Here is a 57671-nt window from a genome sequence, read left to right as displayed (position 1 = left end):
GAATTCCAGCTATAAACATTGCTGTGCCGTGAGTGGTTTTATTATTCCACACTGGCCAAGATTGAAAATGCCTTTCCTCAAAGAAAGCATTAATTACAGTATTCTCGATAGCTTCTTTTGTAATATCATTATTCTCATTTTTTTCTAATTCAGAATAATTTTCCCAAGCTTGTTCAATACGGTTATCTCGTAATATATCATCACCATCACCCCATAGATTTCCCATCAAAGCATCAAACATTTCCGGTATAACAGTGATTAATTCGTTTTTATCACTGCATTCCATAATGGGTATCTTAATATCATTAAGCATCAAATATGGATTTTCAAAAATACGCCAATCGAGCAAGCAAGCTACAAGAGGGCTATCTTTCTTTTTGGAAACTAAAAGCATTAATGAGCCCAAGGCCGCACAAGAAAGACGACCGATGCCTTTCTGACCTTGCTTTGCTCGAATATGATCTATTCCATTTCTATCTTCATATGGAATATCTTTTTTTATAGCCTTGGATTCTGTTCCTACTGTAAGCCACTTATTGATAATGTCATCTAACGACATACCATGCCCATCATCAACTAAAGTTGCCACAGGAGTATCGCCGTCAAATATATTTAGAGAAACATTACGAGCGTAAGCATCATATGCATTTTTCCAAAGCTCGGAAATTGCGGTTGGACAATCAGCTATTTGCTCACGTCCTAGATGATCAATTGTCCTTGCTCTTGTTTGAAAAGCTGCTGAAATTACCATTTTTCACCTTCTATTATTATAAGGTAAGTAATCATAAAATGAGTTTTGGGTCCATTTAAATTTCTAGTTTTAACATTTTTCATTCATTACACCTTATCTATTGGGTGTAATTATGTTAAGCAATGCATTTATTAATATTGTGCCTAACATAGGGGGAACTGCATTACCAATCTGTCTTGCTTGCGCTGTAGCATTACCGCAAAAAATGTAGTCATCAGGGAATGTTTGCAACCTTGCTGCATGCCTTAAAGTAATGCCATGATTTTCCCATGGATGAATGAATCTTCCCTTAGATGGATTGTTACACCCAGTTGTAATTGTATTGGCCGGGAGGTGAATCATTATGCGTCCATAAACATCTTTGTGGCCTGCGTATCCATTGGAATGACATTTTAGCTCGAACTCTTTTCCTGCATCGCTTCTACTGCCATTGAGTTTTGTTGCTTTGAAACGCTCTTCCATACGCTTAGTTGGTATCATATGTATGTTGCATGGATCTTTTTCGCTTATTGGCGCATCTTGATATTCTAGTGTTTCAAGTAGCTCTTGTGCTTCATCAATTGAGTAAGAAGTATGTTTAAGAAAGTATTCTGATATATATCTTTGAATTAAGTTATCATCCATTTTTTCAAAAACAGAGGATGCAGTTCTCCACGTATTTTTTGAGTTGTTTTTTACTTCATTGGAATTAGGGTTGAAATGAGTAGCTTGAGGTGGAAACTCAATGTCATTTCTCTTTTTTAAAATGTCATTTCTGACGCCTGCAATGAAAACTCGTTTGCGATTTTGCGGAACACCGTAGTCACGAGCATTTAATACGTCGCAATGAATTAATGTATAGCCATTTTTGGAAGCCAAAAATTTAAAGCGTTTCAAATGGGTTTCATGTCTCTTCCATAACAAGCCGGAGACATTTTCTACCAAAAAAGCTTTGGGTTTAAACTCACAAACAAAGTCGAAATACCTTAAAAGTAATTTGTTTCTGGGATCGTCAACACCAGCATCATTAATTCGATGACTGGAAAAACCTTGGCACGGGGGCCCGCCAAGTATCATATCAAGCTCGCCTTTCTTGAGCTTTAATTTTTTTCTTAACTTTTTTGGGCCTACGAGCAAAATATCTTCCTGTAAAAGTTCGGTCTTATGCTCAAGCCTTTCTAACATATTTTTTCTGTAGGTGTTTGCAGCCGCGCTATCGAATTCAATAGCAGCAACAACATCTATAGTGCCTGTATTGTGGGCGGATAAACTAAACCCTCCAGCCCCCGCAAATAAGTCAATTGCCTTCATATGAGTCCAAAAGTAACTCCTAAATCTTGATATTTTACTCGTTTTTTTCAAAAATGCAATAAGCAAATATTATATATGACGAAAATAGACGTTTTTATTATTTTTAGCGTAGTCTTAACAAGGGATATCTTTCATGTATTTATAGTATACAAGTGTAAGTAAAATTAACGGTTTATTGGTTGTGATAATGAATATAATATTTATTTTTATTCAGCCAAATAATTTTGAAATACTCTCTTTTAAGAGTGTATTTTAGAAAGTGGAGTATTAGATTTATCTTTCTTGCTCTAAACTGAAAGTTAAATTTTTTATCATCCATTTCGATGTAGGCTCATGAAGATATTCAATGTTAGCACTCTGATTTAAACTCTTTAATTTGAGGATTAAAGAGGAAATGTAAGTATCCCGCATAATCGTGCCATTCACATTTAGAGATCCTCCGGCATAATCAATCTGCCAACAAAGGAGATCGCTGTGCGTAAAGCCCGTTTTACTGAGCATCAGATCATTGCCGTAATTAAATCGGTTGAAGCCGGACGAACCGTTAAAGATGTCTGCCGGGAGGCCGGTATATCTGAAGCCACCTGGTACAACTGGAAGTCCAGATACGGCGGCATGGAGACTTCTGATATTAAAAAGATCAAGGATCTTGAGGACGAGAATCGGCGTCTCAAACAGATGTTTGCCGACCTGAGCCTTGAGAACCGTGCGCTGAAAGACGTTATCGAAAAAAAGCTTTAAAACCAGCCTTTAAGCGTGAGCTGGTCACTCATCTGATCACGACATTTGGACTCAGTATCCGTCAGGCCTGCCGGAGTCTGAACCTGAGCAGAACGGTTTACCATTACCATCCGGATACCACGCGTGACGAACCCGTTATTGTCGTGTTGCAGGCAGTGGCAGAGCGATACCCACGGTACGGTTTTCCAAAACTTTTCCAGGTTCTGTGGCTGCAGGGATACCCGTGGAATCACAAAAGGATCCATCGTATTTATTGTCTGCTGAAGCTGAATTTTCGCCGTAAAGGCAAACAACGGTTGCCGGTGCGTAATCCCTCGCCACTGGCCACACCGGAAGCGCTTAACCAGAGCTGGTCTGTCGATTTTATGCATGATGCTCTGGTCTGTGGCCGTCGTTTTCGCACGTTCAATGTCGTTGATGACTTTAACCGTGAGGCATTGTCGATTGAAATCGATCTGAATCTGCCAGCTTTGCGCGTGGTCCGTGTACTCGACAGGATCGCGGCAAATCGCGGCTATCCGGTCATGCTACGCATGGATAATGGTCCGGAATTTATCTCACTTGCACTGGCTGAATGGGCAGAGCAACATGCAGTAAAACTGGAATTTATTCAGCCGGGTAAGCCGACGCAGAACGCTTTTATTGAGCGCTTTAACCGAACATACCGTACAGAAATACTCGATTTTTATCTGTTCAGAACGCTGAATGAAGCGCGGGAAATCACGGAAAGATGGGTGTCAGAATATAACTGTGAACGCCCTCATGAATCACTGAACAATATGACGCAGGAGGAATATCGGCAACACAATCATTTGGCCGGGATCTCAAAAAATGCCTGGAACTAAAACGGGTCTACTTACATTCAGAGGAGGGCATTGATCTGGGGGAGTATTTTGAGTGTGGTATACGTTATCTGTTAAAAATAGCTCCACATCAAAAGCATCGAAGTAATCGGCCACGGTTCTCGCACTATGGTCTGTAGCGCGCTGGTGGAGTCACACCTGTGGTCAAGCGGCGCGTAGAGCACCAGATGAGCCATCATGAGCACAAGCAGAATTTATAAGGGCGGTGCCTTAAAGAGCACAGGGAGATTGTAAGTAGCCCGATATTGCTGGCTTTTGCTTATCTTGCTGACGGGATTCGTCGTATGAAACATGAAAATTACCTCATGTTTTATATAAGGATTCGACACTATATCAAAACCGGTAACTCTCAATCTTTCAAAGCTATGTGTCAGATCAGGTCGTGATAAGACACATAAATTTAAAGATCTATATATCTGGCCAGATAGACTTTTTTATAACAGCTTTATAAATTAAACAAATCTGCCATAGAGACAGATTTGTTTAATTTATAATTAGAGGTTTGCAACGTTATGATATACTTTTTGCACATCATCATCATCTTCAAGGGCATCAACAAGTCCTTCAAAGATTTCTAAATCTTCTGGTGAAAGTTCAACTTCTGATTGAGCAATCATTTCTAATTCTGTTGTTGAAAATTCAGTAATTCCAGCGGCTTTTAGCGCTGCGATTCCTTTATGCAGGTCTGTCGCTTCAGTATAAATAACGATGTTTCCTTCTTCTTCGGTTACATCACGAACATCAACTTCAGCATCAAGCAAAATTTCAAAAATATGGTCAGGGTCTGTTCCTTTAAATACAATCACTCCAGTATTGTCAAACATATAGCTGACAGCACCTGCCGCTCCGATATTCCCGCCTTTTTTATTAAAAATTGTGCGGATATTAGCAATCGTACGGTTAACATTAGACGTCAACGTTTCAGCGATAACCATTGAACCATTTGGTCCAAAGCCTTCATAACGCCCTTGCACGAACGTTTCATCTCCGCCACCTTTGGCTTTATCAATGGCTTTATCAATAACATGTTTTGGAACCTGTGCTTGTTTCGCACGTTCAATAACGAATTTTAAAGCTGAGTTTGATTCCGGGTCTGGTTCACCTTGTTTAGCCGCAGCATAGATTTCTACACCGAATTTTGCATATACTTTGGACGTTGCACCGTCTTTAGCTGTTTTTTTAGCAACAATATTTGCCCATTTACGTCCCACTGGAAACATCTCCTCAAAGAATTATTTACATTAACGGCAGGTTAATAACCTGCATGTTTTTCTGCCGTATTATATCATAATATATAAATTCTCGTCTATGAGAAATAAAAAGTTCCAGCTTTTACGGAGGATTACTTTGATTTTAACAATAGCTAATATGGTGGGTAAGTCATTTTTTAATTTTCTTCTGGTTCTTTTTTTATTCTTAATAATTGAATCGCAGCAATAACGTCTTATTGATGGTGGTTTCGTTCATCAGGTGAGGTGGAACGCTTGCACGTCTTGCGACATATTGTGGCAGAAACTTAATGGCGAAATTAAGAGCCTATCCCATTAGGGCTATTTTACTTGCCATTTTGGACCTGGGCAGTGCTCAAAATCCTCACGTACTACGTGTACGCTCCGGTTTTTGTGCGCTGTCCGTGTCCAAACTGGCTGCGCCAATAACGCCTGGTGGGATAGTCTCTAAGACGATATATTCCCGCCTTGAGCCGTGTTAATTTGTTGCATACTTTTAAACGGAGGTATACCTCTTGTAGGCTATACCTCCTGCTTCACGTTATCGCGCGATTAACGCAAATACGCCCCAGCCAAAGTATTCTCGCGTCCAGGTGACGTGACGTTTGGGGGCTGCCGTCAGTTCTGTTCGAACCTCTTGCGCAAACTCATCGTCAGGGTTTTCCTCCAGCCAGCGGCGCATGGTCATCCACTTCGCGGCTTCATATCTGTCCCAGCCTTGCGGGTCCGCCAGCACCATTTCCACTACGTCATAGCCGAGTTGGTCGAAAAAGGCGACCAGCTCGGGCAGGGGGCGAAAATCGGCGACGGATGAGACGCCACAGGCGTGGGCGATCTCTTCCGTTGCGGGGATCCGACGCCAGTACGGTTCACCGATGAGAATGATCCCGCCAGGTTTGAGGCTTTTGGCCAGCAGATCTATTGTCCCGGCGACACCGCCCGCAATCCAGGTAGCGCCTACGCAGGCCGCCACGTCATATTTTTCCTCGTCGATATAACCGGCCGCGTCGTTATGAATAAAATGTACGTATTCACTGACGCCGAGCCCTTCTGCACGTTGTTTTGCCTGTGTGGTGAAGAGCGGGCTTATGTCAATGCCAGTACCTGTAACACCGTAATCGCGAGCCCAGGTGCAGAGCATCTCACCCGAACCGCTACCGAGATCGAGAATCCGCGTGCCTGGCTTCATGCGTAACGCATGGCCCAGCGTGGCGTACTTTTCCGCTGTAAACGGATTATGGATACGGTGTTCGCTTTCGCTAATGGTAAAAATACGTGGGATATCCATTGGGTTATTCCTTTTACTGAGGGCGATTCCCTCAGAAGTGGATGCTTTTTCAGCCAGCAGCGCAAACAGCTTGCCTGCAAAAGTCTCGCCGACCGGCCAGGTGTGACTGTCCGGGCGCTGCAACACAGTGAAGCCAGCATCACCAAGCAGGCTGATATATTCATCATCGCGCCAGGCCTTCATTTGACTGCCGAAACGGGTGGTACAGCCGTTTTCCGCTATCGCCCAGAACTGCGTTGAGCTGGTTTGAGCCTCTTCATCCCAGGCATTTTCCGTTAACAGCAGATGAGGCACGGCAAGAAACAGGCCGTGCGGACAACGCTGCCAGCCTGGCTGCGCCATGCCCTGGCGTTTAACTTCATCGAAGGTATGTACTTCAACAAGCAGTTTGCCGTCCGGTTTCAACCACTGAGCGCAATGACTGATGAGGCTTTGCGCATCCGCAGCGCTAAAGACATTCAGCTCCCCAAACGTCATCATAATGAAATCGAAAGGTTCCGTGGGGTGGTATGTACGAATATCCTGCTGAATGTAGTCAATACTCAGGTTTGCGGCTTGCGCCTGCTGGCGAGCCCATGTGATGGATGCCGGAGAGAAATCTACGCCTGTGCAGTGAAACCCACGCTCCGCTAACAGGCGGGTATAAAAACCGGGTCCACAGCCGAGATCCAGAATGCGGGCGCCAGCGGGTAACTGACGGGTAATCCATGTTACCTGTTGCTCAATCACAGTTAGCCGGCGGCTGGCCCAGTCGTGGTCCTGTGACAGATGATTTTCCAGCATGCGTTGGCTGAAGGCTGGCTCGTCCCAGGGGATTTTGCCTTCATCGGGTAATAGCCGAATGCGATGCGTTGCAAAAATAACGGCGCTGATATCCATCATCATCTCCTTAGCGATTGTCAGGCTGGGCGCGAACGTTGTTCAGTCCGGTTGTATTAATGCGGTAGGGCTGACCGTTAACGGATTTGATCAGCTTTTTGTTTTGAGTTTTTTGAATACAGCGAGCGTGCAATCGGCGAGCAACAGCCCTTCGCGGCTATAGCACTCAACGGCGGTGACGCGGCCTGACGCATCGCGGATGTGCGTAATGCGTCCGCCTTTGGCGAGAACGTGTAAGGTACGTTGTTCCTGACGGGATAAATTCATACTGAAGAACCTGTTTAATCATCATAGGCAAAACGTGCAAACACACTGCGGTGTCCGCATTCGATTTCGGCACATTGATAATCAGTCCGGCCTGAAAAGGTCGGGGAACTGATTATCAGATGATGACATTCTCCAGCATCAAAGCCTCGGGTTGAGTTGAAAGGTATTTACGTCGTGAATGATAACACCTGATTTCTGTAAGTGAATAACCGGGAGTGAAAAGTGTGATCTCAAAGGGAGGATCATGCGTTTAGTAAGTCAGTTGGATAGATCACACAATTACCATAATGAATATTGATTAAACTCATATACCCGATAATGGCCGCTTTGATAGTCTCGACGTATCTTTTTAGCCATTGACAGGGTTGTTGCGTTGGAAATCTTTTTTTTAACCCACTGAAAAATATCACTTAAATATTTTTCATACATAAACATTTATGGTCCGCTGAGTTCGGATCCGGTTTTGTATGGGTTAAAAAAGGTACGTTATGAAAGTCATATGGACTGTCACTCCTGTGGGGTATCAGCGCATAGCGAAACGTTGCCCTTCATGCAGCGTAAAACGGGACTTCACGCCTTCTGGGGCATTTCGGGTTAATTCGCAAAAGAAGGTACTCGATGTCTGGAGTATCTATAAATGCACACACTGCGATTACACCTGGAATATCTCCCTGTTCTCGCGTCTGCCAGTCAGCAAAATTAACCGCGATCTTTATGGCCGACTGATGGCGAATGATGCTGCCACGGTGCAATATTTTGCTTATGACAACGCGATCCTGAAGCGAAACAATGCTGAATTATCGGGGCAGCCTGATTTTCACATTCAGGAACGGTGGCTGGTCAGTATCGCCTCCCACAAGCAGGTCAGTGTTAGCGTCAGGATTTCCCGTTCTTTTCAGGTCAGCCTGCTGTCGATTTTGAAGAAGCAACTCCTGTTAAGCGCAGCCGAAATCAAGAGACGGATTGAAACAGGGCAAATAAGTGGCGTCACGGTGAAAATGCTTAAATCGCGAAAACTGAAGAATGCAAAATATGATTTGCAGCTCTCAGTTGAAACACTGTATGACCGGCGAAGGATTGTTCTGACCCGTCGATAAAAACAATAAGCTCACCTTACGTTTAAGTGTGCTGGTATGGCAACGACGCAACGGAATGAAAGAAGGACTAAGGGACAGGTGAGCTTTAGTTGAATAACCCTTGTCTGTGGCATTCAGTGAAGGCTGAATGCCATGGATAATCCAGATTTTCGCACCAGTGATGATCAGCAGAATGACAAAGGGCGATGGATTACAATTATCTGTAGAGTAAATAAATATTCACTCAACACCATTAAAAAATAAGAAAAAATGGCTCACTGTTGAGCTGATATTAATACCTGAACCACTGAATTAGAGTAATGTGGCGCTATTCATAGCGTATTTTTTTCTGTTGCGGTTACAGGAGGAGGAATGCACACCTTTAGACCATACTCACTAAGGCATAGCGATCTGTTATATGAAGATATTCCGTTAGAAATACGCGAGCAAATAATCTTATTGATTATCAATACGCTAGGAAATTGCTCCTCTTTTTATGATATGACATTATACTGCTATCATAATAGTCATTCTGACGAAGTTTATCGAAGAATATGTAAAACGTTGCGCAAAGAGTATGGCTTATTCACCTTATATGCGCATTCAACGTCATATCTGGATGAAATGAGTAATCTGTTATTAAAAACAGATGATAAAAGAAAGCATATTGATACCATTGAGCTTGCTTTTAACTATATAGATACCTACCTTCGAACCTATGAAGTTACGCTTGGGTTAGAACCGGATAAGGCGATTAGTGAATTAAATAATATATTTCATGAGCATAGTTTAAAATATCGCTATGAAAATGGTAGAATTGTAAGGCTGCGCAGAATAAAACGGCTTAAAAACATATGTTATTATTTGTACTCTCCTGGAGGGTATGGCTTTGTCGAATATGATCTTATGGAAGCGTATAATCGCCTGATACTTAATGATTTTGCCTGTGTCGTAAGGGAATGTCATGCAGCCTTCAGAAGCGTTCTTCTCAGAATTCATGAGAGAAAAGGTATCGTATATCATGAACAAGATAGTTTAAATACCTTAATGACTAATCTGATGGCGAGAGGCGTTATATCTGCTGAATATGCACATAAATTTCATTTTTTAAGTAACGTGCTGGAGTCAGAAATATTTCTGCCGATGGCGCCAGAAAAATCGCATCATCACTACGCAATGATGCTCCGTATCTCTGAAGAGTTGGCCTGTAGTATTTATTATCTTACTGAGCGGAGTATATTTTTTCTTACCCAGCGGGCTGAAGAAGAAGATAGTGTCGCGCCATAATAACGATCGCGCTGTCGTTCAGTCAGACTGCATCATCGTTATTTAAATTTGTTCAGACGTCGGAATTTTTTGTTCTGCCGTCTGTTTTTTTTAGTGATGAGCTGTTCAGTGCAATAATAAGGGGTACAGTACGATGACTGATTTTTAAACTGCATATCATCTGTGTCGTATTTACTCATGGGTATTAGGTCAGGGAGAGAGAAGAATGAGTACTATTTTAAAGCCTTTTTTATTGGCAGTAACCCTGATGTTAATCTTAATAAGGCCTGGCTTTGCAACGGAGGATGGAGCGATAACCATGGTTAAAACCTACAGCGCTTATGACTATTTGCAGACCCGAGCGCGGTTGATGCACGCTGTCGCCGATCACGGTCTGGTGTTATTTGGGGAATTTGATCATGCCAGAGCGGCACAGAATGTTAACCTGAAAATGCCGCCGACAACGGTTCTGGTCTTTGGCAATCCTAAAGGCGGAACGCCTCTCATGCTGGCGCATCCCGAACTGGCGCTGGATTTACCGTTTCGGGTGCTCATTAGCCAGCAAGCCGATGGGCGAACGTTAGTCAGTTATCATCCCGCTGAAACGCTGCAACGTTATGGTCTTGATGCCGCAGACATACAGGCTTTGAAAAAACTGGAACAGCTCGTTGAAAAAAGTCTCCACTAAAGCTGAAAATCGGGCGATGTGTTTGCACAGGTGATGTCGCGAATAAATGCGCTCACATCGTCCATTACCTGATGAGATAAGGCGGCATCAAAGGTGGCGCTATCAGCATCACAGAACCCGTGCCGCGCATCGTACATTTTACACTGCACCCGGGGTCGCTTTTCCAGCGCCTGTCGCATGGCGCGGGGATCAAATGCCGGCTCATAACGCGCGATAATAACCAGTGTCGGACAGAGAGGCGCAAGATGAAGGTACTGGCGTATACGGGAACCGTAATAGCAAATGATGCCATCGCATAACCCACTGGCTGCACTTAGCCATGCGAGCGTTGCGCCGACGCTATACCCTACGACGATTAACGTCTCGTACTGCGTTCTGAGCTCGTGGAGTAACGTGGTAACGACGGCGGGATCAAAGCCGACATTTGCTGAAAAGTGACGGTAAGCCTCCTCCTGCTGTTCATAGCGAAAGGGGGTATGGTGAGGAAACAGCGCGGGAATATAGATGTCGAATCCGCGCGTCATCCATTCATGGCCTGCGCGTTGGATATGAGCGTTAATACCATAAATTTCATGCAGAATAATCGCTGCCCGGCGATGGCGGCTCGACAAACTGGAGGCGTTGCTTCCCCCGGATACGCCTGGGGCGAAAAACACGGTGTCTTTTATCATAACGCGTTCTTGATACAAAGAGAGCGGCTGGATTTTCGCCGATCACGCTATGTCAGAGGCGTTGTTCCTGTCAATGTACAGACACATTTTATGGCCTGATTTTTGGTTGATAAATTTTATATTGGTAAACCAATATGCTGTTCATATTCAGGCATCAGGGCTAAAGATGGAACATCAGTTGTGTATTGTCTACTGCCTTTCCTTTTATCTGGCTTCACTAACGAAACGGGGCGCATTATTGTTTTGTTGGTTGACCAGTTTCGCGTTTTTGGTGTGCTACGCGTGCTATCCCTCTTTACAAATGCTATAGTCTGATACCGGGAAATCGCATCGGACGGGCACAACCAATATGAAATCAAACACTTCTCAGCAAAGACCTTACCAGGAAGTGGGCGCAATGATACGGGATCTGATTGTTCAGACGCCGTACCGCCCCGGGGAGCGCTTGCCGCCGGAAAGAGAGATCGCTGAGAGGCTCAATGTGACGCGTACCGTCGTGCGTGAAGCGCTGATCATGCTGGAAATTAAAGGTCTGGTTGAAGTCCGCCGCGGCGCCGGGATCTACGTGCTCGACAGCGCGGTTAATAACGAGATGGAAGGCGCTGACGTCAATCACTGTAATGACGCCGGGCCGTTTGAACTGTTGCAGGCGCGTCAGTTGCTGGAAAGCAATATCGCTGAATTTGCCGCTCTGCAGGCCACCCGCGAGGACATCATTAAAATGCGCCAGGCGTTACAACTGGAAGAGCGAGAGCTCGCCTCCAGCGCGCCGGGCGGCTCAGAAAGCGGCGATATGCAGTTTCATCTGGCCATTGCCGAAGCGACCCATAACAGTATGTTGGTAGAGCTCTTCCGTCAGTCCTGGCAATGGCGTGAAAATAATCCGATGTGGCTCCAGCTTCATAGCCATCTGGGCGATACGCTTTACCGTAAGGAGTGGCTGGTCGATCATAAGCAGATCCTCGCGGCGTTAATTAAGAAAGACGCCCGCGCAGCGAAGCTGGCGATGTGGCAGCACCTGGAAAACGTGAAGCAGCGTCTGCTGGAGTTTTCCAATGTTGATGACATCTACTTTGATGGCTATCTGTTTGAGTCATGGCCGCTGGACAACGTTGATGCCTGATTATACCTGGAATAGCGTGGGCAGGCCCAGTCCACGTTTTACTTCCTGTAACGTCTTTTGAGTGACCTCATGGGCCCGCTCGCTACCTTTTTTCAGCAATTCCATTAGCATTCCCTTATCCGCAATAAAGGTTGCCCGCCGTTCGCGTATTGGCGCGATCAGTTCTTGCAGGCAGGTCTCCAGCTCATTTTTACAGACACGGTCGCCTAATCCGCCTTGTTGATAATGTGCTTTCATCGCCGCGACTTTGGCTTTATCCGGATGAAACGCATCCAGCCACGTAAAGACGACGTTACCTTCTATTTTTCCCGGATCGCTAATTTTTAAATGATTGGGATCGGTGTACATCGCGCTGACCGCACGGTGGATGGTCTCTTCGCTGGCGGAAAGAAGCAGGGTATTGCCGAGCGATTTCGACATCTTGGCGCTGCCGTCAATGCCTGGCAGACGGCCCGTATCGCTCAGGAGCGCCTGACAGGGTCGCAATACCGGCGAGGAGAAAAGACTATTCATCTTATGAACGATCTCATTCGTTTGCTCAATCATGGGCAATTGGTCGTCGCCAACCGGTACCATTTCGGCCTTAAAGGCGGTGATATCTGCCGCCTGGCTAATGGGATACGCCATGAACCCGACCGGCAGGGAACGGGTAAAGCCTTTTTGGGCAATCTCATTTTTTACCGTAGGATTACGCTCCACTCGGGCGACGGTAACAATATTCATATACAGCACCGTTAATTCGGCGAGGGCGGGTAACGCGGATTGCAGGCAGATCGTCGTTAGCGCGGGATCGATGCCGACGGCCAAATAGTCAGCTAACACCTGCGGAATATTATCGCGGATTTTTTGCGGATTACTGCCGTTATCGGTGAGTCCCTGCAGGTCGGCAATCAGGACATACTGTTGGTGATCCTGCTGTAGCGCGACGCGCTGGCGCAGTGAACCGACATAATGGCCGAGGTGCAACGAGCCGGTGGGGCGATCGCCAGTCAGAATGATGGGAAGGGTGTTCATTAAGGACTCCTTTATGCTTACTGTAAAGCCGAAAGACGTCCCGAAACGCAGTAGCCGCCTTTCGGCGGCTACTTAAAAAGGGATAGTGATCCGTGCCGCCTTCAGGAAGGCAGCCACCAGCGGAGATGACGTTGCGTAGCGTTGGATCGTTTCGTGTTCATGTGATCTAACGTATCACGACTAAACGTAAGGGTAAAGCGGCTGGCGTGTCGTCCGGGCATAAAGTCATATCGCCTGAACAGAGAACATGTTACTGACTTTGAAACGCGATTTTATAATTTGCTGCCCAAAAATACGTGGCGCTGAAAGGCGCATTTTTGATGCAAATCATTTATTACTGTGATAACACTGCGCGCGATAAAAACATTAAATATATTCACATAGTAAATATGTTCTATTGGAATGGTTGTTTTCGATATGACAAAAGTCTAAAAAACCCATTGATGTGAAAAGGAATAAGAATTGTCTATATTCCGATTCTGTGGAATTAAGTAATTTCTCGGATAAAAATAAGAAATGATATTGATATTTCTTTTTTGATATGGTTCTTATAGCGGCTATGGTTATTCAGGAAACGATGCTTGAATGCCTGGCGTAATAGATTTCAGGTCAGTAGCGCTATTGTAAAATGGATTGTTGATGGCAGAAGGTATTTAGCAAGAATCCAGTTATAGCAGATTGTCGGTATTTAATCTGGTATACAGAGACACCAACGAAATGGCTGGAAAATGGAACGTTCTTTCATTGTTGGCGTTCCGTCCTTGTCAGCCTGCTTTGCCGCATGATAATCACGGAGGGGGGATGGACGCCATCTATTTAAAACTGGACGGTATTGAAGGCGAAAGCCGGATCAAAGGTTTTGAAAACCAAATAAAACTTATTGCTTACAACCACAACCCGACAAAACGGGAGTCCGGCGAAGCGAGAGGGACATATATTGGAGGGTTGACGCTGACAAAGCCAGTCGATCTTGCTACGCCTGGCCTCTATGAGCACTATTGTAACGGGAAAACGGTGAAAGAAGGCGTGCTGACATTATGCCGTCGTGATAAGGGCGCAATGCTGCCATTTATTATTTATACGCTCACCAATGTGCGAATTTCACGCATGAGCAATCATGGCGACGCCGAAGGCAGCGCCACGGAGACCGTGGATTTGGTTTATAGCCATATTCGCTGGGATATTCCCGCATTAGCGTCGAAAAGCAAAACACGGCGGCCCCTTCACCGACAGGCGCTGTGGCGATGAGAACAAAACAAGCTTGCGGACTCGCAGTGGGCGATGCTGTATAGCGAAATGGCATTTAGCGGCTTGCGAAGGCTGATGAGCGCTCATGTAACCAATCGATTGCCTGAAAAGGCGATAACGCATGGCCCTTACACCCGTTATGATTTTTACGCATAGCCGCTAATAAAACGGCATTTTTTATATACACATCAAGTTGATAGTGTGTTTCTGACCTTGACGTAAATAAGCGGGAAAAGCGATGAAACACACCATTGGGATACTGGGGGGGATGGGACCTGCGGCAACGGCGGATATGTTGGAAAAATTTGTTGAATTGCGACATGCCAGTTGTGATCAACAACACATCCCGCTCATTGTCAGCTCTATCCCTGATATTCCCGATCGTACAGCATGTCTGTTATCCGGCGGGCCTTCGCCATACCGTTATCTGGAGCGTTATCTGCATATGCTGGAAGACGCCGGGGCGGAGTGTATCGTTATCCCATGCAACACTGCGCATTATTGGTTTGATGATTTACAGAACGTCGCGAAAGCGCGAATGATCAGCATCCTGGACGCCACCCTGGGGGATATTCCGCCATCGGCGCGGCACGTTGGTCTGCTGGCGACCAATGCGACGCTGGCGACCGGGTTATATCAAAAGAAAGCGCTGGCGCGGGGGCTGACGTTAATTCAGCCAGAAGACGCGGGGCAGGCGTTGGTAATGCAGGCTATTTATACGCTTAAACGTGGCGATAAAACTGCGGCGCAAGCGCTGCTGCTGCCGCAAATCGATAGCCTTATTGCCCGTGGCGCTCAGGCAATTATTATGGGGTGTACCGAAATTCCGCTTATTGTGGCCGGACATGAACGCGCGATAGCGTGCCCGATGATTGATTCCACAGCGTCGCTGGTGCGCGCGGCGATTCGTTGGTATGAGTCCTGGCCAGACACTCGCGCCTCTTTGACCGGGGAACAACGCCTTACCGCCTGAGGTGTTTACAGCGCGGCCTGAAGCCCACGCAGGTCGCGCCAAAATGTTTCGGCTACCTGACTCATGCGGGTATTCATGCGATAAGCATAAGCCTGAATCGGAATAACCAGTTCGTCGGCATCAAGCACTATCAGGCGTCCGTCGGTAATCTCCTGACGGATAGCATACTCGGGCAACCAGGCGATTCCGCAGCCGTCCATCGCAACCTGTTTTAACAATTCACTCATCGAAGAGACGAAAAATGTACTGAAACTCAGTTCAGCATGGCGAGTCAGGGTACGATTTATCAGCCGGCCCATATAGGAGTTCTGACTGTAATTAAGCAGGGGAAAGTGCGGCTGCTCAAGCGTATAGCGCGGCTCGCCCCGGCCATTGTTGGCGCAAACCGGAAACAGTCTCGACTCAAACAGGCGGATGTTATCAAACGGCGCTTGTTGCAGATTTTCATCGTGATAAGAAAAGATAAAATCGCTTTGCCCCTCACGTAACATATCCACCGCCTGGTCGACATCTATCGCCTCAACGGCGTAGGTAAACTGCGTCGGCATCTGCTTAACGATGGTCGGCAACAGGCCGAGGGAGAGCGAGTGGGCGGCGGCAATCTTGATTTTACGCAGCGTATAATCGCTGCCGCCGCGCAGTTCGGTCAGATTGCTTTCCAGCTGCTGTAACAGGTGGCGAACCTGAGAGTGAAAGATTTTACCCTGTTCGGAAAGCTGTAGCGGCGAGACCTGGCGGTTAAACAGTTCAACGCCCACGGCATGTTCCAGGGCGCGAATCCGCCGGCTAAAAGCGGGTTGCGATACGTTGCGGATAATGGCGGCCTGAGAGAAATTGCGGCACTTTTCCAGCGTCAGAAAATCATATAGCCATTTTGTCTCAATATTGTGCAAACCTGCTCCAGTTACATCCATTTACCGTTATCCTGTCAGCCGCCCGAAGGGGCATTCTACGTCCATTCGGGCGGCTGACAACCGCTTATCCCGTCCTCTTTCAGAATGCCGTGATGGGGCAGCCTGAAACTAGCGGGAATTACGCCGGTTCAAAGGTACCTTTTACGCAGGCTTTCCCCTCATTGACCATGCGTTTGCCGCGCGCATACACCTGCTCAATGCGTAAATCTGCGCTAAAGACGAGCAGATCCGCATCGTTACCGGGACGGATTTCGCCTTTGCCGTCCAGACTGAGGAAGGCGGCTACGCTGGTCGTCAGCGGGCGCAGAGCATCGGTCAGGCTGAATCCGTAGTGGTTAACCAGCGTCTGCAACGTCTCCAGCAAACTTTCGAAGCCCGCGACGCCGATACCCGTCAGATTTCCGGCAGCGTCAAATAGCGGCTGGCTGCCGTTGCCGTCTGAACTGAGCGTCACCCGGGAAAGCGGGACGCCGGCTTTTACCGCTCTGGCAATGCCCTCCGCCGGCGCGACGGGATCCGGGATACTGGTGGTAATGTCGATTACGCCGCCTTTAAGCGCAAACGCCAGCGCCTGCTCGAAAAGCGATTCGCTACGGTTGACGTGGGTAGGCAGCAGTTTACCGATCGGCACGTCGCTGTTTTCCAGGATGTCATACAGCGGCTGTAACCCTTTTTTGCTGCTGCCCATATGAAAAACGCTGACACCGGGTTTGCCGCCCAGCAGGCCGCCAACGCGTGATTCGGCGGCCATGCTGGCGAGTTGATTCCCGCTGGGCGCGGCGGAACGGTGGTCGGAGACTGCGCATTTCACGCCAATGACGCGATCGATCAGCGCGACGTCTTTTTCTACCGAGCCAGTAATGGTCGGCGACGGAACGTGATAAGCGCCCGTGAGCATCCAGGCGGTGATCCCCTCCTCATTTAGCGCTCGCGTTTTGGCTAACAGCGACGCGGGATGACGGCTGACGGAGTCGGTGCCAAGCAGGCCGACGACCGTTGTTATCCCGGCTTCCGTCAGGCGGCTCAGAGAGACTTCCGGCGTCCGCGTCGTCGGCCCCGCTTCGCCGCCGCCGCCGATCAGATGAACGTGTTGGTCGATAAAGCCCGGGCACAGCATACGGCCGCTAAGATTAATCACCGCACAGTCCGGTACGATATCGCCGGGGATGTCAGCGCCGACGGCAATAATTTTGCCATTCGCGAGTAGAACATCGCAGATGCCCCGGTCTTCTGGCGCAAACAGGTGCGCACCCTGTAACAAGGTAAACTCCGCGGCGGATAAATCAGGCATGATAACTCCTTATTAAACAATAAGCTGCATGACCCAGATCGACAGCAGCGCATTGATGGCGCAGACTGCGATAATATGCGGGTAATATTTGGCGTTGACTTCGGCAGTACCGAGACAGCGGCCGACATTCTGTACCGGGTTTCCCATCAGGTAAATGGCTGGCAGTAGTACGGTAACATCGTGGCCGCTTAGCGCGCCGGCGGTAGCCAGACTGGCCGCCACGCCAACGGCGCCGCCCATACTCATCAGCGAAGCCAGAAGCACCGTAGCCGCTTCGCCGGGAAGCCCCCACAACGCCATCACGGGCTGGCAGATATGGCCTACCCAGTCGAGCAGACCGGTAATTTTCAGCGCCTGAATAATGACAAATGCCATGACCACATTGGGTAACAGGTTGGTCGTGGCGATGGTAAAACCGCGGCGTGCGCCATCGATAAACATATCCATGACATTCTTACGTACCTGAGTCGTCATGATTGGGCTCCTTGCGCAGGGTGACGGCGTTCTTCGATGTTAATCCAGACGCGCAAAAGGTTTGCGCCGATAAATTTGAATAGCAGAATGACCACCAGCGGAATGATGACTGACGTTCCCAGAAAGGCGAATACCGCAACGCCGGAGGAGAAATAGTTGGTGATAATAGCGCTGCCGCTGGTCTGCCAGGCGGCAAAAATCACTTTATCGCGTTCAGTGATTTCGCCTTCCTGCGCCAGTTCTTTGGTCATACCCGCCGCGGCGTCGGTATTTTGCAGGTTGGCGATCAGCGCCAGTGAGCAAATACCGGGAATGCCAAGCAACGGTTTCAGGATGGGCGTCATCAGTTGCTGCGCCGCCCGCAGACCGCCCAGTCCATCCGTAATCGCGATGATACCCAGAGAAAGGATAACCGACGGCGCCAGCTCCAGCGCAAAAAGGAAGCCATCTTTCGCGCCCGTTCCGCCCGCGCCGCGAAAGGTCTGCGTACCGGTCACATGACCGAATGACCCGTTGAGTACGGTAAAATCAAAAACGCGCCACCAGCCTTCGCTTCCGGAAAATACGCCGGAAAAGAAAATAATGGTGAGAAAAAACGCCAGGTATCCCTTTATCCCGACCTTTTCTGTATCAAGCGGCATGGCCGCCCCGTCCACTTGTTGCGCCATAGCGATCCCCGAATTTTTTTGATGATGTGTTGGTTGTAGCCACAGGCCAAAAAGCCCGAAACAGAAAGACCTTATCAGCCATAAGGGTAAGGACAAAATGCAAGTATGTATCGTGCTATGCGTTTCTTGCATAGCAGCGCGAAAAATCACCATCTTCGCTACTGCCGGAGGCGCGGGGAACCGTGGACGGTATAACGCGAGGTAAAAAAGCAAAGAAACAGGTGTTGGCGCAGGCCGGAGCCGGGAGCAGGAAAAAGGGGAAATAAATTTGACGTTAGTCAATTTCACGCCACTTAATTATCGTTGTTAAAAAATAGGATTTTTTAACCTAAATTTTACTTTTTTACTGTAATTTTTCACGCCTTAAGAGGAATTGTCACGGTCAGGTCAGTAGCCGCTGATGGGGCAGCTTGCGCCCTAAGAATCCTGCGAGCAGGTAATAAAAAACGAATAATCGAATTAATTTCATAATGTGATTTATTTATAATTGTGATGATTTGAGAGGGAACGATAATCATCATAATGGAATATATAGCCAAAATAATTCGAGTTGCTTAAAGGCGGCAAGGGAGTGAGTCCCCAGGAGCATAGATAACTATGTAACTGGGGTGAGCAACGGCCCGTCAGGGCGAGGCCCATGGATGGGCCGGGTAATCCGTAGCCAACACATTATCCACTTGAAGTATGAAGGGTATATAAAATAACAGGCAGATTGATAGCACTAAAAACCATAGAATAAGTATAGTTTTTAGTGGCATCTTTACCCTGAAATAACGTATTGAGAATGTGCTATTAAAAACAGATCCGCATTGCGCCGCGAACAGCGTTAAAGATACAACCCGGTGCGGATAGCGTGGGTTTACTCTACCGCTTATTCACGTACCACAAACCGTTTTTGTTTTATCTGCTGCGCGGCGCTGATCAGCGCGGCAAAAAAGAGCGCCGCGGCGCCGCAAAGCGTGGCGTTGATAATTGCCGACGCGCCATTGCCTGACAGACTGGCGGCGAGCGGACCGAGAATTTGCCCAATACCATACGTTAGCGTCACCAGGCCTAACAAATTAATATTGCCCGGCGCGCTGAGTTGTCGGGCTAGCGGCATCACCAGCGAGGTTGTGCCCATAAACGTGGCGCCAAAACCAATACTGCTCAGTATTAACAGCAACAATGAGTCGCTGGCGAGAGACAGCAGCACGCAGGCGCTCTGGATCAACAGGTTCGCGGTCAGACATGGCAGGACGCCCCAATGTTTTGCCGCCCACAGCCAGCCGAAGCAGCCGGGAATGATCGCCAGGCCGACCAACGACCAAAGGTGCGCCGTGAGTAGCGGAGAGCCCGCGCTTTTCGCCATCAGCGGCAAATAGGTGGCGACAATGATGTAGCCGAATCCGGCGAAACCGTACAACAGCGCCAGTTGCCACCAGGGCATAGGCTGATTTTCGATTCTTGCTAAGGGCGCAGGCGGCAGCGCATGAGCGCGGGGGGGAATCAACATTGCCACGATTAATAGCAATATACCGGCGAGCGCTCCGGCCCCCAGCCATAGCGAATGGGCCGAAAGCGCATAATGTAAACCGCCAATGACATATTCGTTGCCCAGTGCAATCCCGGCCCCGACGCCGGAAAAGAGCGCGGCGATCACAAACGGATGGCGGGTATGATGCAACACAATCATTGATCCAAAAATCATCATTCCCGCACTCGCGACGCCTGCCAGGAAGCGCACCAACATGACGACCGCGGGCTGAGTAAATATCGCCATAGACAGAATAAGAATACCGGTGGCGACCGCCGAAGCCAGCAGCATGGGGCGTAGACGAGAGGGGAGATGAAAAAGGCCAAAGGAAAACAGTAAGCTTCCCGCCAGGTACCCTGCATAATTGGCGCTGGCAATCCAGGAGAGCTGATTAAACGTTAGCTGCTTTTCCGCCAGCATTACCGGCAGCATGGGCGTATACAGAAAGCGGCCAACTCCCATCCCCAGCGTCAATACCATCATACCGAAAAGCGCCGTAAAAATGGGATGGCGAGGTGAAGCGCTCTGAGCATGAACCATGGTTTTTCTCTTTGCTAAAGTAAGGCAGGAATGCCGGATTGTTGTTGTAAATGATAATGAAAAGTAAAATTAATGTTTCAAATTTGCAAGAAAAGAAAGTGAGGCGCAGGCGAATAACGGATTGAGAAGAGGGGCATCGGTGGGAAATGACATTAAATTAATGCCTCCCACGTGCGGGGTTTGGCAGTTAATCTGAACGAGAATTGCGCCTTCCCCTTCTTAGATACTGAGCAGTGCCGGTATTTGCGACAGTAAATATAACACCAGACCGATAGCGCCGCCGACCAGCGTGCCGTTCACGCGGATAAACTGCAAATCTTTACCGATATTAAGCTCAATCTGCTGCGACATATCGCGCGCATCCCAGCCTTTTACGGTATCGCTGATGTGGCGCGTCAGGAAGGCGGCGAATTCCGGCGCGACGCGGTGCGCGGCCTGTTCCAGATGACCGTTAAGCGAGGCGCGTAATGCGTCGTCGGCGATCAGCGTCTCGCCAAACCATTGTCCGGCATGAGCGATGCGCTGCTTCACCTTTGAGTCTTCGGCGTTGATATCTGTTTTTAACCACTGGCGCAGATCCGCCCAGATCTCGCCGAGATAGCGGTTAAACGCCTCATCTTCCTTCAGATAACTTTTAATATTTTCTGCCCGGGCAGCCATTTCTGGATCATGTTTAAGCTTATCGATCAGCTTATACGTCGCGCGATCGAAGGCATGACGAATCTGATGCGCGCGGTCGTGACTGATATCATCCAGCAGAGAATTCACCGCGTCGGAGACCAGTTCAGCGCTGTGTTCTCCCAGCCATTCGGTCGGCAGAATCTTCGCTTTTAACGGATGCTCGGTCTCCAGCCAGCGTATGATCTGTCTGGCGATAAATGTTCGGGAGCTGTCACGCTGTAACAGGGCGATAAGCTGGGCGATCAGCGTATCGAGTAACACCTGGTGACGATCGTTTTTGGTCATGCTTTCCAGCATCAGGGCGCTGGTGCCGGAAAGATCCACTTTATCAATCGCCTTATGTACCGCTCGTTTGAGCAGCCGCTGAATACGGGCGTCATCGGTCAGTTCCAGAAAGCCGCTCATAATTTGCAGCAGATGCTGCCCGACCCGGCTGGCGTTGTCCGGCTGGCTGAACCAGTTTCCGATAAGCAGCGCGGGTTCATGGCGGCGGATTAGCGCGATCAGCGACTGCGTATCAAGGAACTTCTCCTGCACAAATTGCCCAAGATTTTCGCCGATTCGGTCTTTGTTACGGGGAATAATCGCCGTATGTCGTGAAATAAACGGAATGGGAATGCGGCGAAACAGCGCCACCACGGCAAACCAGTCCGCCAGCGCGCCAACCATCGCCGCTTCGGCAATAGCTTTTACGCCCAGCACCCAAAAACTGGGCGGCAGGAAAAGCGTGGTCACAAACGTCGCGGCGGCTATCAGCAACAGTGAGAGCGCCAGGCGTTTGGCGCGTTTGAGTTCGGCGATTTTATTCATAGGGTTAAGGATAGAGCCAGACGGCAGGAACGTGCAAAAAACATCAGATTATCCTGTGCCGGATAAGCCTCTATCCGGCAGAGTGTTTACTTCTCAGCGGCCAGTTCTGCCGCCTCATGCTGGCGCACGCGCTGTAATAGTGTCGCCAGAGTGAAGACCACAATCACCCCGGCCACCGCTGCCAGCAGGTGAAACGGCAGTCTCCCGCCGTGAAACCACAGCCAGCGGCCAACTTCGACCGACACCGCCATCACCGTCAGAATCACCATGTTCAGCGAGGCTGAAACCGTCCCTTTTGGCAAGTTGTTGGAGAAAAGCGTGAAGCGAAATAGCGTCGGGAAAATCATTCCAATGCCGAACGCGTACAGGCTGGTGCCCAGCACAGACCAAAGCCAGACGTGCGGCAGAAGAAGATTACCGAGGAGTAATGTCGCCAGCCCGCTTAACTGGATTGGTACGGCGCGCCAGATAAAACGCGGTCGGGTTGGATCTTTCACCAGGCGCACAACGATCATATTGGCCACGATCACCGCGCCGAATACGGGCACCTGCGCCCAGGCGAATTGCGAAGTACTCATCCCGCCGGCATCGATCAGGATCACCGGCGACACCGCCACCCAGCTCATCATCGGGATGTAGCTCAACGACAGTGTCGCCGCCCCGGTGAGAAAAATCGGGTTGCGAAACACATTACGAAAATCGCGCAGTACGCTCACCGCGCTGAACGGCACCGCGCCGCGTTGCACCGTTTCTGGCATCGCCAGCAGCAGGCCGCACAACGCCAACAGTCCCATCACCGCAATAATACCGAACAGTACCTTCCAGTGAACGAAGTGCATCAGCGCGGCGCCGGAGAGCGGGCCGATAACCGGAGCGACCAGCACAATGGAGGTAATAATCGCCATCAGCTTAATGGCTTTGGTTTGACCGAAGGCCTCCTGTACCGTGACGTAGCCGACCGTTGCGATAAAGCAAATGCTGGTGCCCTGCACAAAACGGGCAACCAGAAACTGCGTCATTGAGGTCGTCAACAGCGTTGCCGCGCAGGCGAGAGTAAAAATTAATGCGCCTGCAATCAGCACTGGCCGGCGGCCAATCCTGTCGGATAGCGGCCCCAGAAGCCATTGCAACGCCATTCCGCCCGCCAGATAGAGACTGACCGAGGCCGGCGCAAGACTGACGTCAGCATTAAAATCGCGCACGACGTTAATGATGCCAGGCTGAATCAGATCCGTCGTCAGATAGGCGGCAAAATCGTACAAAATCAGCGCCATCGGGAAAAATAACGTTGTGGCGCGTTGGGAGAAAAACTGAATAATCCGTTGCATAAAAATGCGCTCCATGTCGGAGAACCCCATGATGGGATAGCGAAACTCAATACCGTCATCGTGACGTCAGGCAGGCGATGGAAACAGCGGCTGCGGATGTACTGAATTTCATGTAATCAAAAACGCTGCCGGTGAAAACACAGACAGGAAGAGACGCGTTCTGAATCTCGTCAGAACGTGTGGCGATTACAGATAACAATCAGCACATCACACCTCGGGAAATTTACGTTGCACGGAAAATATACACATTAAGTGTAATTAAATTTTGATGTTAATCAAAAGAGTTTGTCTGGTTAATAAAGATAAAGGCAGGGCGCGCAGGCTGGTATTTTGCGTGTTCAGTTCCGAAAATGCATGTGCATTACAGATAACAGGATTTATCTTTCGTCGCGCCTCGCAATGCTGAAAAGGTACGGATGAGAAAGGAATTTTCAGGAGGTAGAGTCGCAGCATCCTGGTTTGGGGTGACGGAGCGCCATGAAAAAATCGACGACCTCAACACCGCATGATGCGGTGTTTAAAACCTTTTTGCGCCACCCGGAAACCGCCCGCGATTTTATGGAGATTCATCTGCCGGTGTCGTTACGCCAGCTTTGCGACCTGCGGACGCTAAAGCTGGAGCCCGGCAGTTTTATTGAAAAAATCTGCGAGCCTACTATTCCGATGTGCTTTGGTCGCTGAAAACGCGCGAGGGCGACGGTTATATCTATGTCGTGATTGAACATCAGAGCACGCCGGATGCGCATATGGCGTTTCGGCTGATGCGGTATGCGATGGCGGCAATGCAACAGCATCTGGATGCGGGGCATAAGCATCTTCCGCTGGTGGTGCCGATGCTGTTTTATCACGGTGTTGATAGCCCGTATCCTTTTTCGCTGTGCTGGCTGGATGAGTTTGCGAACCCGGAAGTGGCAAGAAGACTCTATGCCGCTGCCTTTCCGCTGGTCGATATTACAGTGGTATCGGATGATGACATTATGCAGCACCGCCGCATTGCGCTGCTGGAGCTCATCCAAAAACATATCCGCCAGCGGGACCTGCTGGGACTGGTTGAACGAATTGCTTCGCTGTTAGTTACTGGTTGCGCTAATGACAGGCAGCTTAAAGCGCTGTTTAATTATCTTATGATTCAGCACGGACATACGCCTCGTTTCACCACGTTTATTCGTGATGTGGTAGGGCATGTCCCGCACACTAAGGAGAGACTGATGACGCTGATAGAGAGGATCCGCGCAGCGGATCGCAGAAAAGGGGAACGGCAAGGAAGACAGCTCGGTCTGGAGGAAGGATTAGCAGAAGGATTAGAAAAAGGGCTGGAAAAAGGTCAGCATGTTGCCGCATTGCGTATCGCCAGACAGATGCTGGCGGACGGACTTGACCGCGAGACTGTCCAGCGGTTCACCGGCCTTACGGCTGAAGAGCTTCAGGATGTTAGCCACTAACGCGGTTCCAGTCTGAATGTTGCAGGCCCGGTGCCCGCCGGGCAACGCTCTCTATAATTATCGCTGATAACCGCACGAATATACCGAACTTTACCGATAGCGCCAGCCATCTCTACTACCCTTATTGTTCTGAGCGGCATTTCCGGCTGCCTTAATGACGATAACAAGGAGACATGTGATATGGCTTACCAGACAGTGAATCCTGCCAATAATCAGCTCATTAAAGAGTATCCCCCGCACACGGACGCGGATATTGAAGCCGCGCTGCAAAAAGCTGACGCGCTCTATCACTCCGACTGGTCCAAGGGAGAGATTGACCAACGTCTGCCGGTACTGCATAAGCTGGCTGACTTGATCGACAGCCGTGTTGAAGAACTGGCAAAAATCGCCAGCCAGGAGATGGGCAAGCTCATCGAGCAAAGCCGTGGCGAAGTCAAACTATGCGCGCAGATCGCTCGCTATTATGCGGATAACGCGAAGCAGTTTCTTGCCCCGGTGCCTTATAAAACCGAGTTTGGCGACGCGTGGGTAGAACATCATCCGATTGGCGTCATCATGGCTGTTGAGCCGTGGAACTTCCCGTACTATCAGTTGATGCGTGTGCTGGCGCCGAACCTGGCCGCAGGTAACCCGGTGCTGGCGAAACATGCCAGCATCGTACCGCACTGCGCCGAGACGTTTGCCCATCTGGTGCGTGAAGCCGGCGCGCCGGAAGGCGCATGGACCAACCTGTTTATTTCCTCCGATCAGGTGGCGAACATCATCGCCGACCCGCGCGTGCAGGGTGCGGCGCTGACCGGATCTGAAAAAGCGGGGAGCGCCGTGGCGGCACAGGCGGCGAAGCACATTAAAAAATCGACGCTGGAACTGGGCGGGAACGATGTGTTCGTCGTGCTGGACGATGCCGATCTTGAGAAAGCGGTGAAAATTGGCGTGCAGGCACGGCTCACTAATGCAGGACAGGTATGTACGGCGGCGAAGCGCTTTATCCTGCATGAGAAAATCGCCGATCAATTCCTCAGCCAGTTCACCGAGGCGTTCAGGAAGGTGAAGGTGGGGGATCAGATGGATGCTTCTACCGAACTGGGGCCGCTGTCGTCGAAAGATGCGCTGGATACATTGACCAGACAGGTCGAGGAAGCGGTGAAAAATGGCGCGACGCTGCACGTTGGCGGCAAGCCGCTGGAAAGCAAAGGCAACTTCTTTGAGCCGACCATTCTGACCCACATTACGCGTGACAACCCGGCGTACTTTGAAGAGTTCTTCGGCCCGGTGGCGCAGATGTATGTGGTGAAAGACGATGACGAGGCGGTAAAACTCGCCAACGATTCCCACTACGGCCTGGGCGGCGCGGTGTTTAGTCAGGATATTGAGCGTGCTAAACGCATGGCCTCCCGGATTGAAACCGGGATGGTTTATATCAACTGGCTGACCGACACCGCAGCGGAGCTGCCGTTCGGCGGCGTTAAGCGTTCGGGCTTCGGACGCGAGCTATCGGATCTGGGGATTAAGGAGTTTGTGAACCAGAAGCTGGTAGTGGTGCGCCGCTAATCCCTGTTGCCCCTCTGAAATCGGGAGGGGCCTGGCTTTTTGCAGCGAAGGACGCGGATCTTAAATCAGAACGAAATAAGCGAACAAAACACCCTCAATCGCCCTCCTTATTTATCCACGTTGCACTAACCGTGCTTTTTATCCCGGTATTGTTTGTACAGACATTCATGATGCCCGCATTTTCTGTTCTATGCGGAGGCCGGTATGGAATTTTACGAGAACCGCCCCAGACAACCATTCATTGGCTTTGTGCAGCTCAGACGGGCGCTAAAAAGGTGGTGGCTGCGTAAGCGGGCCTGTCAGGCGCTGCGACGAATGAGTGACGAGCAGTTAAAGGATATTGGGTTGGAAAGGAAGGATGTGGAATAACAGATAAGAGCCAGTAAAACTGGAAAGGCTGGATAATCTTATCTTAACCTCTCCAGTAGGTGGGTATCCTGGAACGCTAATTTTCCTGCCAGGCTTTCTCGATCAGCAGTTTGGCTTTATCCAGATCGTGTTCGTTACGCACAATCAATTCGACGTCGCCGGTTCCCCAGTGGCCAATATGCGTGACGTCCCGGCTAAATCCTTCTTCAAGCTGGATATGCTGTGGATTGATTTTCAGCCACAGGCGTAGGTGTGGGTCGGTCACGGGATAAACGGCCACGCACAGAAAGTTACGAATGAGGTGGAAGGCGTCATAGAGCTTAAGCTCTTTAAACTGAACCTCATCACTGAGTGAGAGCACATAGCTTTTTAGCTGTTCATATAATGAAAGCAGCGCGGGAGAGGCCGAAGAGAGCTGTTCGCGCTGCGTGCGGGTATGGCGTTTACCGCTGCTGACGGAACCGTTCGCGATGATGTACTGAGGGCTATTTTCGACCACGGCGTTAACCAGTTCCAGCATTAACAGGTCGTCGGCAAAAAGCTTGTAGCGAATCAGGTTGATATTGCGGTTGATTTGCTGAACGGCATGTTCGTCGTATTTATTAAAATCGGCGGCAATACAGATTAACCGTGTGCCGGACCAGTCAATGGCTTTGGCCGCGGTTTTACTTATTTTTTCCATCACCAGCAACTGAAATTCCGCTTTATGATCGAGCAGCCAGTCGAGATAAAAGAGCCCCTGGTTAATGACGTTTTCATTGCTGTGGCGCTTATATTCAATAATCACCGGGCAGTTATTTTCATCGAGGCCGAGGGAATCAATTCGCCCACGATGGGTTTTACCCGTGTGGTATTCGGTCTCGAGAAAGCGGACGCCAAGGAACGTTTCCATATGGGATTCGATCAGCATTTGCAGATCTTTTTCAATGGCTGCGGCTTTGCCCGGTAGTTCTTGTACTTTCCCGCCACCGAGGCGGAAAAGCTGGATATCGCTCATGGATCCCTCCTGAATTTCATATTACCGGGTATGATACTGCACAGAGTAGAATCAGAAAGCATAAAATTGAGTCTGAGGATATGTTATTTGTGGTAATTTATTAATTTGAAAAGAGAAAATGGCAGGAGCGCCAGAATGAGTACGTTTGACACGACGAAAATTGCTTTAAAAGATATCCTGGGGCAGATTACTGATGGACGGGTACAGTTGCCTGATTTCCAGAGAGGGTGGGTATGGGATGATGAGCATGTCCGGTCTTTGCTGGTCAGTATTGCCCGTTCTTTTCCCGTTGGTGCGGTTATGCTGCTGGAGACTGGGGGAGAAGTTCGCTTCCAGGTGCGTCCAGTTGAAAATGTAGAATTGCAGAAAACCGAGCCTGAGATGTTGATTCTGGATGGCCAGCAACGTTTAACGTCCTTGACTCAAGTCCTGATGCTGGATACGCCCGTTAAGACTTTTAACGAGAAAGGAAAGCAGATAGACCGTTTTTATTATATTGATATTGAGGCCGCTCTGGACAATAGGCTTGATGAAGCTTTTATTTCTGTTGAAAAGTCTAAAAAAGTAACGATGAATTTTGGCCGTGATATAAAAACTTTTGTTAACTCCTTTGGAGAAACGGTTGAAATGGATTTTTCTACCGTGCAAAAAGAGTGCGAAGCATTATTTTTCCCTTGTAACCAAATTATCAACTCTGATGCATGGGAAAGTCATTTATATAAGAGTTCACAAGAAAAGTTTTTCACTTATATGCAGTTCCGTGAAAAAATTCTGAATGCCTTTAGGAACTATTTGCTGCCTGTTATTAAATTGGGTAAATCAACTAGCAAAGAGGCCGTTTGCCTGGTGTTTGAAAAGGTTAATACCGGTGGTGTTCCACTATCCGTATTTGAACTGGTGACCGCCAGTTTTGCGGCTGATGGGTTTAATCTTCGGGATGACTGGTTTGGCAGTAATTTGCGTCAAAAATTTGGCCGCCGAAATGTACTGAATAAAGAAGCTATCCTACAGGGCGTAGAGCCGACTGACTTTTTACAGGCTATCAGCATATTGAATACGCTAAAAAAACGGCGTGCCGATCTGGCCGAAGGGAAGACAGGGAAATCAGTTACTGCAGTAAGTGCTAAACGAGTTTCAGTATTAGCGCTTTCTCTTGAAGATTATCATTGCTGGGCCGACGATGTGGAAAAAGGCTTCTTACTTGCCGCTAAATTTCTCCATCATGAATGTTTTATGCACTCATGGGATCTTCCTTATCGTACGCAGCTTGTGCCGCTGGCGGCAGTATTATCGCAATTACAAGGCAATTGGCTGGAGCCCAAAATTTATGACAAACTGGCGCGCTGGTTCTGGTGCGGTGTCCTGGGGGAACTGTACGGCGGCGCGGTAGAAACACGTATCGCAAACGATGTGGAAGAGTTACTAAACTGGATTGAGAGGGACGGTGAAGAACCGCGTACCATTTATGAAGCATCATTCCAGCCCGGGCGTTTATTGACGTTACGCTCCCGATTGAGCGCCGCGTATAAAGCGCTAAGCGTGTTGATCCTACGCAATGGTGCTCAAGACTTTTTCTGGAAGTCGACGATCCAAAAGTTAGATTATGGTGAGATTGCACTCGATATTCACCATATTTTCCCAAAGATATGGTGCGAAACTAATAATATTAGTCCAGCAGTGTATAACTCTATCATTAATAAAACATCAATCTCCTATAAGGCCAATCGAATGATTGGTGGGAGATCTCCGGCTGAGTATCTGTCGCAGATCCAGACGCATCCGCAGGTCGGTCTGGAGGATGCCGAGATGGATGCGATCCTACGCAGCCACTTTATTGAGCCTTCGTTGTTACGGCAGGATAGTTTCGAGGCATTTTTTGCCGATCGAAAAAAACAATTGCTGAAATTGATCGAAGCGGCAATGGGGAAAAATATCAGTCAGGATGACGTTGCTGAATTAGAGACAGCAACAGACGAGATTGATGCCTGATACTGCAACCCAGGTGCGAATTAAATCGCACCTGGGTTTCTTGCCTATTTAGAAGAAATCACGCGGATAAACGTTTGAACTTGCTTTTGTTTACGTACTGACAGCTTGCTTACTTGCCGTAAAGACTCAACCAGCTCAGGCTCTGGTGGTTTCACGGTCAGTACAATGCAGCCTTCCATCACCTTAATATCCATTTTGCTGCCGGTGGTAAAACCAGCGGCTTCCAGCCACTGGCCTTTTAGGGTAATGGCGGGGATACGGGTGTATTCCGGGTAGCGGCTCGCATAACTGACGGTGGCGGCGCGGTTATTTGTCGGGGAGACTTCTGGATCGGTGAATTCTGCAATAGAATGCGGGGTAGTCATGATGGCTATTCTCCTAAAATAGTGATTGTGATTAGCGAGGCGCTCGTGTTGCAGCACGGGCGTCTTGCGTTAAATACCTGTATATATCATCAGGGAATAGAAGGAAAGTCCAGCTGAAAATGAATGAAAATAATGGGGTGGATGCGAGGATGGATTATTTTTGGTGATGGGAATAAAGCGGCTATTTAGCCGCTTTATTGGTTTATGAAGGGCGGGTTAATTGATGGCTGCGTCGGTGAGGGCGTCGGCCAGGTGGAGCTGGGTTTGTTGGGCGGATTGAGTTTGTAATTTCAAATTATCGCATATATGAAATAGCTCAGTTATTTTTTTATGAATTCTAAATTGTTCTTGTAATGGTGGACATGCAAAAGCATAAAGCATCACACTATTAGCAGATAGATTAGGCTGCGCTGAACCATTATCAAAACGAAAAATTTGCGAGCGTCCAAATGGACTGATTAAATAATTATATATATATTCTCCCATTTCTCTAATAAACGGTCTAATGATCATTAGAGAAGATGCGATAGCACCAGATTCATATGGTTTTACGAATGCTGTTTTACCGAATGTAGCACCGCGTAAACAATAAACTAAATCTCCGCTTTGAATTTTACCACTTCTTAACTCATTAAATTTTTTCTCAGTAATGAAATTCATATCTGTTATTGATAGAGTTCCATTTTTCTCTATGTGACCTGTATTTATCCAAGGGATTCCGTGAACAACGTATTCATTTTTATTAGGATAGTTACTTCCCCGATCTCCGTTAATAAACTCAGAAATTAAACCAAATTTACACCATTCCCAACCCTCCGGCACTTCAAACGGTTTTTCCTTATCGCTAATAGGCGGTAACGGTTTTTGCTTTTTAATTTTCCCGTCTTTCACCAGTTGTGCTTTTTCCTGCGCAATACGTTTGAGTAGCTCAGAGGCCGGTTCGTCGTTCGGATCCTGCGGAACCAGTTTGCCCATCACCGCCAGTTGCAGAATGGTCTGTTTTAAGGCCTCAATGCTGGGTTCGGTGGTAAACAGCGTGTCGAAATGTTCGCTGATTCGCGCCCAGTTTTCGGTCAGTTCATCGGCGTTCTGGCTGTCGGTTAGCGTGGTTAGCAGGGTTTCAACCAGCTGTTGATGGGCGTCCAGACTGGTCAGTGAGTGCTGTTCCAGTTGGTCGCAGAGGGACATAAGTTCTTTAATTTTTTTAGTTATGCGAGCCTGTTCGGATGACGGCGGAACTGCGATTATCCCAGAAAAGAACTGCTTGTCATTGATTGCCGGATAGGCAACTCCTGTCTGACAACTTTCAACATAATTAATAAATACAGGAGAGCGTAGATAATAATATATGAAATTAGCATTCATCGCGGTGTAAGGATGAATAATAGCAAAGGCTGTGCTAGCGATCGGCTCTGGGGAGAAGGCGCTCTCAATGATCGCTATATTCAATAAATATGGGCGCACAGTTGAATATATGACGGTTCCTTTTTGAACAATTTTTCTTGCTCGGGATGGTGCATCTTTTGCTGAAAGAATAGATGGCTCTTCAATAATGCCATACTCTTTATTTATCGAGCCGACATCAATGTAAGTGAAATCTTCATCAGGCGTTTTTTGTCCCCAATCATGACCAATTTCACTAATCTTTATCCACTCCCACCCCGCCGGCAGCTCAAACGGTTTCTCTTCCTCGCTAATCTCCGGTAGCGGCTTGGGCTTTTTAATTTTCCCCTGCTTCACCAGCTCGGCTTTTTCCGCCGCAATGTGTTTTAGCAGCTCTGATGCCGGTTCGTCGTTCGGATCCTGCGGCACCAGCTTGCCGCGCACCGCCAGCTCAAGAATCAGCTCGCGCAGCTTCTTAATGCCGTACAGCTCAATCTTCCCCGAGCTGCCGCGCCCCGCCGTGGAGCGGGTTTGCAGCGCCGTGGTCCAGGTGTCGATATGGTCGACAATCAGTTTTTCCACCGCCATCAGTTGGTCTCCTTACCGGAGAGCGCCGCGCCGAGGATATCGCGCAATTGGTGGCGCAGGGTCTGGATTGCTTCCTGCTGCTTCGCGTACTGCGCCAGCAGTTCATCCGGATCGTGGCTGACGGTTTCCACCTGGTGCGGGTTCTTGATATCGAGGTTAAAGTTGCGGGCAATCACCTCGTCGATGCTGACCTTCCACGCCTGCTCGTTCTCGACGCGGCTGGCGAAGCCGTCGGCCTCGTTGCCCCACCAGTCGATCTCGGCCTGGAACTCCTCAAACTTCATCGGCTTGGTTTTGCTGTAGTTCTTCACGCCAGCCGGGTACGGGTGCTCGTAGAACCAGATCGCTTTCGTCGGCTGGCCTTTGGTAAAGAACAGCAGGTTGGTTTTGATCCCGGTGTACGGGTTAAACACGCCGTTCGGCAGACGCACGATGGTGTGCAGGTTGCACTCCTCGGTGAGCAGCTTTTTAATCTTGGTTTTCACGCCTTCGCCAAACAGCGTGCCGTCCGGCAGCACCACCGCCGCGCGGCCGTTTTTCGCCAGCACTTCAATAATCAGTTGAAGGAACAGATCCGCCGTCTCGCGGGTCTGCATCTCTGCCGGGAAGTTCTTCTCGATGCCGTCTTCTTCAGTGCCGCCGAACGGCGGGTTGGTGACGATCACATCCAGCTGTTCATCCCACGATGACAGCGGCTTGTTGAGGGTGTTGTCGTGACGAATTTGCACCGGCACTTCGATGCCGTGCAGCAGCATATTGGTGGTCGCCAGCAGGTGCGGGAGCTGTTTTTTCTCCACACCGTGGATCTGCTGTTGCAGCGTCTGGTGATCGGCCACGCTCTGCACGTAGTTGTTTTTTACGTGATCGAACGCGCAGGCGAGGAAGCCGCCGGTGCCGCAGGCCGGGTCCATAATCGATTCGCCGAGCTTCGGATCGACGCGATCGACCATAAAGCGGGTGACGGCACGTGGGGTATAAAATTCACCTGCATTGCCCGCCGATTGCAGATCTTTAAGGATCTGTTCGTAAATATCGCCGAACAGGTGGCGCTCGCTGGAACTGGTGAAGTCGATTTCGTTCAGCTTGTTGATCACCTGACGCAGCAGGGTGCCGTTTTTCATGTAGTTATAGGCATCGCTGAACGCCTGTCTGACCACAAAGCCGCGCGGGTTTTTATCGATGGGGGCGGTGAGGTTTTTCAGCGCCGGGAACAGGTCATCGTTGACGAATTCCAGCAGGGAATCGCCGGTAATGCCCTCGGCGTTCGCCGCCCAGGTGCGCCACAGGTAGCGCTGCGGGATCGGGTACTGATAGTTATCCTGCTCCAGTTCCAGCGCCTCTTCCTGGGCGTCAAAGATTTTCAGAAACAGCAGCCAGGAGAGCTGGCCGAGGCGCTGCGCATCACCGTCCACGCCGGCGTCTTTGCGCATAATGTCCTGTAAGGATTTGATAACTGAGCTGATTGACATGATGTGTTCCATGTTTCATTAACAATAAGGCCTTCTGCTACGCGGTGGCAGCAGAAGGCGCAAAAGGGGAGTGGTTACGCGGAGCGGGGCGGTAAGTGGTAGATTTCGCTCTCCAGCTCGCTGATGGCCTGATTATACCCGTTACGGTCGCCGAATCCGCTTTTAATGATCTCCGGCAGCGTACCCATGCTGTCGAACGGCTTGAGCTTCAGCACCTGGATACTCTCGATTTCCTGCACGCCCGCATCGGCGTATTTATCCAGCAGCGTATTCAGCACCGCCTGCGCGGCGTCGGAGTATTTGGTGAAGTAGTTGCGTTTACGCACATTCTCCGCCCGCTCTTTGCGGGTTAACGGCGGCTGACCATACACCACGTGGCACAGCATGTCGAACGGGTCGAGCTCTTTACCGACCTCTTCCGCCAGCACTTCCCAGATGATCCCCTGCTGCTCCAGTTCCTTGATGATGGCTTCTTTGCGTTCGGCGTCCTGCCATTTGCGGGTGAAATCATCCAGCGAGGCGTACTCTTTGAGCAGCGTTTTACGGGTGTAGTCTTTGAAGGATTCGGTGACCAGCTTGCCGTCGGCGTCGTAATACTGCACACGCTGGGCAATCACGCCGACGGCCACGCCGTTAACGTGGAACTTACGCACTTTGTTCTCGTCGTCTTCCGGCAGCGGGCCGACATCGTCTGCACCGGTGACGGTATACGGCGCGGGATCTTCATCGGCACCGGTGATGTCGTCTTCAGTCTCTTCTTCGTGCTCGTCGAACTGCTCTTCAAAATCAGACTCCGGGTCGGCGATATCTTCCGGCGTGGTATCCATCACCTTTTCCGGGATGCCATCGAAGCGCTCGTCGGCGAACAGTTCGGTGGCCTTTTTGAAGTCGAGGATGGTGAACCATAGCTTGCCGTAGCGTTCATCAATGCGGGTGCCGCGGCCGATGATCTGCTTGAATTTGGTCATCGACTGAATGTTTTGGTCCAGCACCACCAGTTTGCAGGTCTTTGCGTCGACGCCGGTGGTCATCAGCTCGGAGGTGGTGGCGATAACCGGATACTCTTTTTTGGGGTTAATAAAGTTATCCAGCTGTGCTTTGCCGATGTCGTCATCGCCGGTGATTTTCATCACATACTTGTCGTTCTTCTTGACCTGTTCCGGGTTGAGATTGACCAGCGCGCGGCGCATCCGCTCCGCGTGATCGATGTCGTTACAGAAGATGATGGTTTTATCCATCGGGTTGGTGCGTTTGAGGTAATCGGTAATGGTTTTGGCCACCAGTTCGGTACGCTCATCAATCACCATCGTGCGATCAAAATCTTTCTGGTTGTAGATACGGTCGTCGATCAGCTCGCCGTTTTTATCTGTCTGGCCTTTGGTGGGACGCCAGCCCTGGAGATCGACGTCGATATCGACGCGCACCACTTTATAAGGGGCAAGGAAGCCGTCTTCGATACCCTCTTTGAGCGAGTAGGTATATACCGGATCGCCGAAGTAATCGGTGCTGGAGACTTCATGGGTCTCTTTCGGCGTGGCGGTTAAGCCAATTTGCGTGGCGGCGCTGAAATAGTCGAGGATTTCGCGCCACGCGCTGTCTTCGGAGGCGCTGCCGCGATGGCATTCGTCGATGACAATCAGGTCAAAGAAATCCGGGGCCACCTGTTTAAAGGCTTTTTGATCTTCTTCCGGGCCGGTGATGGCCTGGTACAGCGCGAGATGGATTTCAAATGCCGGATCGATGGTGCGCCCGGTGACCTTGGTCATCGCCGAGCCAAACGGCTGGAAGTCGTTGTTTTTGGTCTGATCGACCAGAATGTTGCGATCGGCAAGGAACAGGATTCGCTTTTTACTTTTCGCTTTCCATAAGCGCCAGATTATCTGGAAGGCGGTGTAGGTTTTCCCCGTTCCGGTCGCCATCACCAGCAGAACGCGGTCTTGCCCGGCTGAGACGGCTTCAATGGTTTTGTTGATGGCCTGTAGCTGATAGTAGCGCGGCGATTTGCCGGTGTTATCGTCGTAGTAGTCCTGAGTAATCACCGGGAGCTGGGCTTGCGTGTAACCCTTCCAGACGCAGTATTTTTGCCATAATTCGTCAGGCGTTGGGAATTCGTCGAGGGCAATTTCTCGCTCAATCGCGCCGGTTGCCGTTTTATCATGGAAGATAAAGCCATCGCCGTTAGAAGCAAATGCAAAGGGAACATCCAGTAGGTGGGCATAACCCAGCGCCTGCTGCATGCCTTTGCCGATTTCATGCTTATTGGCTTTGGCCTCAATCACCGCCAGCGGCATGTTTAATTTATGATAGAGCACGATATCGGCGGATTTCACCGTTCTGCGTGCCGCCACCTTACCGCGTACGATGACCTTACCGTCCCGGAGTTTGACCTCCTGCCGGATTTGCGTTGTGTTGTTCCAGCCAGCTTTCAGGATGGCGGGCATAACGCGTTTGGTGATGATGTCTGCTTCCGTCAGGGTACTCAGGTTCAGGTCAGCCATTGGGGATTCTCATCGAATAGCGATGCGCAAATTCTACACACAAAATCAGATGAAATCATTACACTCTGTGTGCATTATTGGTGTTAAGTCTCTGTTTTAGATGAATTCGTGAATTCTGTACCCAACATATAAGGTTTTAATATGGAAGTTATTAAGATTTGGAGATCCTTTCTTAAACATTTTAAACAGAAAAAATTAGATTCTGCGGTGATTGTCTATGGCGTGATCGCAATCTATTTAATCCCCTATAAATTTCCTTTAAAAAGTTACCTGGTTGCATTTCTCTTTGTATCTATTCTAATATTCTCTTGCACTCAAGAAAATCGAATTAGGGAATATATCAGTTTCTTTGTACGCACAGACAATGATCATTTATTGACTCGGTTTGCTGGTATTCTATCGCTAACTGCATGGTCAATTTTTTTGCTTTTGTTGTTGTCTGCTAATGTGTTTGTCAACACCATAACGTATTGGTTAGCTATTTTATTTTCAGCCTCTATCCTCATTAGTAGCATTTTGACTATTTTAGATTTTGCCAGAAATAATACAGCAAAAACCTTTAAGGTAATCGGCTTGGCGGTTACCGCATTTTCAGGTGTTTTTGTTTTTACTAGTAGTTACTCTGCCAGTATTTTCTGGCAAATCAGTAATCTGGAACTATCCTCTTCTCCATGGTTAGAATATTGTTGGAAAGCCACCGCATTTCTTATGTTTTTCCTGTGGTTATCACAACCTATTTGCTATGGGCTATTTCTGCGTTACGGTGATAAAGCAAAAGGGTATCGAATTTTTACATTAACAGGAGCTTTTATTATGTCTATGTTTTTGTTTCTGCTTGTTCCTATGTTGATTGGTGATGTCGCTTATTTTGTGCTAAAAAAGACCATCAACCATGAATGGCGCAATGAAGCAAAGTGCGGTGAATTGGAAGTGAAGAATAAAAACGAAAAATATTTTGGTTTTAATACTGATAAATATACTGTGTTTTATTCGGATAAAAATGATAAGTGGGGTTTCTATGAGATCACCTGCAAAAAAGGGAGCGACAGGAGAGATACTTATAGTGTGGAGCCTTTGCCGGAGTATAATATCCCCTCGTGGTTAAGGTAGTTTGTATTTATCATTATGTAGTGGTGCGCTGGTGGAAGATATAATATGGTAACGGTGAATAGAGAGTGCCATATCTGCTCTGAAGGCCATCATTCTGTGATGGCCTTGATGCGGGTTACTTCCTTAACCCCGCAAATGCCGCTCTGATCTCGTCTTCCGGTAACTGGATCCCGATAAATACCAGCGTGCTGTGCGGTGTTTCGTCGCCCCACGGTTTGTCCCAGTCGGCGCTGTAGAGACGCTGCACGCCCTGGAACAGCAGGCGGTTGGGTTCGCCGTCGATCCACAGCATCCCTTTGTAACGCAGCAGTTTATCCGCTGATTCCAGCAGCAGGTTTTCCATCACCCGCGAAACCTCGCTGATATCCACCGGGTAATCCAGTTCCACCACAATTGACGACACATCGTTCTGTTTATCGGCAATAAAGTGGAAACGCGGTTGGCTTGCCAGCACGTTCTCTTCCAGCATAAAGCCGCTGGTATTAAACAACTGACTCAGGTCAATATCGCCGTGTACCACGGTGTAAACCGGGGCGCGGGCGTTGATACGCGCCAGCCGCTCGCGCAGTTTCTCGCTGTCGCCTGCCACGTCGGTTTTGGTCAGCAGGATACGGTCGGCGTAGCCTATCTGCGACTGGGCGATGGTGAACTGGTTCATCTGCTCGTTAGCGTGCACCGCGTCGACCAGCGCAATCACGCCGTCTAACAGGTAGCGTTCGCATAATACGTCATGGGAGAAAAAGGTCTGAATAATCGGGCCGGGGTCAGCCATGCCGGTGCATTCAATCACCAGGCGGTCGAAAGCAATATCGCCGCGGTCGCGGCTGTCGAGCAGGTCTAATAGCGCATCTTCCAGCTCGTTGGAGCGGGTACAGCAGATGCAGCCGTTAGTCAGGGTTTTGATCTGTGTGGCGCGATCGCCAATCAGTTGATCGTCAACGGAGACTTCGCCAAATTCGTTTTCGATAACGGCGATTTTAAAACCATGTTGTTCGTTGAGGATATGGCGTAGTAGGGTGGTTTTGCCGGCACCAAGAAAACCGGTAAGTAGGGTAACTGCAATCGGGGTCATAGTCTCTCCATTAACAACAGCGCATACCGCCTTTGCCATCGCCGCCGTAACGTGCTTGCTGACGTTCGCGGAAGAACTCTTCATAGGTCATGTACGGCTTGTCGGGATGGTTGGTTTTCATGTGCTCGACATAGTTGTCGTAGTCCGGAATACCAATCAACATTTTTGCCGCCTGGCCGAGATATTTTTTTGCCTGACCTAAAGTATCAAACATTCTGCCGTCCTGTTAATGAATAAAGCCGGATGGCGGCTTGCGCCTTATCCGGCCTACACTAGCCGGGGTCGCTGTGCGCTACCCGGCATCAGTTTTAGTGGTGTGAAGAGATCTTCACGCCGCCTTCCGGCACGGGCACATACGGGGTTTCTTTGTCGGTACGTTTATCGTTGTTGCGTACCTTCATCCAGGTGGTGAAACCGTAGAAGATAATACTGTACACCACCACCAGGAACAGAATACTCAAACCAGCGTTAGTGTAGTTGTTCACCACGATATGGTTCATGTTGGCAATCTGCTGCGCGGTCAGGTTGGTGCCGTTGGCAATCTTCTCTTTATACAGGTTTGCCATGTAGAAGAAACCTTCCATCTGTGGGTTGGCGCTGAACAGTTTCAGGCCCAGTGCCCAGGTGGTGCAGATCAGCAGCCATACCGCCGGGATCACCGTCACCCAGATGTATTTGGTGCGCTGCATTTTGATCAGTACCACGGTGCTCAACACCAGCGCCACGGCGGCCAGCATCTGGTTAGAGATACCGAACAGCGGCCACAGGCTCTTCACGCCGCCCAGCGGGTCGACCACGCCCTGATACAGCAGATAGCCCCACAAACCGACGCAGCCTGCGGTACCGATGATACCCGCGACCAGAGAATCGGTTTTTTTCAGGAACGGGACGAAGTTACCCAGCAAATCCTGCAACATAAAGCGGCCGGAACGGGTACCCGCATCTAGCGCGGTCAGGATAAACAGCGCTTCGAACAGAATACCGAAGTGATACCAGAAGCCCATATCCGCCATCGGCAGGACTTTGTGGAACACGTGCGCGATACCTACTGCCAGCGTTGGCGCGCCGCCTGCGCGGTTCAATACTGACGGTTCACCGATATCTTTCGCAGTTTGCAGGATTTGTTCCGGGGAAATCACAAAGCCCCAGGAGCTGACGGTCGCCGCCGCGTGTGCGGTAACGTCTTTCAACTGCGCCATAATCAGCGGCGCGTTCTCGCCGCCCATCTCATGCAGGTTTGGCATGGTAATGCCCAGACCTGCCGGCGGGGTGTTCATCGCGAAGTAGAGACCCGGTTCAATGATCGAGGCCGCCACCAGCGCCATCACCGCAACAAAGGACTCCATCAGCATCGCGCCGTAGCCGATAAAACGCGCATCGGTCTCACAGGCCAGCAGTTTCGGCGTGGTACCGGAAGAGATGAGCGCGTGGAAGCCAGAGACGGCGCCACAGGCGATGGTGATGAACAGGAACGGGAACAGAGCGCCTTTCCACAGCGGGCCGGTACCGTCGACGTACTGCGTCAACGCCGGCATTTTCAGTTCCGGGTTGAGGATCACAATCCCCAGCGCCAGACCGACGATCACGCCGATTTTCAGGAAGGTAGCGAGATAGTCGCGCGGGGCGAGGATCAGCCATACCGGCAGCAGCGCGGAAACAAAGGCGTAGCCGATCAGCGCGAAGGTAATGGTGGTGTCTTTAAAGGTCAGCGCCGGGCCCCAGTAAGGGTCGTGGGCAATCACGCCGCCGAAGTAAATAGACGCCACCAGCAGCACGATACCAATAACGGAGACTTCGCCTACGCGTCCCGGACGCAGGAAGCGCATGTAGATGCCCATAAACAGCGCAATCGGCACCGTTGAGCAGACGGTAAAGACGCCCCACGGGCTTTCGGCCAGCGCTTTAACTACGATTAATGCCAGCACCGCGAGGATGATGATCATGATTAAGAAGCAGCCGAACAGCGCGATGGTGCCTGGAACGGTCCCCATCTCTTCTTTGATCATCTCGCCAAGAGAGGCACCGTTACGGCGGGAGGAGATGAACAGCACCATAAAGTCCTGCACTGCGCCCGCGAGCACTACGCCCGCCAGCAGCCACAGTGTCCCCGGCAGATAGCCCATCTGCGCGGCCAATACCGGCCCGACCAGCGGACCTGCGCCGGCGATGGCGGCGAAGTGGTGACCAAACAGCACGTAGCGGTTAGTCGGCACGTAGTTCAGGCCGTCGTTATTGATAACCGCCGGCGTCGCGCGCGTCGGGTCGAGTTTCATGACCTTCTGGGCGATGTACAGGCTGTAGTAGCGATAAGCCACCAGATAGACGGAAACGGAAGCGACCACGATCCACAGGGCGCTCACGTGTTCACCCCGACGTAGGGCAACGACCGAGAGGCAGAAAGCACCGATGATTCCGAGAATCACCCAGGGTATGTGCTTGAATATCTTTTTCGTATCCATAGTAAAACCTGGTTGTAAGTTTAATTATCAGCCGAAGCTGGGTGGACATTGAGTTCGTGTTTGAGGAGGTAGATTGACTGCTATGCTGAGAGGATCTTGCCAGATCATCGCGCGCGTAAAGTTAGGTAAATCAGTGAGTGGTTGTATGGCGGTTTAAGCGGTCGGACGTACCGGTAAGCGGTTTCGCGGAGGAGGGCGTGGGCTATTTTATGTGATTGAGATCACGATATAAAATGGGACGATCCTTGTTGCGCGGGGCGTCATAACGACTTCACTGAGCTAATCGTGATATTAATGGCGCGCATCCCATAAAGTTTTCCCTTTCCAGGCCGAAAATTCTGTATCTGTCTAGCGGAAAGAGAAAACATGTTAAAGCGAATTAAAATTGTTACCAGCTTACTGCTGGTATTGGCGCTATTTGGCCTTTTACAACTGACATCCGGCGGGCTGTTCTTCAACTCGCTGAAGAATGACAAAGAAAACTTCACCGTATTGCAAACTATTCGTCAGCAGCAGTCTGCCCTGAATGCAACCTGGGTGGAGCTGTTGCAAACGCGTAATACCCTGAATCGCGCGGGTATCCGCTGGATGATGGACCAGAGCAATATTGGCAGCGGCGCAACTGTCGCTGAATTGATGCAGGGGGCGACCAATACGCTGAAGCTGACCGAAAAAAACTGGGAGCAGTATGAGGCGTTACCGCGCGATCCACGTCAGAGTGAAGCGGCTTTCCTTGAGATCAAACGAACCTATGATATCTACCACGGTGCGTTGGCGGAGCTTATTCAGCTTCTTGGCGCGGGTAAGATTAACGAGTTTTTTGATCAACCGACTCAAAGCTATCAGGACGCTTTTGAGAAGCAGTACATGGCCTATATGCAGCAAAACGATCGTCTGTACGATATTGCTGTTGAGGATAACAACAGTTCCTACAACCAGGCGATGTGGGTACTGGTCAGTGTGCTGATTGCCGTTCTGGTGGTCATTATCGCCGTCTGGTTCGGCATCAAACTGTCGCTTATCGCCCCGATGAATCGTCTGATTGAAAGCATTCGTCATATCGCCAGCGGCGATCTGGTGAAGCGTATCGACGTGGAAGGCTCCAACGAAATGGGGCAGTTGGCTGAAAACCTGCGTCATATGCAAAGTGAACTGATGCGTACCGTTGGCGATGTACGTAACGGCGCGAATGCGATCTATAGCGGCGCCAGCGAGATTGCGATGGGCAACAATGATCTCTCTTCCCGTACTGAGCAGCAGGCAGCGTCTCTGGAAGAGACCGCCGCCAGTATGGAACAACTGACCGCCACCGTGAAACAGAACGCCGAAAACGCCCGTCAGGCCAGTCACCTGGCATTGAGCGCCTCTGAAACAGCGCAAAAAGGCGGCAAAGTGGTGGATAACGTCGTACAAACAATGCGCGATATCGCCTCCAGTTCGCAGAAAATCGCCGATATTATCAGCGTAATCGACGGTATTGCTTTCCAGACCAATATCCTGGCGCTGAATGCGGCGGTAGAAGCGGCGCGCGCAGGCGAGCAGGGACGCGGGTTCGCGGTGGTAGCCGGTGAAGTCCGTAATCTGGCCCAGCGTAGCGCGCAGGCGGCACGAGAGATCAAGAGTCTGATTGAGGATTCCGTGAGCCGTGTTGATGTGGGGTCGACGCTGGTCGAAAGCGCCGGTGAAACCATGGATGAGATCGTCAATGCAGTGACCCGCGTGACCGATATCATGGGCGAGATTGCCTCGGCGTCCGACGAGCAAAGCCGTGGTATCGACCAGGTGGGCCTGGCGGTAGCGGAGATGGATCGCGTAACGCAGCAGAACGCCTCGCTGGTGGAAGAGTCCGCCGCCGCGGCTGCGGCGCTGGAAGAGCAAGCCAGCCGTCTGACCCAGGCCGTCGCGGTGTTCCGTATTCACCAGCAACAGCAGCGTGCGCGTGAAGTGGCTGCGGTAAAAACCCCGGCAGCCGTGTCGTCACCAAAGGCCGCTGTGGCCGACGGCAGCGATAATTGGGAAACGTTTTAAGGGCGTAGTGGTGAACAGTCGGCCTACAGACGACCGTAGGCCGGATGAGATGTTCACACTTTTGCCTGATGGCGTAGCGCTTACCAGGCCTGGCAGTCCGCGCAGGCCGATTTTAAACCAGCATCAGGCGCATGGCGCAGCGTGATTCATACGCCAGGCCGTGCGCCGCTTCCTCCTCTCTTTTCTGATATCGCGCGCTAATCCAACGTTGAGTGAAGGTGTGCGGTGATCCACAAAAAATGAATAAAGCGAGAGAACGCACGGCAGGAGAGCCTTGTTTCGCGGCATCATAATTGCTGATGTGGTAATCGTGAGAGGATACGATGCGCAAAGATGCCCTGCTTGCTTTCCTGATGAACCAAACGGATTTTTTTGATCCGGAAAATGTCAGTGAGGTGTTTACCGCGCGCTATCTGGCGCAGCGTTTTAATATGCAGCGTAATACCGCCAGCCATTATCTGAACCAACTGGTGGCGCAGGGCGTGCTCTGCAAAATCAATACCCGTCCCGTCTATTTCCTGCATAAGCAGGCATTTAGCCAACAGTTTTTTACCCTTTCGCGTAATGAATACGCCAGCGTCGCGGAGCTGTTAGCGCACGGGGAACAGGAGTGCGCGCCGGACGATCACTTTTCTCTGTTGATTGGTCATAACGAAAGCCTGAAGCGGCCGATTGAGCAACTGAAAACCGCGCTGTTTTATCCCGACGGCGGACTGCCGCTACTGATGACCGGCGAAAGCGGCACCGGGAAAAGTTATCTGGCGCAGCTCATGCACGAATATGCCATCGCCCAGGCGCTTCTGTCGCCGGATGCGCCATTTATCAGTTTTAATTGCGCCCAGTATGCGAGCAATCCCGAACTGCTGGCGGCGAATCTTTTTGGCTATGTGAAGGGCGCGTTTACCGGCGCGCAGAGCGACAGACCGGGCGCGTTCGAGGCGGCTGACGGCGGCATGTTATTTCTGGATGAAGTCCACCGGCTGAGCGCCGAAGGGCAGGAGAAGCTCTTTACCTGGCTCGATCGTGGTGAAATTTATCGGGTAGGCGACACCGCGCAGGGGCATCCGGTTTCGGTACGTCTGGTATTTGCGACGACCGAAGAGATACACAGTACCTTTCTGACGACATTTTTGCGACGCATCCCGATTCAGGTCAACCTGCCGGATCTCCAGCACCGCAGCCGCCAGGAAAAAGAGGCGCTGATCTTACTGTTTTTCTGGACGGAGGCGAAAAAACTTTCGGCCACGCTTATCCTCAAACCGCGTTTGTTGCAGATCCTCAATCAATATGTTTATCGCGGCAACGTCGGCGAGCTGAAAAATGTGGTGAAGTATGCGGTGGCGACGGCATGGGCGAAAAAGCCTGGGCAGGAAACCGTTACCGTGTCGCTGCACGATCTGCCGGATGCCATGCTGTCGGCATTGCCGTCACTGAATGAACCGCTGGCGGACGACACGCCGGTGAGCATCTCGCCCGACACGAACCTTACCTGGCTGCTGCGCGCCCGCGACGAGATGCAGGGCATGATCCATGATACGCAGTGTCATGTGCTGGCGCTATACGAACTGGTACGTAGCGGGAAAGAGGAGTGGGAGACGGTACAAAAAAGAATGGGCGATGAAATTGAGACCCTCTTCGATCGCCTGATTTTTACCGGCGACGATAATGTGCACTCACAGCGGTTGCTGTTAATTACAAGCCAGGTGCGGGAAGAGTTTTATCGTCTGGAGAAGCGCTTCAATATGCAGCTTAACGGCAACTGTATTTACGCGCTTAGCCACTATTTAATCCATCGTACCGCACTGGCGCCTTCTCGTCTCAACAGCGAGCAGATCCGCCAACTGGACTCCTTCCTCGCCCAGAAATATCCGCTGCTGTACAGCTTCTGTTTACAAATTCTGGAGACGCTGGGCCAGAAGCTGGATCTGGAGCCGAGACGCATTGATATGCTGCTGCTGGCGCTTTGGCTGCATAAACAGGGGGCTAACAACCAAAAACAGGTGACGCATGCGGTGATTCTGGCGCATGGCTATGCCACCGCCAGCAGTATCGCCAACGTCGCCAACCGGCTACTGAAAAATACGATTTTTGAATCGTTCGATATGCCGCTGGACGTCACGCCGGAGGCGATAGCTCAACAGGTGATGCGCTATCTGGAAGAGCATCCGCTCGCCTCCGGCCTGATGATTCTGGTGGATATGGGATCGCTCAAGGCCATTCATCGTCATTTTGATCGCGCGCTTTCCACGCCGGTGACGATTATCAACAACGTCTCGACCAGCATGGCCCTGTATGTAGGGGAGCGTATTTTACAGGGGCATTTTATTGAAGAGATCGCCCGCGATATCGCCCGGGATGTGCCGGTCGAGTATCAGCTCTACTGGCCGAAAAGCAACAAACCGCGCGCCATACTGACCACCTGCGCGACCGGTATCGGTGTGGCGACTAATCTTTGCGCATTACTGAGCGCCAGTATTCCGCAGGCGCTGGAGATTGACGTCGTCGCCTGCGATTATGCGATGCTGGCGAGCAATAAAACCCAGGAGCCGGTATTTATGCGCTACGACGTACTGGCGATAGTCGGCACGCTAGACCCGCACATCGCCAGCGTGCCGTGGATTTCGCTCGACTCGCTGATCTCCGGCGAGGGGAATCACTATCTGATGCGGCTGTTTGGTTCGCTGACCACGCCGGAGCAGGTGGCGGAGATCAACAACCTGCTGCTGAAAAACTTCTCGCTCCGACGAGTGATCGAATCCGTCACCATCCTCGACACCAGCAAAGTCATCAACCACGTTGAGCAGTTTCTGCTGCGCTATGAGCATCTGGCGGGCGTTACCGTCTCGAATGAAAGAAAGGTGGCGCTCTATGTGCATATTAGTTGCCTGATTGAGCGTCTGATCCGCCATGCGGGTATTACTGCCTGGAGTGGGCAACAGTGTCCGGAACAGGAACTGAATCGGCTACGGGAAGCGTTTAGTGTCATTGAGAGTAACTACAGTGTCAAAATCCCCACCGCCGAGCTTGGCTATATCCATAATATCCTGACCTTCGAAACAGAACTTATCGAGCAAGATCAACAGTTTTAACGATTTCCCTCTGTTAACCCACATCTTTTTTCGGCGCGCCACTTTTTCTGGCACGCCGCTTGCTCTCTTTTATCACAGTGGAATGTGTTTTAGAGGTCAGGATGAAGAGACATTATATTTTCGCCAGCCACGGCACGCTGGCCAGCGGAGTTTTAAACTCCGTGGAGCTGATTTTAGGCAAACGGTCAAATGTCTGGACGCTGTGCGCTTACGTTGAAGAGAGCGTGGATTTAAGCCAGCAGGTAGATACGCTAATTGCCCGGATCCCGCCGGAAGATGAAATTATTGCGCTGACCGATATTTTTGCCGGCAGCGTGAATAACGAATTTGTCCGTTATTTATCACGAGAAAATTTTCATCTGCTGGCAGGGATTAACCTGCCGCTGGTTATCGATCTCTTTATGTCGGAAAACGATGGCAATACCACGCATACCATAATGACGGCGTTAGCGGATTCAAAAGAAAATATTCAGTACTGCAATCAAACTATCACCAGCGCCATGCAAAGCGATAAAGATTTTTAAGGGGAGGAAGCGTCATGATTGTTTTTTTACGGGTGGATCATCGTTTATTACATGGACAGGTCGCCTTTTCCTGGACGCAGTACGTTGGCGCAGACTGTATTTTAATTGCCAACGACAGCGTACCTAATGATGACCTGCGTAAAACCACCATTAAAATGGCGAAGCCGCCCGCGGTGAAGCTGGTTATTAAAAATATTGCCGATTCAATTGAAGCGATAAAAAGCGGCGTTACCGATAAATATAAACTTTTTATTGTTGTTGAATCCGTGGCGGATGCGTACCGGCTGGCGCGCGAATTACCCGACATTAAAAGCATTAATTTAGGCGGCACGAAGGTACGTGAAGGGAGCCAGAATATTGCTAAAGCCATCAATCTGTTAGCGGATGAAATGACTCAACTTCGGGAGCTGGCGGCTGGCGGAGTAGAGATAGAAATTCGGCTGGTGCCTAACGATCGTAAACAACTTTTTGCCTGAGCGGATACCCTCCTGAGGACATATTATGGTAGAGGCGCTTTTACTTGGACTGGTGGCGTTTATCGCCCAGTCTGAATATGCATTAGGGACGTCGCTGATTTCCAGACCTATCGTGACCGGACTTTTAACCGGACTGGTGCTGGGCGACATGGAAACCGGAATTGTGATGGGCGCGACGCTGGAGTTGGCGTTTATCGGTTCCTTTTCGGTGGGCGCGTCGCTGCCGCCAGATGTGGTCACTGGCGGTATTTTAGGTGTGGCCTTTGCGATTAATTCCGGCGCTGGGGCGGAAACCGCGCTGTTATTAGGTTTGCCTATCGCGACACTGGCGTTAATTGTGAAAAATATCTATAACGGAATGTTTATTCCGTTGCTCTGTCATAAAGCCGATGCTTACGCTGAGATGGGGGATACCCGGGGCATTGAGCGTATGCATTTAATCTCCGGCATTGGGCTGTCGCTGACGCTGGGGATTATCGTCACGGTCTCTTATTTAGCGGGCGTGAATATGGTTAAAGGTTTTCTGGATGCCATTCCAGAATTTATTAAACATGGATTAAGCGTTGCCACCGGTATTATTCCCGCGCTGGGTTTTGCCATGCTGGCGCGCTTATTAATTAATAAAAAGGTCGCCCCCTATTTTTTCCTCGGTTTTGTTTTAATGGCGTATTTAAAAATTCCGGTGACGGGTATTGCGATTCTCGGCGCGATCGTCGCCGTCGTGATGGTCAATATGCCGAAATTTGCGGCCTCGCAACCGGCACCTGCGCAAGGAGCGTCTCATGACGATGAAGATGATTTCTGATAAAGACCGCCAGCAGGCGGAAACCACTGGTCTGGTCACCGCGCGTGATTTACGCCGCGTCTTCTGGCGGTCATTCCAGATGGAGTTTTCCTGGAACTATGAACGACAAATGAACCTGGCGTTCGTCTATACGCTCATTCCGGTATTAAAGAAACTGTATAGCCGAAAAGAAGATCTTGCCGAAGCGCTAAAACGCCATCTGGCTTTCTTTAATACCACGCCGCACATTGTGACGTTGATCCTCGGTATTACCGTGGCGATGGAGGAGAAAAATAGCCAGCAAAAAGAGATGGACGCCAGTTCTATCGATAACGTCAAAGCGTCGTTAATGGGGCCGCTGGCGGGTATTGGCGACTCTTTTTTCTGGGGAACATTGCGTCTTATCGCCACTGGCATCGGTACCAGTCTGGCGCTGAAAGGCAATATTCTGGGGCCGATTTTATTTCTGCTGGTGTTTAACGTACCGCATATTCTGGCCCGCTGGTTCTTTACCCGCTGGGGCTATGTGCTGGGAACCGGCGTACTGCAACGTATTCAGCAAAGCGGAATGATGGAAAGCCTAACCTATGGCGCCTCGATTATCGGTCTGATGGTGGTTGGCGCGATGACGGCCTCCATGATTGATATCACCATTCCCATTACGTTTGGTACGGGAGAAGCGAAAACCCATGTTCAGGACATTATTAACGACATCATGCCTTGTCTGCTGCCGTTAATTAGCTTCGCCATTGTGTACTGGCTGTTAGGGAAAAAAGTGAAACCGTTAACCATCATTGGCGGTATTGCGCTGGTGGGAATTTTCGGTTCCTGGATAGGGTTATTTTAAGAGGGATACACAATGTCACCAACCATGCTGACCTATATTAACGAAGAGTCTGACGTCCTGGCGAATATTATTCGACGCCATCGCCAGTCGCTGGAAGAAGTATCGCGGTTCGCCAGCCAAAAAACGTTACGACGAATCCTGATATTAGCCACCGGATCGTCATTGAATGCCGCCTTTTGCGCCCGTTATTTCTTTGAGCGCTGCGGTATCTCTATCGATATTAAAGAGCCGTACACCTTTAGCCAGTATGAGAATAGCGATCCGCAAGCCGATATGGTTATTGCTATTTCCCAGAGCGGGAAAAGCGCTTCTACCCTGGAGGCGATGCGTAAAGTTCAGGCGCAGGGACGTCCGGTATTCGCTCTGACCGCCGATCCGCAAAGCCCTCTTGGCAAGGCCAGTGATTATCCACTGGATATTCTGACCGGGATTGAGTCCGTCGGCTTTGTTACCCGTGGATTTAGCGCGACGGTACTGAATCTGGTGCTTATCGCGTTGTTAATTGCCCGTCAGCAGCAGCGACTGACGGAATCGCAGGTCGAGGAGTATGTGGCGCAGCTTCAACGCATCGCGGCAACCCTGCCGTTGGTTATCGTGCGTACGGAAGCGTTTATTCACCAGCACCAGTCCGTTTTACGAAACGGGACGCGTTTTGTGGCGATAGGCTACGGCGCGCTGGTTGGGGTGGCAAAAGAGTTGGAAACTAAATTTACCGAGACGGTGCGTGTTCCCTCAAGCGGGTTTGAGCTGGAAGCCTATATGCACGGCCCGTATCTGGAAGCCAATGCGGAACACGTGATGTTCTTCTTTGAGGACCGGCCCGACGCGCGCTCCAGGGCGCTACGGGAGTATATGACGCCTGCGGTCGCCAAAACCTTTACTCTCACGCTGGCGAAGGCGGCGCAGGATGACCAGACGCTTGCGCTGGATGTAGCGGTTGATCACCATTTCTCGCCATTGCTGTTGATTGTGCCGGTACAACTCATGGCGTTTCATATCGCCTCACTGAAAGGCATCGACCTTTCGGTACGCATTTTTGACGATTTCGATCGCGTTTTAAAAAGTAAAATCTGAACAATCAGGAGAAAAATATGTTGGGTTTTAATCAGGACGAGTACCTGACGAGTGCTCGTGAGATCATCGCTGCGCGCCAGAAGGCAGAACAGGTTGCTGACGAGATTTATCAGGCCGGGTTCAGTTCTTTATTTTTCGCCTCTGTTGGCGGTTCACTGGCGCCAATGATGGCAATTAATGAATTTGCCAAAGAATTAACGACGTTGCCGGTTTATGTTGAGCAGGCGGCAGAATTAATTCATAAAGGAAATAAGCGGCTGAATAAAGACTCTGTGGTTGTTACGCTGTCTAAATCCGGTGATACCAAAGAATCGGTGGCGATCGCCGAGTGGTGTAAAGCGCAGGGAATACGCGTAGTCGCTATTACCAAAAATGCGGACTCTCCGCTGGCGCAGGCGGCGACATGGCATATTCCGATGCGTCACAAAAATGGCGTGGAATATGAATATATGCTGCTGTACTGGCTGTTTTTCCGCGTGCTGTCGCGCAATAACGAATTCGCCAGTTACGATCGCTTCGCCAGCCAACTGGAAATTCTGCCGGCGAATCTGCTGAAAGCGAAACAAAAATTTGATCCGCAGGCCGATGCTATCGCCAGCCGTTATCATAACAGCGATTATATGATGTGGGTCGGCGGCGCGGAGATGTGGGGCGAGGTCTATCTGTTCTCTATGTGTATCCTGGAAGAGATGCAGTGGAAGCGCACGCGCCCCGTCAGCTCTGCGGAATTTTTCCACGGCGCTCTGGAGCTGCTGGAAAAAGAGGTGCCGCTCATTCTGGTGAAAGGGGAAGGGAAATGCCGCGAGCTGGACGAGCGCGTGGAGCGCTTCGCCAGTAAGATTACCGATAACCTGGTGGTGATTGATCCGAAAGCGTATGCGCTGGACGGCATTGATGATGAGTTCCGCTGGATCATGGCGCCGTGTGTTGTTTCGACATTGTTAGTTGATCGGCTGGCGGCGCACTTCGAGAAATATACCGGCCACAGTCTGGATATTCGTCGTTACTACCGTCAGTTCGATTATTAACAGAAAGGGGCGTGTAATATATACAGTGCCTGATGGCGCTTCGCTTATCAGGCCTGTGCGCCGGTTTATTGATAAAGATGATGTGTAGGCCGGGTAAGGCGCAGCCGCCACCCGGCATATATGACATTCTCTTTTAACTCTCAACATTCACCACTTTGATCTCCACCATGCCAATCCCCAATTTGCGCGGCGAATGGCCCAAAATATTACCTTCGTTGGTGGCGACGGGAGCGGGCGGCGCAATGACTAAGGTATTCGCGTCCGTCGGGTTGTTGAAATGCAGCGTGATAGTGGACACATCGTGACCCAGCACCAGTGTCTGTTCTTCGTTGCCTACGCGTACCGGAATCGGGCGATTCGCGTTGTCGCCGAAGGCTTTGGCGGTGATCACCAGATCAAACTTTTTCGGCAGCGGCGCTTTATATTCGATTTTAACCTCATCGCCCAACTGCGCATTTGACCAGCGGCCCCAGGACTCCGGCCGGGAAATGCCGCTAAACTGCTTCACCTCCTCTGGCGCGCCCGCCACATTAAAGATAAAGCTATCGGCTTTATAACGAATATCGTTATCGACAATCTTTAAGGTATCGACGTTGCCTTTGTAGCGTTCCATATCGATCATCGTGTCTTTAAACGCCGTCTTACCCTGCCACTGCGCTTTATCGACATGCTGTACGGTTTGCTGCCCGCCAAGCTGCCCCTGCGAGACGCACCAGTCGGTGGAGAGCGCCAGCGCCGGCGCCCATAGCTGCGCCATTTTGTAGCAGCGATCGATCCAAACGAAATTATCACGCGGGGCGAAGTCGGCCAACTGGAACCGTAGCGGAGCGGAGTATTCACTTTCCGGTAACGGTTCAACACGCTTATCCGATACGCGCAGTAGTAACGGCAGGCGGAAGTGGCTGCCGGAAAAAGCGATCATGTTTTTGTCCCGATCGACGGTAAAATCTTTTATCTCTTTCGGGAAATTCCACAGGCGAATGATATCCGGCTTCATCGCCAGCACTTTCTCTTTTACATTCAGGAACACTTCCGACAGCGACTGCCCGGAAAGGCTGCTACGTCCCAGACCGATAAAATTATCGCCGCCGAGAATATCCAGCACCGTTGCGCCGTTGTCCATCGTGTTGCGTTTGACCGCCAGCGTCTCCTGCTGCGGTTTATCGCCGCGCAGAATGAAAAACAGATTGTTGCGATCTTGCTTATTCAGGTATTTCCAGGCCGTATTGTTCATCGCCAGATGGTCGGAAGAGACGACGATAACGGTATCTTTAAACCACGGTGACGCTTTGATTTTGTTGATAAACTCGGCGATGTTTTCCTGGCTGCAACTTACGGCGCTAAAGGACTGGTTGGGCTTACCGTCGTAATCGTAGCGTTTGCGGTTGCAGGTCCGCGAGATAAACCCGTCCGGATGGTGAGTATCTACGGTCAGCGTAAACAGCGAAAACCGCTGGCCTGAGCGGGAAAGCGCTTCAAATTTCTTCCATGCCTCATCAAGCACCGTATCGTCGTAGAAGCCCCAGTCGTTACGATAAGACGGGTCCGCCACCACCGTTTTTAGCTCTTCAGCGCCGTACAGATGATCAAATCCGTGTGATTTCAGGAACACGTCTTTCCCGGCAAAACGCAGGTTAGCTCCCTGTACGAAGTAGTTCTGGTAGCCGGAATTTTTCAGAATATCGCCGAGGCAGATATTTTGCGGGAAGAAGCTGGAAACCGACGCGGACGCATTGCCCTCAAACGGCGCAAACAGCGGAATACCACACTGGGAAGCCACCATCCCGGCGATGGTGTAATCCGTTCCCGGCAGTTGCATGGTATGGCTGAAATCCAGCCCCTCATTTTTCAGCGCGCCCAACTCTGGCGTGAGATTGGGGAACGCGTCATTATCAAAATAGGTCCGTTCCAGGCTCTCGCCGTAGATATAGACCAGATTGAGCTTCGGATTAGGAATGGTTTTTGCTGGTTCTTTATAATAAACGGCAAAATCCGGATCGCCATCGCGCATTTGTGATTTTACCAGTTCGGTAATCTGGCGAAACGCCGGGCTGGCGTCGACCGAACCCAACGCCAGCAGTAACGCCAGCAGGCTGTAACCGACATGATGAGGATGGTGACGGCGGCGGCGTAGTACCCATCCCAGCGCGCCGAATACCGCCACTAACGCCAGGGCAATGCCGATTCCCGGCAGAATATATTTGCCGACTCCCGCTCCCGTCAGACTATTCGTGAGCGTATAAAGCACTGCGTCGTTGATCCCGTCGCCGGTAAAATAGTCGCTGGCATACAGGGTAATATTCAGAATGACAAAAAGTCCCAGCACCGTGAGAGTGGCGGCAAACCACCAGGTGTTACGGCCCGCCTTCCAGGCATATATCAGCACAGAGGCGAGAAACAGAGCGACAGAGAGCAACTCGGACAACTGACGATCCTCAATAAACCAGGCTTATCGCTGGCAGGAAAAAATTTCTAACAATGTAATAGCGATGTCACATTGCTGCAATTCTAATAACTTTACACGGCGCTGTTATTTAGAATGAGTTTAGAAAGTTGGTTTTTTGATCGGCATCACTTCCTGCCATAGCGGTTAATAACAGGAAAAGACGAAGAGAAAAATCGGGTTAATGCCGTGTTGGCGGGTAAAGGGCCAAAACACGGCTTTTAACAGGGCGTCCCGGCGTGGCGCACGGTCAGAAAAGCGCAGTCAGGAGAGGAAATTCAGCCCTTGCTGCAACACCAGATCGCAAGCTTTGGTTTTCACCTTTTCCGCCAGCGGCGTACTGCCGATATTATTGAGGTTCAACTGCTGGCCGTCCTTCGTCTTGAGCAACCCTTGCAGGCCGTTCAGGTAGTTAGTGTCCTGCTCCTGCTGTGTGGTATCCAACCCCAACTTGTTCAGAATCTGATTTTTAACGTTTTCCACGTTGGTAGCGGACGCCAGTTTCTGTTTGGCGCAGTACTGCAAAATACCGGCGGCATTATTCATATTATCGGCGCTGAGCGATTGGGCACCTCTGCTGAGCAGACCGGTTAGCGCAGAAAGCGACATCCCGCCCTGCTGTGCGTTCGCGCCCTGAGCGCTTAACTGACTGGCGGCAATACCGCTGGTGGAAATCAGTACGCTGGCGATCGCCGCGCAGCACAGAACATGTTTCGCTGTATTCATGGTAATCACCTGTGTTATGCCAGCCAGGCGTCGTATCGCCCTGGCGCACGTTGCAATTTAATACTCTTTACCTGTCACCCGGCTGCGGTAACTGTCCCAGGTAAAATTAACCCATAAACTGTTGCCGAGACGCATACGGTCCATGACGCGTTCGCCAAGCATTTTCGTCATCTCTTCCATATTGCTGTTCGTCAACATGCCGGTGGGACGTTTTGACGAGGAACGACGATCGACAATTTGATTGATGATCACTTTTTCATAGCGGGATTCGGTCTGCACGCCGATCTCGTCGATCACCAACAGATCAACGTTACTCAGATCGTTAAGCAACTGCTCTTCGCTGGTTTCCCGATTGCTGAACGTGTCTTTCATCGCTGACATAATATCCGCTACGGTGATAATCAGTACCGACTTTCCGCGCAGCAGCAGCTCGTTACAAATAGCCGCGGCGAGATGGTTTTTACCGGTTCCAGGCTTGCCGGAAAAGACAAAGCTGGCGATATTGCCGTCAAATTCATCAACGTACTGTCGGGCTTTGCTTAACGCGTTCATTTGTCCGTCGCACTCAACCCGATAGTTATCAAACGAACAGTTTTGATGCAGCGGTCGAATGCCGGAACGGTTAAAGGTGCGCTGCATTTTCATCGCCCGGTTTTCCCGCGCCAGCGCCGCCGCCCGGATCTCGCCTTGCTCTTTCTGCCACGCCAGTAGTTCTTCGCCCGTTTTAAACGCCGGCGTAATATGCGCAGGCATCATTTTTTGTAGACGTTGCATCAGGTCGCCAACATTTTTCATCGTTACCCCCTAAAACCTGGTGGAATATGATTGTCAGGTTCGCTGACGCTATTGATGTCGCGCTGCGGCATTCCGCCATTGCTGGAACGGCTGATTTGCACGCTGCGCGCCAGCTTTTGCTGCCACTGGATATGGTGAAAAACCTTACCTTCCGCCTGCCAGTAGGCGATAAACGCCGCCAGCTCTTCTGCGGTGACTGGCTCCCGAAGCGCCACGCCCCAAAGGGCAGCCTGACGCTGAAAATCCGCATCCGGTTGCCAGGCGGGATACATGGCGAATTTTCCGCAGGGAATCGCAACGGGGGCGGCTTCGGGTTCTTCGTAAAATTGCGCGTCTAACGCCACATCGCTTCCCGGACGTGATAACTTTTCTTCAAGCGCCAGCAGTTCAGCCATGCGTGCAGGCGTCACGGCATAAAAGGCAGGCGCATTATTAGCGAATACCGCCACTGCGCCGCCCGTTGACTTCGCCAGCACAGCATGATGATCGTGTAAAAGGGCGTCAATACCGATGACGTCCGACGTTAAAATTCTGGAAGACATAATGTTTCTCAATATGGAACAACAACCGAGAAGGGCGACTGTTTTTATAGTACCACACAGACCTGTAAGAACAGCAGGAGGCGTTCCACCATTCACACGCGGGGGCGTTTGCGGTACAGCCATAATCCCGGTACAGAGAGGCCAATTGAGAGCGCGCCAACAATGGAAGAGGCTTTCAGAAAATTGGTCAGCAGCGTAATCATCATCGGTTCGCTATAGCCCAGATGGCTAATTTTTACTGCGGAAATCATCGCGGTATAGGCGGAAATCCCCGGAAACATCGGGATCACGGCCGCGACGGTAAACACTTTAGGGTGAGCGAGATACCAGCGTGACCACTGAATACCAATACTGCCGACCAGTAGCGAAGCCATAAACGTCGACCATTCGATATTAAAACCAGCGCTCATCATCAGCATACGCGAGCCATGACCCAGCGCCCCCAGTAGCGCGCACCACGGAAGCGCCCGGTGGGGAACATTAAAGACCATCGCAAACCCGACAGCGGGGATCGCAGACAATATCATGTCCTGCATAAGCGCCAGTAAAAAGTCGATTATACCCATCCTCGTAGCCCCCATACTGTCATTGACATCACTACGCCCACACAGGTGGCCAGTGTCAACAGGCTGGCGATAGCCCAGCGCGCCAGCCCGGTATTAATATGTCCTTTAAACATATCTGCGACGGAATTAATCAGCGGAAAGCCCGGCACCAGTAGCAGTACGCTCGCCGCCATGGCGATAGTGGGCGTCTGGCTAAAGGCGGGAAGGGTGAGCATCAGCCCGGAAATCGTGGTAGCGACAAAGGCGGTAATGCAAAAATTGATCTGCGGATGTAAATGCCGCTGCGCCAGCATCTGGCGAATATACATGGCTATCATACTGGCGAAAAAGGTGATAACCGCGCCATCCCAGCCGCCATTATTCAGCTTACAAAAGCAGGAGCAGGAAAGACCGACCATAAACGCCACCAGCCAGCGCGGATAACGCAGCGGGCGGAGCTGGCTAAAGCGTTTTTCCACGCCTTTGTAATCCAGCAGACGATGTTCCGCGAGGATAACGATATGCTGAACCTCCGTGACGACGTGCATATTAATGCCGCGATCCTGGTTTTTACGTGTCGATGTCAGACATTGTCCGTCTTTAATGGTCGTCAGGACAATGGCGTTAGAGGAGATCGCGCTTTCGACGCTATCCATACCGAGTGCCAAACCGAGTCGGGTGGAAAGCTCATCAACCAGTGCGCTTTCCGCCCCGTGCTGCAATAAAAGCAGCCCGCATTGAATACATAACCGTGTTACTGCTCGTTGAATTGATTGCTCTTCTTGCATGACTCGTCCTGTCCGAAAAGACATTCTATGCGCCGCCACTATGACAGAGGCTTTCTTTTTAACACGAAGCGCAGGCATGATGGCGTTGGTTAAGATCAATTTCTTGTTGATAAAAACGTCAACCACCAGACGCAACGCATAAGCTTCCTGAGACGTGCGCTTCGTCACAGGCAGGATATCCTTATGGGCGACGGTTCTCGTATGTCCGTTTCCAGAATAGAGGCATTATGCCAGCCTGGCCGCTCATTTTTGAATCAATGATGTGGTGAATTTTATCAACGATATGCATTAATGGTTTAACCACAATGGCGTGAGCAGCGGGCGTAAAAATAGGCATACCTTAGTGTAATTCGCAGATATTACATGGGTTTTATGGATGGTAGACAGTATTGTTGGGCTTTTGTTTTAGGACTCAGCAATATGAATGAAGGACGAACTCATATTTTAAATTTATTAATATGATGAGTTTTCGTTAGAATTGCTAATGTGCAAATTTAGTTAATTTAATTGTCTTGCTTCTGGTTTTATGAGTAACTATGCGATAGTGATTTCATGTTTTTGTGCTATGTGGATTGTAGCGCAATCAATATTAGATATTTAAAAATAAAACAAGGATAATTAATCCACTCGGCCTATATTTCTTTGCGATCATTGTTAATAGTGTTTTTATTAATGGGGCAATGAAAGGGGGCGGCGTGGGTGCGGAGGAATTATGCTGCCAGGATGCTGCAAAAATGGACTTATTATCAGTAAAACCCCTCTTATACAGGAAGGTCTTAAAGGGGCTATAACAGGTAATTTCCCCGATTATAAACTGGCGTATTGCCGTACGATAGAAGAGTTAACGCTGCTACAGCTACGCCGGAGTAATTTAGTTATTGCTGATTTAGCAGTTAACAATGCCTCTTCCCGCGCTATCTGCGAATATTTTTATAGCTTAATCTCGCAATATCGCGACATACATTGGATATTTCTGGTTCCTAAATCCTGCTATCCACATGCAGTTGATCTCCTGATGGGCCCCGTCAGCACCTTGCTTTCAGACGAAGAGCCAATCGAGAATCTTATTAGCGTTATCCATGCGGGAAACGCTCGCTCAGA

General features: G+C 50.1%; 48 protein-coding genes and 3 pseudogenes (2 of these 51 cut by a window edge). 21 read left to right on the top strand and 30 right to left on the bottom strand.

Going from position 1 to position 57671, the window contains the following annotated elements:
- Together ACLJQD_RS04005 and ACLJQD_RS04000 are read right to left on the bottom strand one after the other, a co-directional pair.
- Positions 1-751: the start of an ATP-binding protein gene (locus ACLJQD_RS04005; protein ID WP_017441735.1), read on the bottom strand. Its footprint begins 2219 nt before the window's first position; 751 of the gene's 2970 nt are visible here — the first part of the coding sequence; it begins with the start codon at positions 749-751; the stop codon falls past the left edge of the window.
- A gap of 93 nt (positions 752-844) precedes the next feature.
- Positions 845-2041, bottom strand: coding sequence for a DNA cytosine methyltransferase (locus ACLJQD_RS04000; RefSeq protein WP_017441736.1), 1197 nt, complete (start codon positions 2039-2041; stop codon positions 845-847).
- 474 nt (positions 2042-2515) lie between these two features.
- On the opposite strand from ACLJQD_RS04000, the gene ACLJQD_RS03995 reads away from it, so the two are divergent.
- Positions 2516-3627 (top strand): IS3 family transposase gene (locus tag ACLJQD_RS03995; protein WP_129407687.1). Its coding sequence is split into 2 segments (ribosomal slippage): positions 2516-2777 and positions 2777-3627, totalling 1113 coding nucleotides; the frame shifts between segments, so codons are not numbered across the junction.
- Positions 3628-4139: 512 nt separating this feature from the next.
- On the opposite strand, the gene ACLJQD_RS03990 is transcribed toward ACLJQD_RS03995, so the two are convergent.
- The 3 genes and pseudogenes from ACLJQD_RS03990 to ACLJQD_RS03980 all read right to left on the bottom strand — a co-directional run.
- Complete coding sequence (locus ACLJQD_RS03990; RefSeq protein WP_000532939.1) at positions 4140-4856, bottom strand: YebC/PmpR family DNA-binding transcriptional regulator; 717 nt, start codon at positions 4854-4856, stop codon at positions 4140-4142.
- Between the two features lie 559 nt (positions 4857-5415).
- On the bottom strand, positions 5416-7047 hold the full coding sequence (locus tag ACLJQD_RS03985; RefSeq protein WP_017441740.1) for a class I SAM-dependent methyltransferase: 1632 nt from the start codon (positions 7045-7047) through the stop codon (positions 5416-5418).
- A gap of 67 nt (positions 7048-7114) precedes the next feature.
- Positions 7115-7308 (bottom strand): annotated as a pseudogene (locus tag ACLJQD_RS03980) (YjhX family toxin); the annotation flags it as partial.
- A gap of 488 nt (positions 7309-7796) precedes the next feature.
- Here ACLJQD_RS03980 and ACLJQD_RS03975 point away from each other — a divergent pair.
- The 3 genes from ACLJQD_RS03975 (at position 7797) to ACLJQD_RS03965 (ending at position 10338) form a co-directional block, all read left to right on the top strand.
- Positions 7797-8405 carry a DUF1062 domain-containing protein gene (locus ACLJQD_RS03975; protein WP_000864866.1) on the top strand — a complete coding sequence of 203 codons (609 nt, stop codon included), beginning with the start codon at positions 7797-7799 and terminating at the stop codon, positions 8403-8405.
- 351 nt (positions 8406-8756) lie between these two features.
- A complete protein-coding gene (locus ACLJQD_RS03970) occupies positions 8757-9671 on the top strand; it encodes an STM4504/CBY_0614 family protein (protein ID WP_017441741.1) in 915 nt (304 codons plus the stop codon).
- A gap of 205 nt (positions 9672-9876) precedes the next feature.
- Complete coding sequence (locus tag ACLJQD_RS03965; protein ID WP_001654330.1) at positions 9877-10338, top strand: DUF302 domain-containing protein; 462 nt, start codon at positions 9877-9879, stop codon at positions 10336-10338.
- Here the strand turns inward: ACLJQD_RS03965 and ACLJQD_RS03960 are convergent.
- Complete coding sequence (locus ACLJQD_RS03960) at positions 10335-11009, bottom strand: dienelactone hydrolase family protein (RefSeq protein ID WP_017441742.1); 675 nt, start codon at positions 11007-11009, stop codon at positions 10335-10337. The two genes, ACLJQD_RS03965 and ACLJQD_RS03960, sit on opposite strands and share 4 nt — an antisense overlap.
- A gap of 349 nt (positions 11010-11358) precedes the next feature.
- Here ACLJQD_RS03960 and uxuR point away from each other — a divergent pair, with 349 nt between their 5' ends.
- Positions 11359-12132: a Uxu operon transcriptional regulator gene (gene uxuR / locus ACLJQD_RS03955; RefSeq protein WP_017441743.1), complete on the top strand. Its 774-nt coding sequence runs from the start codon at positions 11359-11361 to the stop codon at positions 12130-12132.
- Here uxuR and trpS read toward each other — a convergent pair whose 3' ends face one another.
- Positions 12133-13146, bottom strand: coding sequence for a tryptophan--tRNA ligase (gene trpS, locus ACLJQD_RS03950; protein WP_001094611.1), 1014 nt, complete (start codon positions 13144-13146; stop codon positions 12133-12135).
- A gap of 717 nt (positions 13147-13863) precedes the next feature.
- Here trpS and ACLJQD_RS03945 point away from each other — a divergent pair.
- Both ACLJQD_RS03945 and ACLJQD_RS03940 read left to right on the top strand, forming a co-directional pair.
- On the top strand, positions 13864-14394 hold the full coding sequence (locus ACLJQD_RS03945) for an Hcp family type VI secretion system effector (RefSeq protein WP_000907671.1): 531 nt from the start codon (positions 13864-13866) through the stop codon (positions 14392-14394).
- Positions 14395-14632: 238 nt separating this feature from the next.
- Positions 14633-15367, top strand: a complete 735-nt coding sequence (locus ACLJQD_RS03940; RefSeq protein WP_000683247.1) for an aspartate/glutamate racemase family protein — start codon at positions 14633-14635, stop codon at positions 15365-15367.
- A 5-nt stretch (positions 15368-15372) separates the two neighbouring features.
- Here ACLJQD_RS03940 and hypT read toward each other — a convergent pair whose 3' ends face one another.
- The 7 genes from hypT to mdtM all read right to left on the bottom strand — a co-directional run bounded on the left by hypT (position 15373) and on the right by mdtM (position 23589).
- Complete coding sequence (hypT, locus tag ACLJQD_RS03935; RefSeq protein ID WP_000383509.1) at positions 15373-16281, bottom strand: hypochlorite stress DNA-binding transcriptional regulator HypT; 909 nt, start codon at positions 16279-16281, stop codon at positions 15373-15375.
- 118 nt (positions 16282-16399) lie between these two features.
- Positions 16400-17572: a beta-aspartyl-peptidase gene (gene iadA, locus ACLJQD_RS03930; RefSeq protein WP_001113057.1), complete on the bottom strand. Its 1173-nt coding sequence runs from the start codon at positions 17570-17572 to the stop codon at positions 16400-16402.
- 12 nt (positions 17573-17584) lie between these two features.
- A complete protein-coding gene (locus ACLJQD_RS03925) occupies positions 17585-18046 on the bottom strand; it encodes a YjiG family protein (protein ID WP_000211979.1) in 462 nt (153 codons plus the stop codon).
- Positions 18043-18714: a nucleoside recognition domain-containing protein gene (locus ACLJQD_RS03920; protein ID WP_000068752.1), complete on the bottom strand. Its 672-nt coding sequence runs from the start codon at positions 18712-18714 to the stop codon at positions 18043-18045. Before ACLJQD_RS03920 ends, ACLJQD_RS03925 begins: the two co-directional genes overlap by 4 nt.
- An 871-nt stretch (positions 18715-19585) precedes the next feature.
- Entirely contained in the window at positions 19586-20770 is a 1185-nt protein-coding gene (locus tag ACLJQD_RS03915; protein WP_017441744.1) for an MFS transporter, read from the bottom strand.
- Positions 20771-20989: 219 nt separating this feature from the next.
- Positions 20990-22261, bottom strand: coding sequence for a DUF445 domain-containing protein (locus tag ACLJQD_RS03910; protein ID WP_001033033.1), 1272 nt, complete (start codon positions 22259-22261; stop codon positions 20990-20992).
- A gap of 86 nt (positions 22262-22347) precedes the next feature.
- The gene (gene mdtM / locus ACLJQD_RS03905) at positions 22348-23589 is read right to left on the bottom strand and encodes a multidrug efflux MFS transporter MdtM (RefSeq protein ID WP_001188918.1); all 1242 of its coding nucleotides are present in this window, start codon (positions 23587-23589) and stop codon (positions 22348-22350) included.
- Positions 23590-24066: 477 nt separating this feature from the next.
- On the opposite strand from mdtM, the pseudogene ACLJQD_RS03900 reads away from it, so the two are divergent.
- Positions 24067-25031, top strand: a pseudogene (locus ACLJQD_RS03900) (Rpn family recombination-promoting nuclease/putative transposase).
- Between the two features lie 180 nt (positions 25032-25211).
- Positions 25212-26582, top strand: coding sequence for an NAD-dependent succinate-semialdehyde dehydrogenase (locus ACLJQD_RS03895; RefSeq protein ID WP_017441745.1), 1371 nt, complete (start codon positions 25212-25214; stop codon positions 26580-26582).
- Positions 26583-26676: 94 nt separating this feature from the next.
- Here the strand turns inward: ACLJQD_RS03895 and ACLJQD_RS03890 are convergent, their stop codons facing one another.
- A complete protein-coding gene (locus tag ACLJQD_RS03890) occupies positions 26677-26820 on the bottom strand; it encodes a hypothetical protein (RefSeq protein ID WP_031601813.1) in 144 nt (47 codons plus the stop codon).
- Here ACLJQD_RS03890 and yjiS point away from each other — a divergent pair.
- Positions 26787-26951 (top strand): DUF1127 domain-containing protein YjiS, encoded by a 165-nt coding sequence (yjiS, locus tag ACLJQD_RS03885; protein ID WP_000397915.1) that lies wholly within the window; start codon positions 26787-26789, stop codon positions 26949-26951. The two genes, ACLJQD_RS03890 and yjiS, sit on opposite strands and share 34 nt — an antisense overlap.
- 76 nt (positions 26952-27027) lie before the next feature.
- Here yjiS and ACLJQD_RS03880 read toward each other — a convergent pair whose 3' ends face one another.
- Positions 27028-27948, bottom strand: coding sequence for a DUF5655 domain-containing protein (locus tag ACLJQD_RS03880; RefSeq protein ID WP_017441746.1), 921 nt, complete (start codon positions 27946-27948; stop codon positions 27028-27030).
- A gap of 135 nt (positions 27949-28083) precedes the next feature.
- Here ACLJQD_RS03880 and ACLJQD_RS03875 point away from each other — a divergent pair, with 135 nt between their 5' ends.
- Complete coding sequence (locus ACLJQD_RS03875; protein WP_017441747.1) at positions 28084-29937, top strand: DUF262 domain-containing protein; 1854 nt, start codon at positions 28084-28086, stop codon at positions 29935-29937.
- 44 nt (positions 29938-29981) lie between these two features.
- Here ACLJQD_RS03875 and symE read toward each other — a convergent pair whose 3' ends face one another.
- The 4 genes from symE to hsdR form a co-directional block, all read right to left on the bottom strand.
- Positions 29982-30302, bottom strand: a complete 321-nt coding sequence (gene symE, locus ACLJQD_RS03870; protein ID WP_001736427.1) for an endoribonuclease SymE — start codon at positions 30300-30302, stop codon at positions 29982-29984.
- Between the two features lie 216 nt (positions 30303-30518).
- Positions 30519-32273, bottom strand: coding sequence for a restriction endonuclease subunit S (locus ACLJQD_RS03865; protein ID WP_017441748.1), 1755 nt, complete (start codon positions 32271-32273; stop codon positions 30519-30521).
- Positions 32273-33742 (bottom strand): type I restriction-modification system subunit M, encoded by a 1470-nt coding sequence (locus ACLJQD_RS03860; RefSeq protein ID WP_017441749.1) that lies wholly within the window; start codon positions 33740-33742, stop codon positions 32273-32275. Before ACLJQD_RS03860 ends, ACLJQD_RS03865 begins: the two co-directional genes overlap by 1 nt.
- 74 nt (positions 33743-33816) lie before the next feature.
- Entirely contained in the window at positions 33817-36240 is a 2424-nt protein-coding gene (gene hsdR / locus ACLJQD_RS03855; RefSeq protein WP_017441750.1) for an EcoAI/FtnUII family type I restriction enzme subunit R, read from the bottom strand.
- 141 nt (positions 36241-36381) lie between these two features.
- Here hsdR and ACLJQD_RS03850 point away from each other — a divergent pair, with 141 nt between their 5' ends.
- Positions 36382-37350 carry a hypothetical protein gene (locus ACLJQD_RS03850; protein ID WP_017441751.1) on the top strand — a complete coding sequence of 323 codons (969 nt, stop codon included), beginning with the start codon at positions 36382-36384 and terminating at the stop codon, positions 37348-37350.
- 115 nt (positions 37351-37465) lie between these two features.
- On the opposite strand, the gene yjiA is transcribed toward ACLJQD_RS03850, so the two are convergent.
- From yjiA to btsT, 3 genes are all read right to left on the bottom strand, one after another.
- Complete coding sequence (gene yjiA / locus ACLJQD_RS03845; protein WP_017441752.1) at positions 37466-38422, bottom strand: GTPase; 957 nt, start codon at positions 38420-38422, stop codon at positions 37466-37468.
- A gap of 10 nt (positions 38423-38432) precedes the next feature.
- Positions 38433-38636 (bottom strand): YbdD/YjiX family protein, encoded by a 204-nt coding sequence (locus tag ACLJQD_RS03840; RefSeq protein WP_000460616.1) that lies wholly within the window; start codon positions 38634-38636, stop codon positions 38433-38435.
- 94 nt (positions 38637-38730) lie between these two features.
- Positions 38731-40881: a pyruvate/proton symporter BtsT gene (gene btsT, locus ACLJQD_RS03835; protein WP_017441753.1), complete on the bottom strand. Its 2151-nt coding sequence runs from the start codon at positions 40879-40881 to the stop codon at positions 38731-38733.
- Positions 40882-41247: 366 nt separating this feature from the next.
- On the opposite strand from btsT, the gene tsr reads away from it, so the two are divergent.
- Complete coding sequence (gene tsr / locus ACLJQD_RS03830) at positions 41248-42909, top strand: methyl-accepting chemotaxis protein (RefSeq protein ID WP_000919519.1); 1662 nt, start codon at positions 41248-41250, stop codon at positions 42907-42909.
- Between the two features lie 112 nt (positions 42910-43021).
- Here tsr and ACLJQD_RS03825 read toward each other — a convergent pair.
- Positions 43022-43096: pseudogene (locus ACLJQD_RS03825) on the bottom strand (GNAT family N-acetyltransferase); the annotation flags it as partial.
- Positions 43097-43232: 136 nt separating this feature from the next.
- Here ACLJQD_RS03825 and ACLJQD_RS03820 point away from each other — a divergent pair.
- The 7 genes from ACLJQD_RS03820 to ACLJQD_RS03790 all read left to right on the top strand — a co-directional run bounded on the left by ACLJQD_RS03820 (position 43233) and on the right by ACLJQD_RS03790 (position 50731).
- Positions 43233-45998: a sigma 54-interacting transcriptional regulator gene (locus tag ACLJQD_RS03820; protein WP_017441754.1), complete on the top strand. Its 2766-nt coding sequence runs from the start codon at positions 43233-43235 to the stop codon at positions 45996-45998.
- Between the two features lie 101 nt (positions 45999-46099).
- Positions 46100-46522 carry a PTS sugar transporter subunit IIA gene (locus tag ACLJQD_RS03815; protein ID WP_000820693.1) on the top strand — a complete coding sequence of 141 codons (423 nt, stop codon included), beginning with the start codon at positions 46100-46102 and terminating at the stop codon, positions 46520-46522.
- Between the two features lie 14 nt (positions 46523-46536).
- Positions 46537-46998, top strand: coding sequence for a PTS sugar transporter subunit IIB (locus ACLJQD_RS03810; protein ID WP_000634729.1), 462 nt, complete (start codon positions 46537-46539; stop codon positions 46996-46998).
- A gap of 25 nt (positions 46999-47023) precedes the next feature.
- Complete coding sequence (locus ACLJQD_RS03805; RefSeq protein WP_000228863.1) at positions 47024-47803, top strand: PTS mannose/fructose/sorbose/N-acetylgalactosamine transporter subunit IIC; 780 nt, start codon at positions 47024-47026, stop codon at positions 47801-47803.
- Entirely contained in the window at positions 47781-48629 is an 849-nt protein-coding gene (locus ACLJQD_RS03800; protein WP_000178065.1) for a PTS system mannose/fructose/sorbose family transporter subunit IID, read from the top strand. The genes ACLJQD_RS03805 and ACLJQD_RS03800 overlap by 23 nt, the downstream gene beginning before the upstream one ends.
- Before the next feature lie 12 nt (positions 48630-48641).
- The gene (locus tag ACLJQD_RS03795; protein WP_001651437.1) at positions 48642-49703 is read left to right on the top strand and encodes an SIS domain-containing protein; all 1062 of its coding nucleotides are present in this window, start codon (positions 48642-48644) and stop codon (positions 49701-49703) included.
- 17 nt (positions 49704-49720) lie between these two features.
- A complete protein-coding gene (locus ACLJQD_RS03790; RefSeq protein ID WP_017441755.1) occupies positions 49721-50731 on the top strand; it encodes an SIS domain-containing protein in 1011 nt (336 codons plus the stop codon).
- 133 nt (positions 50732-50864) lie between these two features.
- Here ACLJQD_RS03790 and opgB read toward each other — a convergent pair whose 3' ends face one another.
- From opgB to ACLJQD_RS03760, 6 genes are all read right to left on the bottom strand, one after another.
- On the bottom strand, positions 50865-53156 hold the full coding sequence (gene opgB, locus ACLJQD_RS03785) for a phosphatidylglycerol--membrane-oligosaccharide glycerophosphotransferase (protein WP_017441756.1): 2292 nt from the start codon (positions 53154-53156) through the stop codon (positions 50865-50867).
- Positions 53157-53438: 282 nt separating this feature from the next.
- Positions 53439-53900: a DUF2501 domain-containing protein gene (locus tag ACLJQD_RS03780; protein ID WP_001090314.1), complete on the bottom strand. Its 462-nt coding sequence runs from the start codon at positions 53898-53900 to the stop codon at positions 53439-53441.
- Positions 53901-53957: 57 nt separating this feature from the next.
- Complete coding sequence (gene dnaC, locus ACLJQD_RS03775) at positions 53958-54695, bottom strand: DNA replication protein DnaC (protein WP_000799924.1); 738 nt, start codon at positions 54693-54695, stop codon at positions 53958-53960.
- Positions 54696-54697: 2 nt separating this feature from the next.
- Positions 54698-55237: a primosomal protein DnaT gene (dnaT, locus tag ACLJQD_RS03770; protein ID WP_000098573.1), complete on the bottom strand. Its 540-nt coding sequence runs from the start codon at positions 55235-55237 to the stop codon at positions 54698-54700.
- 92 nt (positions 55238-55329) lie between these two features.
- Positions 55330-55803 carry a threonine/serine exporter gene (locus ACLJQD_RS03765; RefSeq protein WP_000511329.1) on the bottom strand — a complete coding sequence of 158 codons (474 nt, stop codon included), beginning with the start codon at positions 55801-55803 and terminating at the stop codon, positions 55330-55332.
- Positions 55794-56570 (bottom strand): threonine/serine exporter ThrE family protein, encoded by a 777-nt coding sequence (locus tag ACLJQD_RS03760; RefSeq protein WP_001727653.1) that lies wholly within the window; start codon positions 56568-56570, stop codon positions 55794-55796. Before ACLJQD_RS03760 ends, ACLJQD_RS03765 begins: the two co-directional genes overlap by 10 nt.
- A gap of 712 nt (positions 56571-57282) precedes the next feature.
- On the opposite strand from ACLJQD_RS03760, the gene ACLJQD_RS03755 reads away from it, so the two are divergent.
- On the top strand, positions 57283-57671 hold the 5' portion of the coding sequence (locus ACLJQD_RS03755; protein WP_000936662.1) for a response regulator transcription factor. 337 nt of this gene lie beyond the right edge of the window; 389 of the gene's 726 nt are visible here — the first part of the coding sequence; its start codon is at positions 57283-57285; its stop codon lies off the right edge, out of view.

The organism is Salmonella sp. SAL04214, from assembly GCF_046550615.1.
GTDB lineage: Bacteria > Pseudomonadota > Gammaproteobacteria > Enterobacterales > Enterobacteriaceae > Salmonella > Salmonella enterica.
Note: the sequence above shows the minus strand (reverse complement) of the source record. Positions and strands in the feature narration are given on the sequence as shown.

What these genes read in the sequence shown, in the direction of transcription:
- ACLJQD_RS04000 (WP_017441736.1), bottom strand. Translation starts at nt 2,041, where the DNA reads ATGAAGGCAATTGACTTATTTGCGGGGGCTGGAGGGTTTAGTTTATCC.
- ACLJQD_RS03985 (WP_017441740.1), bottom strand. Translation starts at nt 7,047, where the DNA reads ATGATGATGGATATCAGCGCCGTTATTTTTGCAACGCATCGCATTCGG.
- ACLJQD_RS03975 (WP_000864866.1), top strand. Translation starts at nt 7,797, where the DNA reads ATGAAAGTCATATGGACTGTCACTCCTGTGGGGTATCAGCGCATAGCG.
- ACLJQD_RS03970 (WP_017441741.1), top strand. Translation starts at nt 8,757, where the DNA reads ATGCACACCTTTAGACCATACTCACTAAGGCATAGCGATCTGTTATAT.
- ACLJQD_RS03965 (WP_001654330.1), top strand. Translation starts at nt 9,877, where the DNA reads ATGAGTACTATTTTAAAGCCTTTTTTATTGGCAGTAACCCTGATGTTA.
- ACLJQD_RS03960 (WP_017441742.1), bottom strand. Translation starts at nt 11,009, where the DNA reads ATGATAAAAGACACCGTGTTTTTCGCCCCAGGCGTATCCGGGGGAAGC.
- uxuR (WP_017441743.1), top strand. Translation starts at nt 11,359, where the DNA reads ATGAAATCAAACACTTCTCAGCAAAGACCTTACCAGGAAGTGGGCGCA.
- trpS (WP_001094611.1), bottom strand. Translation starts at nt 13,146, where the DNA reads ATGAACACCCTTCCCATCATTCTGACTGGCGATCGCCCCACCGGCTCG.
- ACLJQD_RS03945 (WP_000907671.1), top strand. Translation starts at nt 13,864, where the DNA reads ATGGCTGGAAAATGGAACGTTCTTTCATTGTTGGCGTTCCGTCCTTGT.
- ACLJQD_RS03940 (WP_000683247.1), top strand. Translation starts at nt 14,633, where the DNA reads ATGAAACACACCATTGGGATACTGGGGGGGATGGGACCTGCGGCAACG.
- hypT (WP_000383509.1), bottom strand. Translation starts at nt 16,281, where the DNA reads ATGGATGTAACTGGAGCAGGTTTGCACAATATTGAGACAAAATGGCTA.
- iadA (WP_001113057.1), bottom strand. Translation starts at nt 17,572, where the DNA reads ATGCCTGATTTATCCGCCGCGGAGTTTACCTTGTTACAGGGTGCGCAC.
- ACLJQD_RS03925 (WP_000211979.1), bottom strand. Translation starts at nt 18,046, where the DNA reads ATGACGACTCAGGTACGTAAGAATGTCATGGATATGTTTATCGATGGC.
- ACLJQD_RS03920 (WP_000068752.1), bottom strand. Translation starts at nt 18,714, where the DNA reads ATGGCGCAACAAGTGGACGGGGCGGCCATGCCGCTTGATACAGAAAAG.
- ACLJQD_RS03915 (WP_017441744.1), bottom strand. Translation starts at nt 20,770, where the DNA reads ATGGTTCATGCTCAGAGCGCTTCACCTCGCCATCCCATTTTTACGGCG.
- ACLJQD_RS03910 (WP_001033033.1), bottom strand. Translation starts at nt 22,261, where the DNA reads ATGAATAAAATCGCCGAACTCAAACGCGCCAAACGCCTGGCGCTCTCA.
- mdtM (WP_001188918.1), bottom strand. Translation starts at nt 23,589, where the DNA reads ATGCAACGGATTATTCAGTTTTTCTCCCAACGCGCCACAACGTTATTT.
- ACLJQD_RS03895 (WP_017441745.1), top strand. Translation starts at nt 25,212, where the DNA reads ATGGCTTACCAGACAGTGAATCCTGCCAATAATCAGCTCATTAAAGAG.
- yjiS (WP_000397915.1), top strand. Translation starts at nt 26,787, where the DNA reads ATGGAATTTTACGAGAACCGCCCCAGACAACCATTCATTGGCTTTGTG.
- ACLJQD_RS03890 (WP_031601813.1), bottom strand. Translation starts at nt 26,820, where the DNA reads ATGGTTGTCTGGGGCGGTTCTCGTAAAATTCCATACCGGCCTCCGCAT.
- ACLJQD_RS03880 (WP_017441746.1), bottom strand. Translation starts at nt 27,948, where the DNA reads ATGAGCGATATCCAGCTTTTCCGCCTCGGTGGCGGGAAAGTACAAGAA.
- ACLJQD_RS03875 (WP_017441747.1), top strand. Translation starts at nt 28,084, where the DNA reads ATGAGTACGTTTGACACGACGAAAATTGCTTTAAAAGATATCCTGGGG.
- symE (WP_001736427.1), bottom strand. Translation starts at nt 30,302, where the DNA reads ATGACTACCCCGCATTCTATTGCAGAATTCACCGATCCAGAAGTCTCC.
- ACLJQD_RS03865 (WP_017441748.1), bottom strand. Translation starts at nt 32,273, where the DNA reads ATGGCGGTGGAAAAACTGATTGTCGACCATATCGACACCTGGACCACG.
- ACLJQD_RS03860 (WP_017441749.1), bottom strand. Translation starts at nt 33,742, where the DNA reads ATGTCAATCAGCTCAGTTATCAAATCCTTACAGGACATTATGCGCAAA.
- hsdR (WP_017441750.1), bottom strand. Translation starts at nt 36,240, where the DNA reads ATGGCTGACCTGAACCTGAGTACCCTGACGGAAGCAGACATCATCACC.
- ACLJQD_RS03850 (WP_017441751.1), top strand. Translation starts at nt 36,382, where the DNA reads ATGGAAGTTATTAAGATTTGGAGATCCTTTCTTAAACATTTTAAACAG.
- yjiA (WP_017441752.1), bottom strand. Translation starts at nt 38,422, where the DNA reads ATGACCCCGATTGCAGTTACCCTACTTACCGGTTTTCTTGGTGCCGGC.
- ACLJQD_RS03840 (WP_000460616.1), bottom strand. Translation starts at nt 38,636, where the DNA reads ATGTTTGATACTTTAGGTCAGGCAAAAAAATATCTCGGCCAGGCGGCA.
- btsT (WP_017441753.1), bottom strand. Translation starts at nt 40,881, where the DNA reads ATGGATACGAAAAAGATATTCAAGCACATACCCTGGGTGATTCTCGGA.
- tsr (WP_000919519.1), top strand. Translation starts at nt 41,248, where the DNA reads ATGTTAAAGCGAATTAAAATTGTTACCAGCTTACTGCTGGTATTGGCG.
- ACLJQD_RS03820 (WP_017441754.1), top strand. Translation starts at nt 43,233, where the DNA reads ATGCGCAAAGATGCCCTGCTTGCTTTCCTGATGAACCAAACGGATTTT.
- ACLJQD_RS03815 (WP_000820693.1), top strand. Translation starts at nt 46,100, where the DNA reads ATGAAGAGACATTATATTTTCGCCAGCCACGGCACGCTGGCCAGCGGA.
- ACLJQD_RS03810 (WP_000634729.1), top strand. Translation starts at nt 46,537, where the DNA reads ATGATTGTTTTTTTACGGGTGGATCATCGTTTATTACATGGACAGGTC.
- ACLJQD_RS03805 (WP_000228863.1), top strand. Translation starts at nt 47,024, where the DNA reads ATGGTAGAGGCGCTTTTACTTGGACTGGTGGCGTTTATCGCCCAGTCT.
- ACLJQD_RS03800 (WP_000178065.1), top strand. Translation starts at nt 47,781, where the DNA reads ATGACGATGAAGATGATTTCTGATAAAGACCGCCAGCAGGCGGAAACC.
- ACLJQD_RS03795 (WP_001651437.1), top strand. Translation starts at nt 48,642, where the DNA reads ATGTCACCAACCATGCTGACCTATATTAACGAAGAGTCTGACGTCCTG.
- ACLJQD_RS03790 (WP_017441755.1), top strand. Translation starts at nt 49,721, where the DNA reads ATGTTGGGTTTTAATCAGGACGAGTACCTGACGAGTGCTCGTGAGATC.
- ACLJQD_RS03780 (WP_001090314.1), bottom strand. Translation starts at nt 53,900, where the DNA reads ATGAATACAGCGAAACATGTTCTGTGCTGCGCGGCGATCGCCAGCGTA.
- dnaC (WP_000799924.1), bottom strand. Translation starts at nt 54,695, where the DNA reads ATGAAAAATGTTGGCGACCTGATGCAACGTCTACAAAAAATGATGCCT.
- dnaT (WP_000098573.1), bottom strand. Translation starts at nt 55,237, where the DNA reads ATGTCTTCCAGAATTTTAACGTCGGACGTCATCGGTATTGACGCCCTT.
- ACLJQD_RS03765 (WP_000511329.1), bottom strand. Translation starts at nt 55,803, where the DNA reads ATGGGTATAATCGACTTTTTACTGGCGCTTATGCAGGACATGATATTG.
- ACLJQD_RS03760 (WP_001727653.1), bottom strand. Translation starts at nt 56,570, where the DNA reads ATGCAAGAAGAGCAATCAATTCAACGAGCAGTAACACGGTTATGTATT.